The sequence below is a fragment of the Acinetobacter sp. YH01024 genome, assembly GCF_013420195.1.
Taxonomy (GTDB): domain Bacteria; phylum Pseudomonadota; class Gammaproteobacteria; order Pseudomonadales; family Moraxellaceae; genus Acinetobacter; species Acinetobacter amyesii.
Map to the genome: position 1 here is coordinate 57,672 of NZ_VOYQ01000007.1, position 49,409 is coordinate 107,080.

Annotated in this window: 51 protein-coding genes and 4 tRNA genes (1 of these 55 only partly in view); 31 read left to right on the plus strand and 24 right to left on the minus strand. The window is 41.8% G+C overall.

The window, feature by feature from the left end:
• Window positions 1-1,433, plus strand: the 3' portion of a protein-coding gene (locus FTT88_RS05290; RefSeq protein WP_180173731.1) for a diguanylate cyclase. 274 nt of this gene lie to the left of the window's left edge; the window shows 1,433 of its 1,707 coding nt (coding positions 275-1,707); its start codon lies beyond the left edge, outside the window; the stop codon is at window positions 1,431-1,433.
• Between the two features lie 59 nt (window positions 1,434-1,492).
• On the opposite strand, the gene FTT88_RS05295 is transcribed toward FTT88_RS05290, so the two are convergent.
• Entirely contained in the window at window positions 1,493-2,302 is an 810-nt protein-coding gene (locus FTT88_RS05295) for a toxin-antitoxin system YwqK family antitoxin (protein WP_180173732.1), read from the minus strand.
• Window positions 2,303-2,504: 202 nt separating this feature from the next.
• On the opposite strand from FTT88_RS05295, the gene blaOXA reads away from it, so the two are divergent.
• Complete coding sequence (blaOXA, locus tag FTT88_RS05300) at window positions 2,505-3,356, plus strand: class D beta-lactamase (RefSeq protein ID WP_373686913.1); 852 nt, start codon at window positions 2,505-2,507, stop codon at window positions 3,354-3,356.
• Between the two features lie 639 nt (window positions 3,357-3,995).
• Here blaOXA and FTT88_RS05305 read toward each other — a convergent pair.
• Both FTT88_RS05305 and uvrA read right to left on the minus strand, forming a co-directional pair.
• On the minus strand, window positions 3,996-4,286 hold the full coding sequence (locus tag FTT88_RS05305; protein ID WP_180105510.1) for a hypothetical protein: 291 nt from the start codon (window positions 4,284-4,286) through the stop codon (window positions 3,996-3,998).
• 32 nt (window positions 4,287-4,318) lie between these two features.
• On the minus strand, window positions 4,319-7,150 hold the full coding sequence (gene uvrA, locus FTT88_RS05310) for an excinuclease ABC subunit UvrA (RefSeq protein WP_180173733.1): 2,832 nt from the start codon (window positions 7,148-7,150) through the stop codon (window positions 4,319-4,321).
• A gap of 179 nt (window positions 7,151-7,329) precedes the next feature.
• Here uvrA and FTT88_RS05315 point away from each other — a divergent pair, with 179 nt between their 5' ends.
• The 3 genes from FTT88_RS05315 (at window position 7,330) to FTT88_RS05325 (ending at window position 9,098) form a co-directional block, all read left to right on the plus strand.
• Window positions 7,330-7,713 carry a hypothetical protein gene (locus FTT88_RS05315; RefSeq protein ID WP_180108840.1) on the plus strand — a complete coding sequence of 128 codons (384 nt, stop codon included), beginning with the start codon at window positions 7,330-7,332 and terminating at the stop codon, window positions 7,711-7,713.
• A gap of 134 nt (window positions 7,714-7,847) precedes the next feature.
• Window positions 7,848-8,186 (plus strand): GlpM family protein, encoded by a 339-nt coding sequence (locus FTT88_RS05320; RefSeq protein ID WP_078190528.1) that lies wholly within the window; start codon window positions 7,848-7,850, stop codon window positions 8,184-8,186.
• Between the two features lie 189 nt (window positions 8,187-8,375).
• Window positions 8,376-9,098: a hypothetical protein gene (locus FTT88_RS05325; protein WP_180173734.1), complete on the plus strand. Its 723-nt coding sequence runs from the start codon at window positions 8,376-8,378 to the stop codon at window positions 9,096-9,098.
• A gap of 423 nt (window positions 9,099-9,521) precedes the next feature.
• Here the strand turns inward: FTT88_RS05325 and tenA are convergent, their stop codons facing one another.
• On the minus strand, window positions 9,522-10,187 hold the full coding sequence (tenA, locus tag FTT88_RS05330) for a thiaminase II (protein WP_078193179.1): 666 nt from the start codon (window positions 10,185-10,187) through the stop codon (window positions 9,522-9,524).
• Between the two features lie 207 nt (window positions 10,188-10,394).
• Here tenA and FTT88_RS05335 point away from each other — a divergent pair, with 207 nt between their 5' ends.
• The 3 genes from FTT88_RS05335 to ssb all read left to right on the plus strand — a co-directional run bounded on the left by FTT88_RS05335 (window position 10,395) and on the right by ssb (window position 13,639).
• A complete protein-coding gene (locus FTT88_RS05335; RefSeq protein ID WP_078190525.1) occupies window positions 10,395-11,480 on the plus strand; it encodes a DUF475 domain-containing protein in 1,086 nt (361 codons plus the stop codon).
• 155 nt (window positions 11,481-11,635) lie between these two features.
• Window positions 11,636-13,000, plus strand: coding sequence for an MFS transporter (locus FTT88_RS05340; RefSeq protein WP_111884498.1), 1,365 nt, complete (start codon window positions 11,636-11,638; stop codon window positions 12,998-13,000).
• A gap of 51 nt (window positions 13,001-13,051) precedes the next feature.
• Window positions 13,052-13,639 carry a single-stranded DNA-binding protein gene (ssb, locus tag FTT88_RS05345; RefSeq protein WP_078190523.1) on the plus strand — a complete coding sequence of 196 codons (588 nt, stop codon included), beginning with the start codon at window positions 13,052-13,054 and terminating at the stop codon, window positions 13,637-13,639.
• A gap of 122 nt (window positions 13,640-13,761) precedes the next feature.
• Here ssb and FTT88_RS05350 read toward each other — a convergent pair whose 3' ends face one another.
• Window positions 13,762-14,226, minus strand: a complete 465-nt coding sequence (locus FTT88_RS05350; protein WP_180050626.1) for a hotdog fold domain-containing protein — start codon at window positions 14,224-14,226, stop codon at window positions 13,762-13,764.
• A 132-nt stretch (window positions 14,227-14,358) separates the two neighbouring features.
• On the opposite strand from FTT88_RS05350, the gene FTT88_RS05355 reads away from it, so the two are divergent.
• The gene (locus FTT88_RS05355) at window positions 14,359-14,997 is read left to right on the plus strand and encodes a TetR/AcrR family transcriptional regulator (RefSeq protein ID WP_180173735.1); all 639 of its coding nucleotides are present in this window, start codon (window positions 14,359-14,361) and stop codon (window positions 14,995-14,997) included.
• 162 nt (window positions 14,998-15,159) lie between these two features.
• A complete protein-coding gene (gene ahpC, locus FTT88_RS05360) occupies window positions 15,160-15,723 on the plus strand; it encodes an alkyl hydroperoxide reductase subunit C (RefSeq protein ID WP_078190520.1) in 564 nt (187 codons plus the stop codon).
• Between the two features lie 64 nt (window positions 15,724-15,787).
• Here ahpC and FTT88_RS05365 read toward each other — a convergent pair whose 3' ends face one another.
• Both FTT88_RS05365 and ycaC read right to left on the minus strand, forming a co-directional pair.
• Window positions 15,788-16,714: a LysR substrate-binding domain-containing protein gene (locus tag FTT88_RS05365; protein WP_180173736.1), complete on the minus strand. Its 927-nt coding sequence runs from the start codon at window positions 16,712-16,714 to the stop codon at window positions 15,788-15,790.
• 107 nt (window positions 16,715-16,821) lie between these two features.
• Window positions 16,822-17,454, minus strand: coding sequence for an isochorismate family cysteine hydrolase YcaC (ycaC, locus tag FTT88_RS05370; protein WP_180025950.1), 633 nt, complete (start codon window positions 17,452-17,454; stop codon window positions 16,822-16,824).
• Window positions 17,455-17,776: 322 nt separating this feature from the next.
• Here ycaC and FTT88_RS05375 point away from each other — a divergent pair, with 322 nt between their 5' ends.
• The 3 genes from FTT88_RS05375 (at window position 17,777) to FTT88_RS05385 (ending at window position 21,213) form a co-directional block, all read left to right on the plus strand.
• Entirely contained in the window at window positions 17,777-18,655 is an 879-nt protein-coding gene (locus FTT88_RS05375; protein WP_180025915.1) for a pirin family protein, read from the plus strand.
• A gap of 430 nt (window positions 18,656-19,085) precedes the next feature.
• On the plus strand, window positions 19,086-20,384 hold the full coding sequence (locus tag FTT88_RS05380; RefSeq protein ID WP_180088783.1) for an FAD-dependent oxidoreductase: 1,299 nt from the start codon (window positions 19,086-19,088) through the stop codon (window positions 20,382-20,384).
• A 1-nt stretch (window position 20,385) separates the two neighbouring features.
• A complete protein-coding gene (locus FTT88_RS05385) occupies window positions 20,386-21,213 on the plus strand; it encodes a cyclopropane-fatty-acyl-phospholipid synthase family protein (protein ID WP_180173737.1) in 828 nt (275 codons plus the stop codon).
• Between the two features lie 51 nt (window positions 21,214-21,264).
• Here FTT88_RS05385 and FTT88_RS05390 read toward each other — a convergent pair.
• The 3 genes from FTT88_RS05390 to FTT88_RS05400 form a co-directional block, all read right to left on the minus strand.
• Window positions 21,265-21,340: transfer RNA gene (locus FTT88_RS05390), tRNA-Thr, on the minus strand.
• Window positions 21,341-21,530: 190 nt separating this feature from the next.
• Window positions 21,531-21,758 carry a hypothetical protein gene (locus FTT88_RS05395; RefSeq protein ID WP_078190515.1) on the minus strand — a complete coding sequence of 76 codons (228 nt, stop codon included), beginning with the start codon at window positions 21,756-21,758 and terminating at the stop codon, window positions 21,531-21,533.
• Between the two features lie 428 nt (window positions 21,759-22,186).
• A tRNA-Ser gene (locus FTT88_RS05400) sits at window positions 22,187-22,277 on the minus strand.
• A gap of 122 nt (window positions 22,278-22,399) precedes the next feature.
• Here FTT88_RS05400 and FTT88_RS05405 point away from each other — a divergent pair.
• Window positions 22,400-24,280 carry a potassium transporter Kup gene (locus tag FTT88_RS05405; RefSeq protein WP_078193161.1) on the plus strand — a complete coding sequence of 627 codons (1,881 nt, stop codon included), beginning with the start codon at window positions 22,400-22,402 and terminating at the stop codon, window positions 24,278-24,280.
• Between the two features lie 201 nt (window positions 24,281-24,481).
• On the opposite strand, the gene FTT88_RS05410 is transcribed toward FTT88_RS05405, so the two are convergent.
• Window positions 24,482-25,198 (minus strand): hypothetical protein, encoded by a 717-nt coding sequence (locus FTT88_RS05410; RefSeq protein WP_180022375.1) that lies wholly within the window; start codon window positions 25,196-25,198, stop codon window positions 24,482-24,484.
• Between the two features lie 263 nt (window positions 25,199-25,461).
• Between FTT88_RS05410 and FTT88_RS05415 the strand changes: the two genes are divergently transcribed.
• Together FTT88_RS05415 and FTT88_RS05420 are read left to right on the plus strand one after the other, a co-directional pair.
• Window positions 25,462-26,550 carry a DNA/RNA non-specific endonuclease gene (locus tag FTT88_RS05415; protein WP_180002778.1) on the plus strand — a complete coding sequence of 363 codons (1,089 nt, stop codon included), beginning with the start codon at window positions 25,462-25,464 and terminating at the stop codon, window positions 26,548-26,550.
• Between the two features lie 117 nt (window positions 26,551-26,667).
• Window positions 26,668-26,916 (plus strand): hypothetical protein, encoded by a 249-nt coding sequence (locus FTT88_RS05420; RefSeq protein WP_180002780.1) that lies wholly within the window; start codon window positions 26,668-26,670, stop codon window positions 26,914-26,916.
• A gap of 97 nt (window positions 26,917-27,013) precedes the next feature.
• On the opposite strand, the gene aqpZ is transcribed toward FTT88_RS05420, so the two are convergent.
• Together aqpZ and FTT88_RS05430 are read right to left on the minus strand one after the other, a co-directional pair.
• Window positions 27,014-27,700 (minus strand): aquaporin Z, encoded by a 687-nt coding sequence (gene aqpZ / locus FTT88_RS05425; protein WP_180173738.1) that lies wholly within the window; start codon window positions 27,698-27,700, stop codon window positions 27,014-27,016.
• Window positions 27,701-27,865: 165 nt separating this feature from the next.
• Window positions 27,866-28,876, minus strand: coding sequence for an AraC family transcriptional regulator (locus FTT88_RS05430; protein WP_180054213.1), 1,011 nt, complete (start codon window positions 28,874-28,876; stop codon window positions 27,866-27,868).
• Window positions 28,877-28,987: 111 nt separating this feature from the next.
• Between FTT88_RS05430 and FTT88_RS05435 the strand changes: the two genes are divergently transcribed.
• Complete coding sequence (locus tag FTT88_RS05435; protein WP_180088790.1) at window positions 28,988-29,608, plus strand: sterol desaturase family protein; 621 nt, start codon at window positions 28,988-28,990, stop codon at window positions 29,606-29,608.
• 374 nt (window positions 29,609-29,982) lie between these two features.
• Here FTT88_RS05435 and hisF read toward each other — a convergent pair whose 3' ends face one another.
• Window positions 29,983-30,744 (minus strand): imidazole glycerol phosphate synthase subunit HisF, encoded by a 762-nt coding sequence (gene hisF, locus FTT88_RS05440; RefSeq protein WP_320109244.1) that lies wholly within the window; start codon window positions 30,742-30,744, stop codon window positions 29,983-29,985.
• A gap of 110 nt (window positions 30,745-30,854) precedes the next feature.
• On the opposite strand from hisF, the gene FTT88_RS05445 reads away from it, so the two are divergent.
• Genes FTT88_RS05445 through FTT88_RS05455 form a run of 3 tightly spaced genes read left to right on the plus strand, consistent with a single transcriptional unit; the run spans window position 30,855 to window position 32,893 of the window.
• Complete coding sequence (locus FTT88_RS05445; protein ID WP_180035461.1) at window positions 30,855-31,805, plus strand: homoserine kinase; 951 nt, start codon at window positions 30,855-30,857, stop codon at window positions 31,803-31,805.
• Window positions 31,806-31,832: 27 nt separating this feature from the next.
• Complete coding sequence (locus FTT88_RS05450) at window positions 31,833-32,459, plus strand: DUF1294 domain-containing protein (RefSeq protein WP_180173739.1); 627 nt, start codon at window positions 31,833-31,835, stop codon at window positions 32,457-32,459.
• Between the two features lie 41 nt (window positions 32,460-32,500).
• Entirely contained in the window at window positions 32,501-32,893 is a 393-nt protein-coding gene (locus tag FTT88_RS05455) for a hypothetical protein (protein WP_168378990.1), read from the plus strand.
• Window positions 32,894-32,983: 90 nt separating this feature from the next.
• Here FTT88_RS05455 and FTT88_RS05460 read toward each other — a convergent pair whose 3' ends face one another.
• The 8 genes from FTT88_RS05460 to hisB all read right to left on the minus strand — a co-directional run bounded on the left by FTT88_RS05460 (window position 32,984) and on the right by hisB (window position 39,456).
• Window positions 32,984-33,871, minus strand: a complete 888-nt coding sequence (locus FTT88_RS05460) for a DMT family transporter (protein WP_180173740.1) — start codon at window positions 33,869-33,871, stop codon at window positions 32,984-32,986.
• A gap of 69 nt (window positions 33,872-33,940) precedes the next feature.
• Window positions 33,941-34,672, minus strand: coding sequence for a 1-(5-phosphoribosyl)-5-[(5-phosphoribosylamino)methylideneamino]imidazole-4-carboxamide isomerase (gene hisA, locus FTT88_RS05465; RefSeq protein ID WP_078190493.1), 732 nt, complete (start codon window positions 34,670-34,672; stop codon window positions 33,941-33,943).
• A gap of 193 nt (window positions 34,673-34,865) precedes the next feature.
• Complete coding sequence (locus FTT88_RS05470; RefSeq protein WP_180173741.1) at window positions 34,866-35,630, minus strand: hypothetical protein; 765 nt, start codon at window positions 35,628-35,630, stop codon at window positions 34,866-34,868.
• Window positions 35,631-36,063: 433 nt separating this feature from the next.
• On the minus strand, window positions 36,064-36,729 hold the full coding sequence (locus FTT88_RS05475) for a 3'-5' exonuclease (protein WP_180173742.1): 666 nt from the start codon (window positions 36,727-36,729) through the stop codon (window positions 36,064-36,066).
• A gap of 174 nt (window positions 36,730-36,903) precedes the next feature.
• Window positions 36,904-37,377, minus strand: coding sequence for a DUF805 domain-containing protein (locus FTT88_RS05480; RefSeq protein WP_180002795.1), 474 nt, complete (start codon window positions 37,375-37,377; stop codon window positions 36,904-36,906).
• Between the two features lie 267 nt (window positions 37,378-37,644).
• Window positions 37,645-38,115: a DUF805 domain-containing protein gene (locus tag FTT88_RS05485; protein WP_168378999.1), complete on the minus strand. Its 471-nt coding sequence runs from the start codon at window positions 38,113-38,115 to the stop codon at window positions 37,645-37,647.
• A gap of 130 nt (window positions 38,116-38,245) precedes the next feature.
• Entirely contained in the window at window positions 38,246-38,863 is a 618-nt protein-coding gene (hisH, locus tag FTT88_RS05490) for an imidazole glycerol phosphate synthase subunit HisH (RefSeq protein WP_078193147.1), read from the minus strand.
• Complete coding sequence (gene hisB / locus FTT88_RS05495) at window positions 38,863-39,456, minus strand: imidazoleglycerol-phosphate dehydratase HisB (protein WP_078190487.1); 594 nt, start codon at window positions 39,454-39,456, stop codon at window positions 38,863-38,865. Before hisB ends, hisH begins: the two co-directional genes overlap by 1 nt.
• A gap of 97 nt (window positions 39,457-39,553) precedes the next feature.
• Between hisB and FTT88_RS05500 the strand changes: the two genes are divergently transcribed.
• From FTT88_RS05500 to FTT88_RS05545, 10 genes are all read left to right on the plus strand, one after another.
• Window positions 39,554-39,943: a GNAT family N-acetyltransferase gene (locus FTT88_RS05500; RefSeq protein WP_078190486.1), complete on the plus strand. Its 390-nt coding sequence runs from the start codon at window positions 39,554-39,556 to the stop codon at window positions 39,941-39,943.
• Window positions 39,944-40,150: 207 nt separating this feature from the next.
• Window positions 40,151-40,226 (plus strand) — tRNA-Phe (locus FTT88_RS05505).
• A 137-nt stretch (window positions 40,227-40,363) separates the two neighbouring features.
• Window positions 40,364-40,439: transfer RNA gene (locus FTT88_RS05510), tRNA-Phe, on the plus strand.
• 152 nt (window positions 40,440-40,591) lie between these two features.
• Window positions 40,592-41,032: a hypothetical protein gene (locus FTT88_RS05515; protein ID WP_257245672.1), complete on the plus strand. Its 441-nt coding sequence runs from the start codon at window positions 40,592-40,594 to the stop codon at window positions 41,030-41,032.
• 30 nt (window positions 41,033-41,062) lie between these two features.
• The gene (locus tag FTT88_RS05520) at window positions 41,063-41,788 is read left to right on the plus strand and encodes a hypothetical protein (protein WP_180010570.1); all 726 of its coding nucleotides are present in this window, start codon (window positions 41,063-41,065) and stop codon (window positions 41,786-41,788) included.
• Between the two features lie 105 nt (window positions 41,789-41,893).
• The gene (locus FTT88_RS05525; RefSeq protein ID WP_180173743.1) at window positions 41,894-42,628 is read left to right on the plus strand and encodes a class I SAM-dependent methyltransferase; all 735 of its coding nucleotides are present in this window, start codon (window positions 41,894-41,896) and stop codon (window positions 42,626-42,628) included.
• Window positions 42,629-42,821: 193 nt separating this feature from the next.
• The gene (locus FTT88_RS05530; protein ID WP_373685802.1) at window positions 42,822-43,349 is read left to right on the plus strand and encodes a hypothetical protein; all 528 of its coding nucleotides are present in this window, start codon (window positions 42,822-42,824) and stop codon (window positions 43,347-43,349) included.
• A gap of 192 nt (window positions 43,350-43,541) precedes the next feature.
• A complete protein-coding gene (locus FTT88_RS05535; protein WP_180101567.1) occupies window positions 43,542-44,291 on the plus strand; it encodes a hypothetical protein in 750 nt (249 codons plus the stop codon).
• A gap of 79 nt (window positions 44,292-44,370) precedes the next feature.
• On the plus strand, window positions 44,371-44,649 hold the full coding sequence (locus FTT88_RS05540; RefSeq protein ID WP_078190480.1) for a hypothetical protein: 279 nt from the start codon (window positions 44,371-44,373) through the stop codon (window positions 44,647-44,649).
• A gap of 375 nt (window positions 44,650-45,024) precedes the next feature.
• Window positions 45,025-46,236: a diguanylate cyclase domain-containing protein gene (locus FTT88_RS05545; RefSeq protein WP_180173744.1), complete on the plus strand. Its 1,212-nt coding sequence runs from the start codon at window positions 45,025-45,027 to the stop codon at window positions 46,234-46,236.
• A 54-nt stretch (window positions 46,237-46,290) separates the two neighbouring features.
• On the opposite strand, the gene FTT88_RS05550 is transcribed toward FTT88_RS05545, so the two are convergent.
• Complete coding sequence (locus FTT88_RS05550; RefSeq protein ID WP_180173745.1) at window positions 46,291-46,911, minus strand: hypothetical protein; 621 nt, start codon at window positions 46,909-46,911, stop codon at window positions 46,291-46,293.
• 296 nt (window positions 46,912-47,207) lie between these two features.
• Between FTT88_RS05550 and tehB the strand changes: the two genes are divergently transcribed.
• Window positions 47,208-48,080, plus strand: coding sequence for an SAM-dependent methyltransferase TehB (tehB, locus tag FTT88_RS05555; RefSeq protein WP_180173746.1), 873 nt, complete (start codon window positions 47,208-47,210; stop codon window positions 48,078-48,080).
• A 145-nt stretch (window positions 48,081-48,225) separates the two neighbouring features.
• Here the strand turns inward: tehB and FTT88_RS05560 are convergent, their stop codons facing one another.
• On the minus strand, window positions 48,226-48,945 hold the full coding sequence (locus tag FTT88_RS05560; RefSeq protein ID WP_180022362.1) for a hypothetical protein: 720 nt from the start codon (window positions 48,943-48,945) through the stop codon (window positions 48,226-48,228).
• Between the last annotated feature and the right edge of the window lie 464 nt (window positions 48,946-49,409).

Sequence of the window (49,409 nt, forward strand, 5' to 3'; positions counted from 1 at the left end):
AAGGCGTTGATCGGCAATATCAAGATACACTGAAAGTTTTAAAAGAAACGGGCTTTGCACCGATCGCCCAGCAGTTAGAGTCCAATTTATATCCATATTTGTTGCAGGGTCGCAAAACGGTCGATCAATATATTGCGCTGCCGACACAACAGCGTGACGCTAAAAAATTGGATCATGCCATTTTGGCGATGTTCCAAGCTTGGGATCAAAGCTATATTGCCATGCAGAAATTGGTCAATCATTCACATGGTAAAGATACCCGTGTATCGAATTATTACACGCTGATTTTATTACTGGCTGAATTACGTGATCAGGCAGGACGAGTCGCGTCCAATATTATGGCTGCAGTATCGTTTCAACAGGAAATTCCTGAACAAAATTTAGCGCGGAGTTTACAAACCCAGCGTCAAACACGCTATTTGTGGGAGTTGATTAATGTCGTGCAGTCCGAACATGACAAAACACCCGAGTTTAAACAGTTACATCATGCGGTACGAACGGAATTTTTAGATAAAGGTTTGCCAATTATTGATGGTTTGGCTCAAAAAAGTCTTCAACATCAGCGTTATCACATGGATGGCACCCAGCTCACTGATGCAATGGTCAATAAATTTGTCACAGTGGTGGAATTGCAAAGTTATATTTTAGATTACAGTCTCAAAGTAGCTGCGGATGAACAACGTGAAGCGCGAAATAAATTGATTTTCACGCTTTTTGTCTCGCTCGTGTCATTACTGACTGCATTATTAACGATGTTCTATGCCAAGAAATGGGTGTTTGAACCTTTAATTCGTGCTCGTAATCAGTTATTTAAACTGGCTCGGCACCGACAAATGGATCAAGGCGTGATTGAACCTGCCAAAGTAGGTTATCTCAGTTTATTTGATGCCATTCAGCATATTGAAAACATGTTGGAACAACGTGATGCCTTTGAATTTCAGCTTAAACATATTGCCAATACTGACTCACTCACCAATGTCGCCAATCGTTTTGCCTTAGATGAATATATTAAATTTCGCGACAGCCAAAATTCAGGCTTTTTACATACAGCACTGATCGTGATTGATATTGATCACTTTAAACAGGTCAATGATCGCTATGGGCATATTGTCGGCGATTTGGTGATTCAACATGTTGCCAATCAATTACGACAACATATTCGTTCATCCGACTTGGTGGTGCGATATGGTGGAGATGAGTTTTTAGTCCTGATCGAGGGGATTGATATGCTCAAAGCCCAGCACATTGCCGAAACCATACGGCATGATATTCAGCATGTGAATTTCAATTTGGCAGAAGACGAAGCAGATCTCATCGTGACGGTGAGTATTGGTGTTGCAGTGGGTGCCAAAAGCTGGATCGATTTATTAGAGCGCGCAGACCAAGCATTATTTAAAGCCAAAGCTGCGGGGCGTGACCGTGTTTCAGCCTAAACGCAGCTTGATATTCATAAATATCTTGGCAGATTCATAAAGTTAGCTAGAAAAATCAATTAATCTTCATCTTTATATAATTTATTGCAGGCTTGTTGGTTCATTTGACTACCATCTTCATTCCAACACTGGGCTTGGGTAATTTTGCCTAAATCGTACTGAAGCACCGCTTCAGGTTGCCCATTGTCATACCAAATTTTATAACTGTTATGACGAACGCCATTACGATAATAACCTTGGCGTTCTAGTTTGCCGTTTTCAAACCACATTTTCAGCTCGCCAATCAATTTATTGTTTTGAAAATTGGCATAGGTCCACGGTTTACCATTACTGTACCAGCGTTGGCGCAGGCCATGCTCGATACCATTTTTATAATTTTGAGAAAAAGCCAGTTGGCCATTCGGATGCCAAATTTTGTAATCCCCCTGAGATTCACCATTGATGATGCTACTTTCTTGCTCTTTTATCCCATTGGCAAACCAAAACTCAAGTTTGCCCTCGTACTCCCCATTTTTATAAGCAATGCGGCTACGGGGTTTGCCGTTGGGGAAGAAACTTTCAAATACGCCTGAGCCTTGAATACCATCTGGAAAGTGAATTAGATGTTCACATTCACCATTTTTAATTTTGCTGTTGCTCAGAAAGATGGTGGTTAGGGCATTGCCATTGGCATAGACATATTGATTTTCATAGATCCCTTTGTGTGAAGTCGGGGTACTGAGGGCTTTACACTGCGGCTTATCTTTCCATGGGCTAAGATCAGGGTCTTCTTGTGAGACAAACAGCACCATGTATTCGTTTAGATAGCCATCGGCAAAGCTATATATTGGACATAATAAGAGACTGAAACTTAAGATAAATTTATTCATTGTTAGTATGCTTTTATATTTTAAAAAGTTAAAAATTATTCGTTGTTGAGTCCACGATAGGCGTCATCATAAGGATGTTTTGTTTAAAAATAAATAGTGGATGCGCTAAGTTTGGAACAGATACAAGACTGTTGAAAAGTACACAATTCAGGTTTGAACTTCATCTTATACTGTGGACTTTAAACGCCATAAAAATAGTGCAATGAAAAAAATATATCTATCGTTGATGACTGTCCTGAGTTTGACAGCATGTACAGCAAATGAAGGCATGTTGGATTCATCTCAACACTTAAAACAAACGGCTCAAGCCAATTTAGCAAATTCACGGGTGAGTGAAATTCCATCTTTATTTAATCAAGCACAGACACAGGCGGTATTTGTCACATTTGATGGTCAGAGCATGAGCCATTATGGCAATGACTTACAGCGCGCCCACACTGAATACATTCCTGCATCTACCTTTAAAATGTTAAATGCTTTAATTGGTTTGCAGCATCAGAAGGCGACAACCACTGAAGTTTTTAAATGGAAAGGTGAAAAACGTGCTTTCCCGTCATGGGAAAAAGACCTGACTTTGGGTGAAGCGATGCAAGCGTCTGCGGTGCCTGTTTATCAGGAACTGGCAAGGCGAATGGGTTTGGCGTTAATGCAACAAGAAGTCAAACGGGTCGGTTTTGGCAATGCCAATATTGGCAAACAGGTGGATAATTTTTGGTTGGTTGGGCCGTTAAAGATTACGCCCGAGCAAGAAGCCAAATTTGCGTATCAGCTTGCGACAGAGAAATTACCGTTTGATGTCGCGGTACAAAAGCAAGTCAAAGACATGCTTTATATTGAAAGTCGTGGCGATGCGAAGTTGTATGCCAAGAGTGGTTGGGGCATGGATGTTGAACCCCAAGTCGGTTGGTATACCGGTTGGGTGGATGATGGTCATGGCAAGATCATGTCGTTTAGTTTGAATATGCAGATGGCAGCAGGGGATGATGTGGCGGAGCGTAAGCAGTTAACTTTGGATGTGTTGGATAAGTTGGGTGTGTTTCATTATTTACGTTAATTTTTTGAGTTTTAAGTTTGCATGTCCTCGCTTTGCATTGGGGTTGAGTTTCCATTGTGTAGGACGTTGCTACTTTTGAAAGCACAAAAGTAGGCAAAATGCTTTTGTTTGGTTGAAGGTAAGTCCGAAAAGTTCCAGTTGAATGTATAAATAATGGTGCGAATTTTGTTGATGGATTTAGTTAAGGTTATTTTCAAAAAAATATGCTTTTCTAAACGTCCTCGCTTAGCATTGGGTTTGAGTTTCCATTGTGTAGGAGATCCCTACTTTTGAACGCACAAAAGTAAGCAAAATGCTTTTGTTTGGCTGAGGGCACATCCGTGCTGCCCCACTCAAACAGGCGACATCCATGTCGCCGTCATGTGATTGAATATTGTGAAGAACAAGAATTTATGTAGAAATGGCTTTGTTTAAGCTCGTATAAAGTAATTTTCTAGCCTCTAAAATTTTAAATCTATATTGAGCAGTTGTTTCAACATTGATAGCTCCATTTTTACAAAGTGTATAAGCGTTAAATTTTCCGAGTAATTCGCCATAAATTCTTAGCTTTTCTTATTGTTCAATATATCCATGTAAAAGAATTAAACCTTCATTTTTGCTAAGCAAATTAAAGTCATTAAAAAGTGCGTGTCTTAGAGGTTAAAGTCTATCTGAAATCTCATTAAGAGCTAGTTGAGATTGTTTTGTTTCAAATTCAAAAAATGCCCAAATTTTTAAAACGAGATGATTTATTTCCTCGAGATCTTTGGAAATATTGGTCAATAAATTACGATTATATAGAAGGTTATCTTTTGCTACTGATGCTGAAATATTTGCCTTTTGATTTAAGTAGGTAATTACGCCAGTTATCAGTGCTCCTAAACCAATTTTTACGGCTGTATCAATTATCTCTAATAAAGTCATATAAATAAAAAACGGTGAATGAATCACCGTTTTATCATGCACTTAAAGGAAAGAGAATCTTATTTCAACATCGGCTTTAAAAATTTCGCTGTATGCGACACTTTATTCTTCGCAACAACTTCAGGTGTACCTTCGGCAATAATCATACCGCCACCCGCACCACCTTCAGGGCCTAAGTCCACAATCCAATCGGCAGTTTTAATCACATCCAAGTTATGCTCAATCACTACAATGGTATTGCCCTTATTACGCAGCTCATGCAGGATGTCGAGCAACTTGGCAATATCATGGAAGTGTAGACCAGTTGTTGGTTCATCAAGTACATACAAGGTTTTGCCTGTATCGCGCTTCGCCAACTCACGAGCCAATTTGACACGCTGCGCTTCACCACCTGAAAGTGTGGTTGCAGACTGACCCAAACGGATATAGCCCAAGCCCACTTGGTTCAAGGTTTCCAAACGACGGTGGATCACAGGAATGGCATCGAAGAAATGCATCGCATCTTCAACCGTCATTTCTAAGACATCAGAAATGTTACGACCTTTATAGCCAACTTCTAACGTTTCGCGGTTATAGCGCTTGCCGTGGCAGGCATCACAAGGCACATACATATCAGGTAAGAAGTGCATTGCAACCTTAATCATACCGTCGCCTTCACAGGCCTCACAGCGACCGCCTTTCACGTTAAACGAGAATCGACCTGCAGCATAGCCACGTGCTTTGGCTTCAGGGGTTTGCGCAAACAGTTCACGAATAGGGGTAAACAAACCGGTATATGTTGCAGGGTTTGAACGTGGTGTACGACCGATTGGGCTTTGGTCAATATCAACGACTTTATCGAGGAACTGTAAGCCATCAATCGAATCAAATTTCTCAGCCGTTAATGTGGTTGCACCATTCAATTGAGTCGCTGCAAGCGGCAATAATGTCCGGTTAATCAGCGTCGATTTACCTGAACCTGATACACCTGTCACACAGGTCATCACACCTAAAGGAATAGTCAAATCGACATTTTTCAGGTTATGACCCGCAGCGCCCATTAACTTAATTTGCTCTTCAGGTTTTGGCGGTTGTGTGCGTGTTTTCGGCACATCAATACTGAGCTTTCCTGATAGATATTGACCAGTTAATGAATCTGGATTTGCCAAAATTTCATCATACGTCCCTTCGGCAATCACATGACCGCCATGCACACCTGCACCGGGGCCAATATCAATAATATGGTCGGCGGCACGGATCGCATCTTCATCATGTTCTACAACTAATACGGTATTACCTAAGTCACGCAAACGTACTAGGGTTTCCAATAGGCGGTCATTATCACGCTGATGCAAACCAATAGAGGGTTCATCCAGCACGTACATTACGCCCATCAGGCCCGCGCCAATTTGCGAAGCCAAACGAATACGCTGAGCTTCACCACCCGACAGTGTTTCTGCCGAACGCGATAAACTTAAATAGTTCAAACCGACAGAGACTAGGAAGTGCAAACGTTCACGAATCTCTTTGAAAATCTTGTCAGCAATTTCGCCTTTGGCACCGCTTAAGTTGAGGTCTTGATAATAGCTTTCAGCATCGCCGATCGACATCTTGGTGATTTGCGCGATGGTTTTATCTTTAACTCGGACATGACGTGAAATTTCATTGAGACGTGAGCCACCGCAAGCATCACATGCGGCATTGGATAAATACTGTGCTAAATCCTCACGCACATAGTTCGACTCCGTTTCACGATAGCGACGCTCTAGGTGAGGTAGAATCCCTTCAAAGGCTTGCACACGTTTGTGCGAACGACCACGTTCATCAATATAGCTGAGGTCAACTTTTTCCTTGCCTGTACCATAAAGGAATTTCTTTTTGGTGTCGGCATCGAGTTCATTCCACGGTGTGTCTAGAGAATAACCAAAATGATCGGCAACTTTTTGGATCATGCTGTAGTAATACGGACGTTGACGGTCCCAACCACGGATTGCCCCTTGGCTAATCGAAACTTCATTATTGGGAATCAATTTGTCAGCACTAAAATGGCTGCGTGTGCCTAAACCATCACAAACAGGGCATGCACCGAATGGATTGTTGAAGGAAAATAGCCGTGGTTCAAGTTCACCAACGGCACGTTCACATTCAGGGCAAGAGTGTTTCGCAGAAAATACGCGGTCTTCTTGTTCGCCTTTCATCCACGACAAAATGGCAATATCGCCGCCCATGCGTAAAGCCGTTTCAAAGCTTTCTGCAATACGGTTACCGAGGTTATCACGAACTTTAAAACGGTCAACAACGACTTCGATGGTGTGCTTTTTCTTTTTGTCTAATTCGGGTGGTGTGTCGATATCAATGACTTCACCATCGACACGGGCACGGACAAAACCCTGACCTTGTAATTGTTCGAACAAGTTGGTGTATTCACCCTTACGGTCACGGACCACAGGGGCAAGCAACATAAGCGCCGTACCTTCTTCTAGACCTTTGACGGTATCAACCATTTCAGACACAGTCTGAGCCACCATCGGGAGGTCATGTTCAGGACAATACGGCGTGCCGACACGGGCATAGAGTAGACGTAAATAGTCGTAAATTTCGGTGATTGTTCCCACTGTTGAGCGTGGGTTGTGGCTCGTTGATTTTTGTTCGATGGCAATCGCAGGACTCAAGCCTTCAATCGAGTCAACTTCGGGCTTTTCCATTTGCGAAAGGAATTGGCGTGCATAGGCAGATAAGGACTCGACATAGCGACGTTGACCTTCAGCATACAAGGTATCAAAAGCCAAAGAGGACTTCCCTGAACCAGAAAGACCCGTAATGACCACAAACTTGTCGCGTGGAATATCGAGTGACACATTTTTTAAGTTATGGGTACGTGCGCCTCGAATACGGATATGGCTTTGGCTCATGCAAGGGGTCCTAAAATATTCATCGAAAAACCTATATATGATAGCGCATGAAAAATGTTCAAGTGTAATTTAAACCTAGATTTATGCGTGACTTTGTGAGAAAAATGGCCAAATCAAAATATAGCTGTCTGTGCCGATGCTCTAAAACATCTGCAAATCAGCAATCTAGGACTTTTAACATGAAATGGCAACTTCATCTCAATCCAATATTAGCTGTGATGGGTTTATTGATGTGTAGTGTGTTTTTGAGTGCATGTACCGAAAATCAGACACCGAAAGTGCAAAAATATGACAGCTTAGAACAAGCAACTTTGGCGCTGAATACCGAAAGTGAAAAAATTGATCTGTATATTGCGAAATTAGGTCAGGCCAAAACAGACGCTGAAAAAAAGCAGCTGGCTTGTGAAAAGATTCCTCAACAGTTTGATTTAGTTTTGGCAATTGTCGAAAACAATCAACATTTGATGAGCGCTGAAGATTTAAAAGTTCAAGCGCAGTTTAAGCACATGGCTGAGCAACAAAAAGCGCGCTTTACATCTAGCCTGTGGTGTAAAGGAGTATAAAGATAAAGGTGTTATGACTGTTTTAAGTTCATCATTTAAATCTCCTGTGTCATGTGCATAAAAATGCATTGGAAAATCTCAGGACTATCGCAGAAAAGGCGTAAAATGCAGTTTTCTCTAAACTATTGAATGCCATGTTGTCCTTATTTCTCAAAAGCTTAATGGGTGCCTTTGTTGTGGTATTAATTGCTTTGCTGTCTAAAAGTAAGGCGTTTTATATTGCAGGACTGGTCCCATTGTTTCCGACTTTTGCACTGATTGCTCATGTGATTGTGGCAAATGATCAGGGTGCAGCCGCATTACAAAAAACAGCGTTGTTTGGACTCTGGTCTCTCATCCCCTATTTCATTTATTTATTAATGGTGTATCTGCTCGCAACACGTATGAGCTTAACGGCATGTTTGAGTGTAGCAACTTTGAGTTGGGTGCTTGCTGCGGCTGTTTTGATTTATGCATGGCAGAGTTTTCAGTAAGCATCAAAAGCCTATATCGTTGCTGATTCAGATCAACTTTTTATGGGTTCTAGATCATTTATAAAACAATAGATATGGCTAAAATTATGATGAATTTCCAATCGTTAAATGTGTGATTTGGAATGTAAGTATTTGAATAGTTAATTATAATTCTGACAGAACAGCAAATAATCATGATAAGAGCAAATAATGTTAAAACAATTTTGGGTGATCATCTGCCTCATGTTTTCAAGCCAAATCCTGTGGGCTGAAGACAGTCAAATCCTCGCGTTTGAACAGTTTATTGACTCTGCAGCAGAGCAGCGCTATAGCGTGAGCGTGCCTGCGGTCGCGCAAAATGAACAGCTATGGTCTGTGGTATATATGGTGCTACAAACCAACCAAGTCCCTGATAACACCGTATTGGACTTTAAAGTCGTTCCCCAAGGCTTATTATTGAAAAATAATCCTGCACAAAAAATACAAGAGTATGCTTTTGACGGCGTGCAGTTGGCACAGACAAAAGACTATGTACTGTCCCAATTTTCCGATTTGAGTGAACAACTGGAAGATCAAACGGGCAAGAAAGTGCAGGATGCATCGCTCTTTGATACTAGTCGTGTCCATGTATATGCCCGCGTCGAAGATTGGGTGCCAGACTATAATGCTCAAGCTACCCAACTGAATATTGAACTGGGCAAACTCAATGAAATGCAGGTGAAAGGGCTGTATTTGATTTTAGGTAAAGGCGAAAAGCCCAAAGATTTATTGGCCATTGCTCAACTTGATCCGATGATCAAATCACAATTTCATTCAGAAGAAATGCAGGAACGTAAAGCAGCGCGCAGTGAATTGCGTGAAGCACGTTTTGCGATTTTTTTGGTGATTATCGCGATGGGGATTTTCCTCGGATGGTATCGTTTTAAACGCTAATACACTGAATGATCGTGTAAGGTCATTTGAACCGAATCCAACCGTATTAAAAAAAGGATCTAAAAGTAATTTTAGATCCTTAAATTTTTATACATTTTAACTGATGTTATGCAGTAAAATCAGAAGCGCAATTTGATTCAAATAAAAGAACGATACGCGGTAAAGTCATCCGCAAGTGTTTGAGACAGGACGACTTCTAATCACAAATGTTTTTGCGATACTTTGAATAATTTGACGCTAGTGAACGAGTTTTGCGGATGACAATGGTTTTGGGTACTTTTGCCGAAACAAAAGTACCTCCAGCCGAAGGCTGATCCCTTTATTCAAACTCTGGATGTAAGATTCCATCGAATAGACTTAAAAAGCATATTAAAAATGCGAAATTACTTTTACGGGCGTAACATCAGAGCTTAAATCAATAGCTTATTCAACAGGCCAAGTCCGCTGTTGATACGCGCTGTCCCAGAACATCCATTCTAATTTTGCGCCGTTCGTGTAGGCGGCATGCATTTTTTCACGTGTATCTGCATCACAGCGGGCGGCCACTCGATCAATGGTTTGAATCACGTTTTGCACAGCAGTATTGAAGTCTTCACCTGAGTAGGTGTCGATCCATGCTTGGTAAGGGTTATTAGGCACAGATTGGCTGACAATGGCTTTGCCGACTTCAGCATAGATCCAAAAGCAAGGCAGGAGTGAGGCAAGGACCACAGGGTAACTTTCTGACCATGCTGTCGCTGTTAGAAACGAAGTGTAATGATGGCAGGCAAGGGTTAATGGGGTATTTTCAAACTGTTCTTTGCTGATGTTGAAACCTTGCATAAAGTCATTGTGCAGACTGCGTTCCACCACGATGGCAATTTTTGCGGCTTCAGAAAACTGAATCACATCGTCGGCATCAAACGCCTTGGCTGCACACACCGCAAGCGCACGACCATAGGCCAATAAATAATGGGCATCCTGAATGACATAGTGGCAAAAGGCGTCGCGGCTTAAACTGCCCTGAGCCAATTCCTGATTAAACGGTAGATGGAGAATCTGCTGATATAACGCGGTATTACGTTGCCAAACTTCTTCAGAAAAACGCATTGAACATTCCTGTCGTTAAAAATGAAAGACGGGTCTACACCATGATGCGATGTAATTGAGAGCCTCCATCTTAGAGTGTTTATTCAAAATGTAACGAATAATTTTTGGTTTCAATTCTGAAAAGCGGCATAATTGCGCCATAAACTTAGCTTCAAACTGGGTATTCCCTCATTTTGAAATCTTATTGAATGAATAGGTCGATCTATCATGATGAAACATTTTGGTTTCTCAATCGTATTTACGATCGTGTGTCTTGCTATTTCTGCATATTGGGGTCTGAATCATGGCCCAAATGCAGGCGTGCAAGCCATGCTGACAGCACTGACCATTACTGCCATTTTAGCGGTGATGGAAGTGTCTTTGTCTTTTGACAATGCCGTTGTCAATGCATCCGTACTCCGTGGTTGGGACCATTTTTGGAAAATGATTTTCTTAACTGTCGGGATCGTGATTGCTGTCTTTGGTATGCGTCTGATTTTCCCAATTGTGATCGTGGCTGTAACTGCAGACATGGGTGCAATGGAAGTGGTTCAAATGGCGTTGAATGATCCAATTCAGTATTCAGCTAAATTGATGGCACATCATGCAGAAATTGCGGCCTTTGGTGGTGCTTTCTTATTATTGGTGTTCCTGAACTTCTTCTTAGATGAAGGGAAAGATACCCATTGGTTCCGTTGGTTAGAGCGTCGTTTGGCCAATCTTGCAAACGTTCCTGCGATGTCCGTGTTTATTGCCCTAATTGCGTTATTGGTGATGGCGGCAAACGTGGCTGAAGCCTCTCGTCTAGCGGTTGTAATGGCGGGTATTTGGGGGATCGTGGTGTATATCGGTGTCCAAGTACTGAGTCATTTATTGGGTGGCGAACCTGAAGTCGATGAAAACGGTAATGCGGTTGGACATGATGCAAATGGCGTACCGACAGGCGTGATCAAAGCAGGTTTTGGTGGTTTCCTTTACCTTGAAGTACTCGATGCCTCATTCAGTTTTGATGGAGTGATTGGTGCATTTGCGATTACCTCTGATGTCGTGATCATTATGCTCGGTCTTGCTATTGGTGCAATGTTCGTGCGTTCGATGACCATTTACTTAGTAGATAAAGGCACCTTAGATGCTTATATCTTCCTTGAACATGGTGCGCATTATGCGATTGGTGCTTTGGCCTTCATTATGTTGGCGAGTGGCACGGGTCTGCATGTCCCTGAAGTGGTAACGGGTCTAATTGGTGTGGCATTTATTGTTTGGGCGGTGATTGCCTCTATTCAATATAAAAAGCGCCAAGAAAGTCTAGGCTAATTTAAATTTGCCTAATATCTCCCAAAAAGCGCAGCATCAGCTGCGCTTTTTATTTGTCCAATCATCAGGATATTTAAAATCAATAAAAATCCTGCTTCGCTTTAAGCTGAATGTCCTATAATCCCATTCCAAGATTAATGAATTTTTAACCAGCTATGATGAATGCTCTTGAACGACGCTCAACTTTTGCTTTGAGTAGTATTTTCGCCTTACGTATGCTGGGGCTGTTCATGATTATTCCTGTTTTCTCTGTGGCAGGTCAGCAATATGCAGGGGCAACACCGGCACTCATTGGTTTGGCGGTGGGTGTTTATGGGTTGACCCAAGCGATTTTACAGATCCCGTTTAGTCTGATTGCAGACCGTTATAGCCGTAAACCGTTGGTGGTGATCGGGCTACTTTTATTCGCTTTAGGCGGTGCAATTGCGGCGATGTCCGATAGTATCTATGGCGTAATTATCGGGCGTGCGATAGCCGGTGGGGGTGCTGTATCTGCGGTGGTGATGGCTTTGTTAGCCGATGTCACTCGTGAAGAACAGCGTACCAAAGCCATGGCCATGATGGGGATGAGTATCGGTTTGTCCTTTGTGGTCGCGTTCAGCCTTGGGCCTTGGCTCACAGGTTTAGTCGGCATCTCGGGTTTATTTTGGGTGACCACCATCATGGGACTTGCCGCGATTGCGATGTTGCTATTGGTACCGAAAGTAACGCGTCATCATAAAAATTTTCAACAAGGTTATCTGACGCAGTTAAAGCAAGTACTGAAAATGCCTGATCTAAATCGTTTACATGTTTCAGTCTTTTCATTGCATTTACTGCTCACCGCGATGTTTATTTATGTACCGTCTCAGTTGATTGACTTTGCCAATATTCCATTACATTCACATGGTTTGGTGTATTTGCCGCTTTTGGTCGTGAGCCTGTTTTTTGCCTTTCCAAGTATTATTTTGGCGGAAAAATATCGCAAAATGCGCGGCATTTTCTTGACCGCCATTGGTGGCATTATTTTAGGATTGGGCATCTTAATTTTTGGTTTCGAATCAAAATATATTCTGCTTACTGGCTTAGGATTATTCTTTATCGCATTTAATGTGATGGAGGCATTATTACCGTCATGGTTATCGAAAGCAGCTCCAATTCAATCCAAAGCGACTGCCATGGGGGTGAACGCCAGCAGTCAGTTTCTGGGGGCATTTTTTGGTGGTATGATTGGCGGGCAACTTCTGTTGCTAAATGATACGGCAATGGGATGGGGCATCCTGACAGGGCTAGCCATTTTATGGTTGATCATTAGTTTTGGGTTGGCTCAGCCGCGTTATTTATCGTCTATGGTTTTCAGTTTGCCTGAAGATAAAGAAACGGATGAATGGACTTCTCAGCTTTTAGCAATTCGTGGTATTGAAGAAGTTGTGGTGATGTCTGACCAGCAAGTGGCTTATGTAAAAGTGGATAAGCAGCAGATGGATGAATCTGCGCGACAACATTTAACGCACTTGTTAGGGAAAGAGGTAGCCATTTAAGCATAACTCTTATAAAGTAAATAATAGAAACAAATAGGAAGAATACGTCTGATGCGTGGTGTAAATAAGGTCATTTTAGTTGGTACTTTGGGTCGTGACCCTGAAACAAAAACTTTCCCAAATGGTGGTTCTCTCACTCAGTTCTCAATTGCAACGAGTGATTCATGGACAGATAAAAATACAGGTGAACGTAAAGAGCAAACAGAATGGCACCGTATTGTGTTACATAACCGCTTAGGTGAAATTGCACAGCAATATTTGCGCAAAGGTTCTAAAGTGTATATTGAAGGTTCATTACGTACTCGTCAGTGGACAGATCAAGGCGGTCAAGAGCGTTACACGACTGAAATTCGTGGTGAACAAATGCAAATGCTTGACAATAATCGCCAACAAGGCGAACAAGGTCAAGGCGGTGATTTTGGTCAGCCTCGTTTTAATAACCAACAAGGTGGTTATAACAATAACCAAAACCAAGGTGGCTACGGTAATAACTCAAACCAAGGCGGTTATGGCAATAACCAACCGGCTCAAGGCAATAGCTATGGCAACAACAACCCAGGTGGTTTTGCGCCAAAACAACAGCCTGCACCGACACCGGCTCCTGCTGCAGCAGATTTAGATGACGACTTACCGTTCTAATAAACCTTAAATACAGCGTTTAAAACGGTAGATCATCATCAAAAAAAGCCCTCAATCTTGAGGGCTTTTTTTCGCATGTCTCATTTGAAAGATCAGTTTCATGCTGCAATTGAGTCGATGACTTATTTTTTTGCAGAAACCCACATGGTAATCACGGCTTTAAAAACTGCTTCATTACGTGTGTTGTTCACCACGACATTCACCAAATAATCACTCCCTGCATTCCACGTAAAATTAACATCGACAGGCGTGGCAATGGCTGTTAAATCTGTATCGGCTTTTTTCAAATATTCCACAGTCATGCCTTTGGGAATCCAACGATGGCTGCTCGGAACGGTTACATCCGTCATGGTACCGCCAGCCAATTCGGCCATATTACACATGGCAATCGCGTGGACAGTGCCAATATGATTCAACACACTGCGCTGTTTTTTAATATGTAGTTCACAGTATTGGGGCTTTAATTCATCAAAAACAGGCGAAATACTGCTGAAATACGGTGCTTTTAAACACAGCAATTTAGAAAAAGTCCATTTCCCTGCGGGTTTGTTTTGGAAGGTCTTCCATAATTTTAATGCTTGGCTCATGCTTAATTATCCTTCATTATTCAGAATATAATTCTAATACGGAATAATATTCTGTTAATGGCGTAAATGACGTCACAGCTATTAAAAAAAGCCAACATTGTTTTAAAATGACCCGAGCAAAGGAAAGTATCAATGTCGTCAAATCAAGCATTATTGCAACGAATTTACAGCGGTCGCAGAGCGGAACTTAAAAGGCAGATCTTAGGAGAAGCCCTTGCATGTTTTTTAGAACAAGGGATTGAAACGACGACGATTGAACTTGTGCGAGACCGCGCAGAGACCAGTGTTGGTGCGATTTACCATCATTTTAAAAATAAAGATGGTTTAGTAGCAGCATTGTATTTTGCGGCATTGCAAGATCAATTTGCGAAAAGGGCAGACGCCTTGACACAGGCCCAATCGCTGCAGGAAGGCATTCAAGCCATTTTGTGCTCGTATATCGATTGGGTGGAAGCCTATCCTGATTTTGCAGAATTCTTATATGCGGCAGGGTTTAGTATGCGTAAGGAAACGCTACAAGCCGAGTTAAAACAACATAATCTACAACGCAATACCGCGCTGCTGGATTGGTTGACCGCACAATCCGATTGGCATTTGATCGAGCATTTACCCAAAGAATTAATGATGTCTTTGGTCTTAGGGGCAACGGAAAATTATTGTCGGGCATGGTTATCGCATAAAGTCAAAACGCCACCATCACACTATAAACAACAGTTTATACAGGCTGCTTGGCAGGCCCTCTGTATGGATATAAAGCCTTGCTCTCATTGAAATTGATTGGTTTTCTCGATGGAAAGGCAAAGATTGATTTAAATAGTAAATCTAAAAATCCGATAGTTTTTATAAAAAAGTTCGGTTTTACCTATGATTTGATAAGTCGTATTCTAGCTTCAACAGATAAGCAATCCCTGAAATGAGTTAGAGGAATATCAAATGAGTTTAATTAATACTGAAGTAAAACCATTTAACGCTACCGCTTACCAAGACGGTCAATTTATTGAAGTTTCAGAAAAAGACTTCTATGGTAAATGGTCTGTGGTGTTTTTCTATCCTGCTGACTTTACTTTTGTATGTCCAACAGAATTAGGCGATCTTGCTGATCACTATGCTGAATTCAAAAAAATGGGCGTAGAAATTTATTCAGTATCTACTGATACACACTTCACGCATAAAGCTTGGCACGATTCTTCTGAAGAAATTAAGAAAATCGAATACCCAATGGTTGGCGATCCAACTTGGACACTTGCGAAAAACTTTGATGTTTTAATTGAAGCGGATGGTCTTGCTGACCGTGGTACTTTCGTAATTGACCCTGAAGGTAAAATCCAAATCGTTGAAATCAATGCAGGTGGTATTGGTCGTGATGCTTCTGAATTGATGCGTAAAGTAAAAGCTGCTCAATATGTACATGCACACCCAGGTGAAGTATGTCCTGCAAAATGGAAAGAAGGTGAAGCGACGCTTGCACCATCGATCGACCTAGTGGGTAAAATCTAATTTGGTAATCCAACCGTAGATTTAAAAAAGCCAGAACTCAGTTCTGGCTTTTTTGTGGTTTAGATCATTGGACTAAATAGCCATCATGTTCTGGAGCATAGCCACGAACTCCATCGACTAAATAGTCAATTAATCTTTCCATGACTAGGCGTTGACCTTTGCGCGAAGCATATACCAATTGCACCGTACCGACATTTGAGCACCATTCGGGGAAGAGGTGAATTAAACGACCTGCCTCAATATCTGCTTGTACCGTTAAATACGGTAAGTCTGCGATGCCTAAACCATCGAGTACCGCATAATAAGCACCGGCTAAGTCATTGCTTTTAATCCGAGGTTGTAAGGCAATTTCAATCTGCTCTTGCTGTCCCGTATGATGCAAATGCCATTGATAGCGGTTTTTCTGTGTACCCAAAACGATACTCGGAAATTCTGTCAATTCGAAAATATGCTTTAACTCGCGTCCTTGTAAAAGTTCAGGACTAATCACTAAGCAATGCACGGTTTTAATCACGTCACGTACAATAATGCTCGAGTCTTCATTCTTACTAAAATTGGTGCGAATCGCCAAATCAATGTCGTCATGTAAGACATCCACACGGCGGCTAGACAGCTCGAGTTCGACCTGAACTTTGGGATGATCTTTTAAAAATTGATTTAACAAGGGGCGAATTTGATGTTCCATCATAACCGGTGGACAGCTAATTTTAACCAAGCCTTCAAGTTCACTTTTTTGCTTCAGGAGCACCTGATGCGCACATTCAACTTGTTCGATCACTTTTATGCATTCTTCATACAATTCTTGGCCTAATGTCGTGACCTTAAAGTGTCGGGTAGAACGCTGAATAAGGGTGACATTATATTTGGCTTCGAGATCTAAAATGCGTCGGCTTAATTTTGATTTTGTTATATTTGATGCTTCACTTGCAGCGCTAAAACCGCCATGTTTCACCACCAAGTAAAAGTAGTAATAGTCATCAAATGAATGCATGGATCACCTTATGCAGTGAAAAATTATTTCAATTCAAATCATCATACGTCAATTTATACATCAGGTATAAAAAAAGCGGCTCGAAGCCGCTTTTTACTACTGAAGGATTATTTCTTTTCAGTATTTTGCGTATAGCTGTTGATGAGGTTGCGGTAGTCCGGTATATGGTTGCCGAAAAGCGCACCTAAACCTTCAATATCATTACGCCAGTCGCGGTGTAATTCACACGCGGTACCAAACCACGTCATAAGCTGCGCACCCGCTTGCGTCATACGTTGCCAAGCTGAGTCACGGGTTAAATGGTTGAATGTACCTGAAGCATCGGTCACCACAAAGACGTCAAAGTCTTCTTCTAAAGCAGACAAGGTTGGAAATGCAACACAAACCTCAGTCACTACACCGGCAATAATCAATTGCTTTTTGCCTGTTGCTTTGACGGCTTTCACAAAGTCTTCATTGTCCCAAGCATTAATTTGACCTGGGCGTGCAATATAAGGTGCGTCAGGGAACATCTCTTTGAGTTCTGGAACCAATGGACCGTTTGGACCTTGTTCAAAACTGGTGGTGAGAATCGTTGGAAGATTAAAATATTTTGCGGCTGCAGCCAGTGCGAGCACATTATTTTTAAATTTATCTGGATCAATGTCGCGAACCAATGAAAGTAGACCTGTTTGATGGTCAACTAAAAGTACCGCGGCATTATCTTTGTCTAAACGAACGTAAGGTTTGCCCCATTTTATTGTCCTCTTTCCTGTTTGCAACTACGCAGGATCAGATGAAATCTGCGTGTTAACTAGATTTAGAATAGTTGTAAAAATGAGACAATGAAATGGGTTTGAATGAGAAGCTCAATCATAAAATTGGGATAATTCATCGTTGTATATGACTTAAAGCTTAGAATTTCGAAATTAATGCTTGGTTTTGAGTGAGGTGCAGATTTTATGTCTGAGTATTGTTCTAATTTTGAGATATAGAATGCTATCTGGAAGATGGTCAGTAAGTATTTCAAAGCTTAAAATAAGCGCTATGTTCATCCTATCGTATGAATATAGGAGCTAAGAAATGAAAAAAGTAATTGGTGTTTATCGTAATCAGCAAATGCACTGGGTGGGCGATGGTTTTCCAGTCAAAAGCTTATTTTCCTATGATCGTCTAGGTCAGGCGATTAGCCCATTTTTGCTTTTGGATTATGCGGCACCTTATCAGTTCGATCCCACCACTGCACGGCATGGTGTAGGTTCACATCCACATCGTGGTTTTGAAACGGTGACTATCGCCTACAGCGGTGAAGTGACTCATAAGGACTCAAGTGGTGGTGGCGGCACAATTCAAACAGGCGATGTGCAATGGATGACCGCAGGGTCGGGTCTGGTGCATGAAGAATTTCATTCGCCTGAATTTGCTCAAGCAGGTGGTCTTTTTGAAATGGTTCAATTGTGGGTGAATTTACCGGCAAAAGACAAAATGACCCAGCCTCGTTATCAAGCGATCACACGCCAAGATATTCCTCGCATAGACATGGATGAAGGTGCAGGGCATATTCGGGTGATTGCTGGTGAAATGGGTGGTCACCTTGGGCCTGCACAAACCTTTAGTCCAGTGAATGTCTGGGATGGTGAATTGAAAGCTCAATATGAAACCACCTTACATGTACCTGAAGGGCATAACACCATTTTGGTGGTCTTGAAGGGTGAGGTTGTGGTGAATGAAAGCCATAAAGTTCAAGACAGTTCGATGGTCATGTTTGCCAAAGACGATATCGCCATTCAGCTACAAGCGTTGCAGGACACACAATTTCTGTTACTTAGCGGTGAGCCACTAAATGAGCCGATTCAAGGTTATGGCCCATTTGTGATGAATAGCAAAGCTGAAATCATTCAAGCCTTTGATGATTTCAATAACGGAAAATTTGGTGAAATTGCGCTAGCGCATGAGGCTTAAGTGAAATTCATGCCGTTGAAATAGCCGAAAAAAAAGCCTCTGAACAGTCAGAGGCTTTTTTATTGAGCGCTGTAGTATTTATAGTTGTCATGATTTAAATATCATTTTACTTTTTATAAATTGTGATGAATTTATCACTTTCTTATGTGGCGCATCTTAGCGAGACTTGGCTTTAAAGTAAACCGAAAGTTATAAAAATGGTTAATTTAATTGTTTGGTTTTATAGGGTAATTAAAATTTTAAAGAAAAATATGTTTAAAAAACAAAGCTTAAATTGTGTGCTTTTTGACTGTAAATATTTGTAAATTTAACTTAAAAACGGCTGTACTGAAATCCATACAAAAAGTGCGAATCTGGTATTTTTTAATAGCTATTTTTAACTTCTGATCAGTCATACTTTTAAACTGTGTTTTATAGATGGAAAAGAAAATTGGAAATTGCAGTCATCGGTAGTGGCATGGCTGGGCTGGCTACCGCAAGAATTCTTAAAGACGCAGGGCATAACATTACAATTTTCGAAGCTCTGCCTGGTCGTGGTATGGATAGCCACAGCACTGAGTTTGAAGGCGGCTTGATCGATGCCCCTTTGCGTGTGATGAATCCACACCTCTGGAAAAATACCTTAAGTTTGGCGACCCATTTAGGGATTAAAACCTTCCCCGTCCGTACCTATATGGCATGCAGTTGGCTATTTGAAGATCGTACAGAAACGTGGTTGACCACCAGTCGTAGCCGTATTGGTAATTTCCCAATTATTAATAACCGTAAAGGCTTACAACAATATGGCTGGCGTTTAGTCAAAGGAATGTTGCAACTCAAAGCCGCGATCACTCGATTTTTTAAATCAAAAAATCAGGACATCACGCTTGCCGAGTTCATTAATAAAAATGAAATTGAAGAAGTATTTTGGCATGGTGCGGTCATGCCAGTGTTGTATACCATTTGCACCTGTAACCCGAAAACGATTGGCGAATGGCCTGCTAAACCGCTGTTGATTTTCTTGCGTCAATTGACCAATGGCGATGCCTTGCTGCGTATCCAAGGTGGTACACCTGCGTTGGTTGATAAACTGATTGAAGGTTTAAATATTCAAAGTGGTACGGCAATTACCAAAGTGCACGAGCAAGACGATAAAGTCTTGGTGGAAACTGAGGCCGGAACACATCATCTATTCGATCGTGTGGTAGTCGCGACACCAACCACCAAAACGGAAGAATTTTTAGATTCAACCCAGTTTGCTGACGATATTGAGCTTTTAAAGAAATTTAAATTTGAGCAAGGTCAGTTGGTGATTCACACTGATCAAACCGTGATGCCACCGAAGCGTAAAGATTGGTCTGTACTAAGTTATATGATGGACCGTAAATTTACCCGTCAGCAATTTACCGTATGGCTCAACTCCATTGAGCCGAGCTTGGTGGGTAAAACCCCTGTGTTCCAAACCTGGCAGCCAGTGACACCGATTGATCCTAAAAAAGTGATCTCTTCGGTCAGTTTGACACGTGCAGTGGTGGATTCACATACCGTGGCGCTGAATAAAGAGTTACAGCAACGACATTTATCCCCTGAACGTAAAGTCTTCTTCTGTGGTTCATGGTCTTGTGACGGTCTGCCGATTTTAGAGTCTGCGGTAACGTCTGCTATGCATATTGCAGAAATTTTTGGTGCACCATTGCCGTTTGTGGGTTTAAAACCTAAAGTGGAGGTTGCCCCTCAACTCGGTTACTAACATGAAATGGCTTCAAGCAATTCGTCAGCACATCCCTAGCCATAAATATGCGATTAACAGTCGACTACTCGGAGATGATGCGGAACTTGCTTGGAGCAATTTGGGCTATTGGGATGATGCAAAATCATCCTATCCTGCGGCCTGTCAAAAACTCGCTTTCCATCTTGCCGAATCCATTCAATTAAAATCTACAGATCGTGTTTTAGACCTCGGTTGTGGGCAGGGTGCGAGCTTGGTTTTTTGGATGGAACATTTTCAAATTCAAAACTTATCCGCAGTCGAATTGCAAACCGAATGTGTGGAAAAAATCCAAAAAAATTTAAATTCAAAAATCAAAATACAACAAGATTCATTTTTGAATTTAAAAAATATTTATCCACAAAACTGTATGGATGCCGTACTGTGTATTGATGCTGCGTATCATAGTGATTTGAATTTATTGCTTTTATCAGTTGTTAATGTTTTGAATTCAAAGGGACGCTTTGCTTTTCACTATTTGATGTTGTCCGATGCGTTTTTGAATTTAAATTCAGTGCAACGATTGAAATATCAAAGTCTGTTGAAAGCAGCAGATGTGAATTTGAAAAATTTAAATTCAAAGCAAAATTTACAACACCAAGTGCAACAGGCAGGTTTCGAAAATATCCAGATTGAAGATATCAGCGAATTCGTATTTCAGGGTTTTGCCGATTATATTCAAGAACAACAACGTCAGACGAGCCTGAGTCATGTGGATCAATTCAAAATCAAGATGACGGCAAAATTGTGTGAGAAGTTGTATCGAGACGGGCTGATTCGTTATGTGCAGATTAGCGCGAGGAAGCCATAAAAAAGAGGCTTTAAAAACATCAAAGCCTCACTAAAAAGTGAGGCTAAGAAATGGTGCCGGCACACGGATTCGAACTGTGGACCTACTGATTACAAGTCAGTTGCTCTACCAACTGAGCTATGCCGGCGTTGTGGAATGCATTCTACAGATTTTTTGAAGTGGTGCAAGTTAAAAAAACAGCAAATCGAATGTAATTTATACGTTTGATTTATTCAGCATTCAACCGATGTTTCGCTCTAAAAACCAGAGAAATAAAAATAGGTAATGTTTCGCCCACAAGATGTGGGCGAAAAAATAGGATGGGTGAGCGTTGAGTGCTATTTCATTCTTAAAATTTGGTCTAGATCCTGTGCGCATTCTTCAAGTGTATATGCCATCTCCAGTTGCATTTGGGGGCGGAGTTCATTGGCGAGCTTTCGCCATTCGTCAATCAGACGCTGTGCTTTTTGAATTTTATGTTTATTGATGTCTTTGGCAAGGGTTGGGGTATAGCCACCACGTTTGGCGTTCTTGATCTGCTTAACATAATTCTGGCTGTTATTCATGTTCTCTCCCGAATAGCAGTGATATATGAAATGTGTTTTTTAAGTTTTTCGTTGATCAAGTTAAAAGTACCGCAATCGCGTTTCAGTTCTATGATGTTTAAATTAATGAATAATTTTTTGAATAGTACCTATATTGAGAGGATGATTTATTTTTAGCATAGGCTTAAGTAATTGTCTTTAGAATATAAAATTTGTATTTGTAAATAAACGTGTCTTTCTTGCTGCCAATAAAAAATCCATAAGTCGTGCATTAGGAAAAAAACGTGTGATTGAAATCCGTCAATCAGGACTTAAATACTGTGAAGTTATTGAGCTAAACAAATAGAAGATCAATTAGGGGGATATTTAATATTGAGAACAATAAAATTAAAAAAGGCCTAAATTTTATCAATTTAGACCTTCATTCTGCTTGGCATTGCAGTTTATTCTGGCGGTGAAAGAGGGATTCGAACCCTCGAAACGCTATAAACGTTTACACACTTTCCAGGCGTGCTCCTTCAGCCACTCGGACACTTCACCTTTTGCGCGGTGGATAATAGCGAAAAAAATATATTCTGCCAAGAGAAACAATTGAATTAGACAAAAACATCTTGAGCGGTGCTATGATTCGCAAAAATCCTGTCTAAATTGAAGACAATTATATGCAAAGTACTGCACAAAAAGCCGCATTGCCTGCCATCACCTTGGCAGCTTTGGGCGTAGTATTCGGAGACATTGGGACGAGCCCGTTATATGCGCTGCGCCAATGTTTCCTCACAGCACACTTGGCGATTAGCGAAGCGTCTGTGCTGGGTATTCTGTCCCTGATTTTCTGGTGCATCATGCTGACGATTAGTTTTAAATACGTCAGCATCATCATGCGTGCAGATAACAATGGCGAGGGCGGTATTATGTCGCTGTTGGCCTTGAATCTACGAACCACACGAATTGCCGAAAACAAAAAAATCTACCTGATCGCCCTTGGCTTTATTGGTGCATCTTTGTTCTTTGGTGATGGGATCATTACCCCCGCAATCTCCGTGCTATCAGCGATTGAAGGTTTAAGTATTGCGACGCCGATGTTTAACCAATGGCTGCAACCCTTATCGATTGGTATTTTGGCGGGGCTATTTTTAGTGCAACGCCATGGCACAGGCACGATGGGTAAATTCTTTGGTCCCTTGACGCTCATGTGGTTTTTATCCATTGGCGGATTTGGGTTATGGAGTATTTCGCAAACGCCATTTGTGTTGACCATGATCAGTCCGCATTGGGCTTTCAATTTTGTGGTACAGCAGCCCTATGTTGCGTTTTTGACCATGGGTGCGGTCATCTTGACGATGACAGGTGGTGAGGCAATCTATGCCGATATGGGGCATTTTGGCCGACTCCCAATCCGCTTGGCATGGTTTATTGTGGTCATGCCGTGCTTGCTGTTGAACTATGCAGGCCAAGGTGCCTTGCTACTGCGTAATCCTGAAGCTTTAGCCAATCCATTTTATATGCTGATCCCAGAATGGGCACTGTATCCAATGATTGCTTTGGCGACAGCGGCCGCGGTGATTGCCTCTCAAGCGGTGATCACAGGGGTGTTTTCTATGGTCAATCAGGCGATTCAATTGCGTTATTTGCCGCGTTTGACAGTGAAACATACCTCTGAAGTTGAACGTGGTCAGATTTATTTACCATTTATTAACTGGGCATTGTTTATCTCGGTGCTGATCTTGATCTTGCTGTTTGAAAACAGTGCGAACTTGGCCAGTGCGTACGGCGTAGCTGTGACCATGACCATGCTCTGCGGTACGATTTTGATCTCAGTTTTGGCTTATGGTTTATGGCGTTGGCCGGTTTGGAAAGTGGCAATATTTGCAGTGCCATTTTTATTGATTGATTTGATCTTTGTTGCATCGACATCATTAAAAATTGCAGCGGGCGGTTGGGTTCCAATCCTGATTGGTGCGGTATTGTTTACGATTTTAATGACGTGGAAAGATGGACGGGCATTGGTGCTCAATCGGCTCGGTAAAGATGCTTTGCCTATTGACCTGTTTATTCGCAGTGTCAGCATGGGTAGTGAAACCAAGTTTGTTCCAGGTGATGCCGTATTCTTGACAGGAACGCCTGAGATCGTGCCTCATGCCATGTTGCATAATATTAAGCACAACAAAGTTCTGCATGAACGCAATATTATGGTTACGGTCAACACCCGAGATGTGCCATTTGTACCCGAAAATGAGCGGGTGATCACGGAAAAACTAGATGATCGATTCTATCGAATCACGATGTTTTATGGGTTTAAAGATCAGCCGAATATTCCTGCCGCTTTGGAGCATGCGTATCGTGAATTGGGCTTTGAATTTGATCTAATGCAAATCAGTTTCTTTATTTCCAGAGACCGTATTATTCATACATTGGGTGAAGGAATGGCACCTTGGCGAGAAAAGCTGTTTATCTCTATGCAGCGAAATACCAGTCCAGTCAGCGACTTTTATCAAATTCCAACCAACCGTGTGGTTGAGTTGGGCAGCCAGATTGAAATTTAAGACGTAGATTGAACTTTTAGGCATAGATTTAAAAGTTAAACACGAAAAAGCCAGATCAATTCTGGCTTTTTTATTTGGGATAATTGAACTTATTTAGTCCAAAGACATAGAGATCATTCTGTTGCTTTTTCCTGGGAGGAGTATGCGAGCAAAACAACAGAATGAACATGTTGCGCTATTTGATCCTTGAAAATACGCTGATTAGTTGATTGTCGCGTCTACATCTGCAGAGGCTTCAGGCGCAGCTTGGATGGCTTCGTCAGCAACAGGTGCTTCTGGGTTGGCTTGAATTGATGCATCTGCAGGATTTACACTTTGAGTCTCAGGTGCTGCCATAAAAGCATCTTGTTGTGCTTGAGGAGCTTCAGGCAATGCAGCCGATGCGCTATCGGCATTCACTGGCGCTTCTGCAGAAGAGGCAATGACGGGTGCAGCGTTGTTATCCGCTGATACGGCTTCAGGTGCTTGCTGTGCTGTTTCCACAGGTGCTTCAGTTACCGCGGCTTCAGGTGTATTGGCCACTGCTGTTTGTTCAGTTGGAACGGACTGCTCTGTAGGTGCAGCAGCTACACTTTGTTGTTCATTTGCGAGTGCATTTTCCGCTTCAGTCACGGCTTGTTCAGCATTTGCAGGGACTGCAGGGGCATTCGGATCGATTTGGTTTGCCTGAGCCTGTTCAGGGTTTAAGGGCTGTTCTGTTGCAGCGGCATTGACTTGTCCGGCAGGAGCTTCAACCAATTGAACTTGGCCACTTGAAACTAAGTCCTGAATGGAACCAGGTTGACCATTCACGGTGGTCACAATTTTGACTTTAGATAAGCTTTCTAATGTATCACCGGGTTGAATCGGGGGCTCTGCAAATGCTGCTGCGCTCATTAAACCTGAAATTAAACCTAAACCTAAAATTTTAGAATGCATAATCACTCCGTATATTTTTATCGCAATTTTTCGTATTTTTACCTTGTCATAATTCTTGAGGCGAATTCAATGAAACATACGCAACTGCTTCATGACCTCCTATAAAGAACTGCACAACTGCGACATAAAGTTACATCAACTGCTGCTTTGTTAAACAATATTTGTGTGATTGTTAAGCAAATTAAAAAAGAAAAGTGTACTAAAATTTGCACCCTTGCTAAGCTGCGGAAAAATAGTCCTTTTAGAAGTCATTGTTGTAAGTCATGGTCAAAAAGAAACGCAATTCAGCAAATCCGCTTTCACAGTTATTTGGGCAAAATGGCATAAAAGTGCTGTTGGGTCTGGTGGCAACAGGAAGCTTTGCTATTGCTTTCGGGCAAGAAAAAATTCAACAACTTGTTTCTATGAGCAGCACTTCAAATAGCGCCTGTTTGGACCAATTTTATCGTGAAGTGCCACCTTATTTGGTCCGTGAAAGCCTACATAAAAACAGTTTTCCACTGTGTTTTAATGGCTTTAATGTCATGTATTCAGGGATATCCAAGACACCGCTTTGGGTTGCAGAAGCATTAACCCCCGCACGCCTGAGTCAAAAAATTCCGCGTGAAGATAACTTTCATGAAGAGACTCGCGTGCCGTCTGAATATCGGGCTTTGCTTTCAGACTATAAATCTTCAGGCTATGACCGTGGACACATGGCGCCAAATGCCGATATGCCCAATAAAGCTGCGCAGTTAGACAGTTTTTCTTTGGCCAATATGGTGCCGCAAGCTCCCAAAAATAATCAGCAAGTGTGGCGTGAGTTAGAAGAAGCCACACGGGCGATAGTGACCAAACAAAAGCAAGATGTCTATGTGGTAACGGGGCCGGTATATAGTGCGAAAAAATTAAAAACCATCGGACAAGGGGTCATCGTGCCGACCGCTACTTATAAGGCGATCTATTTGCCGAAAAAAGGTGTTGCAGGCGTGTACTATGCAGACAATACCTTGCGTGATACGGCACCGACAGTCAAAGTCATGAGTATTTGTGCGCTAGAAGAACTGACTGGAATTAATTTCTTTCCAGAATTAACCGAAGACCAAAAGCGTAATACCTACCGTTTGCCACTCAAAGCCACCCAAGTAAAAGCAAATCAAGATATCGCTTATTTGCATTGGGATGCTGAAAGCCAGTGTGCTGCAGATGTCGCAGAAGACAAGATTTTAAGTTTGCAAAAAGAGTTTAAATCGAGTGGTGGTTCTGTGGGAGAGACATCCATGGTAAGCAGTGAAAATGACAACAATCAAGATGCCTTGGTCAAACAATTGATTGAAGAAATTCTGCAATATCTGCTACAGATTTTGAAATAATTGAGTAGATAATAGCGCTGAACTGCGAGCGATGAAGAGGATCATTGCTTGCAGTTGAAATCTTTTTCACGTATTTCTATTGCTGCATCACTACAACAAAAAAGAAGGATATCCATCATGTTCAAAGCATTTGAAAATGACACTGCGTCGCATGCAATTCATGACTTAACGCTAGAAAATGGCCAAGATCGAATTAATATTTATGGCAATTTACAGGTGACGAAAGACCAAGCAGGTTTAGCTGCAGCGAAAGCTTTACAGGCATTTTTCAATGATGTGGTGACCACGCTTGAGGCAGAAACCAACTTAGCTGAAAAAATAGCGCAGGGCGGTGAAGAAAACGAAGTAGAAAATCCATTTCTTTAAAGCTGTGTCATCGGCCGTCGAAGGAAGCAAAGCTCAATTCGGGATGAATGAAAAAAAGCTCACAGATTGTGAGCTTTTTTATGGTGTCTTCTTCTATTTATTCGTCTTTTGCCATCAGTTTATAGATGACCGCACCAATCACCGCACCAATGATTGGGGCTACCCAAAATAGCCAAACTTGTGATAGCGCAGCAGTTTCAGCAAAGAATGCCACACCCATACTACGCGCTGGGTTGACCGAAGTATTAGTGACGGGAATGCTGATCAGATGGATCAATGTAAGCGCAAGACCGATCGCAATTGGGGCAAATCCAGCAGGGGCACGTTTATCCGTTGCTCCCATGATCACAATCAGGAAGCCAGCCGTCAGCACAATTTCAATGACTAACGCTGAGAGCATAGAGTATTTACCTGGAGATAATTCACCATAGCCATTGGTGGCAAAACCGCCGACTCCTGTAAATCCGGCCTGACCTTGTACAATGATGAATAGAATAAATGCGGCGAGGGTTGCACCCAGCAATTGAGAAATAAGATAGGGTGCTAGTTCTTTCGCTTCAAAACGACCACCGGCCCACAAGCCGATACTCACGGCAGGGTTAAAATGTCCCCCTGAGATATGACCCAGCGCATAAGCAGCCGTTAACACCGTTAAACCGAAGGCCAGTGCCACGCCTGCGAAGCCAATGCCAAGTTCAGGAAAGGCCGCAGCCAAGACCGCACTACCACAACCACCAAAGACCAGCCAAAACGTACCGATCAGTTCTGCTAAATATTTATTCATTTAAAATTCCATTTGTTTTTGTCATTTGGAATAGATTTTCAATCTTTCACTCAGCATGAGTGCAATATAGTTGTGAAGTGTTGTTTTATTCATTTATTGAATATGCATAGCTTTAATGGATTTTGCTGAAAATCACAATATATAAAATGATAACTGCGTCACATTTTAACTTGCTGCTTCAATTTGCGATAAGCGCCATTGCTGTGGGGTTAAATTTCGCCATTGTTTAAAAGCACGTTGAAATGCACTCTGTTCTGAATAACCCAGCAGTAGCGCAATTTTTTGCAAACTTAAATGTGGGTCTCTTAAAAATTCTTCAGCCATCATACAGCGGACCTCCTGCATGCGTTGCTGATAGGTGCTGCCTTGTTGTTGTAAATGGCGTTGTAATTGTCGGACGGACAGATTCAGTTGCGTAGCGACATGTTCAATTTGGAACTGATTTTTTTGTAAACCCATTAAGATGGCTTGCTGTAAGCGTTGGTCGATTTGCGTGGTATTCGGCAGCTTTTCCAATAAAGACTGTGCCTGTTGCATTAACAGTTTTTGTAAGGTCTGATCGCCTTGGGAAAAGGGGCGAGACAGTTCTTGAATGGGAATAATAACCTTCGACTTTTCTTGGGAAAATCGAACTTTACAGCGAAAATATTGTTCATACTGAGCGACATTTTTCGGTGCAGGATTATGAAAATGCACTTCGTGTAAATTGATATCTTCAAAACGCATGAATAATTTTAGAAACTGCAGCATTAAGGCAATCGCAATTTCATCGGTCAATTGATTGGCCATATTCATGGGTAAATCATTCCAACCGATCGAGAAAAAATCATTTTGAATATCAATCAGCAATGGACTACCATCGAAGATTAAGCGATGAAAATCATGGTAGCGGAGCAGCGCTTCGCCTAAGTTTTCACAGGACAGGGCAATATACGCAATAATGCCAATATGTTTGGGTTGCACATGTTCTGCAATTTCTAAACCCAGCGCTGGCTTTTGGATCTTTTGATCTAAATCCATCAATAAATCACGCCAAACGGCATAATCAAAACGCTCTAAGTTTTGAACTTTATTCAGTTTTTCAGGAATAGCAATGCCTTGAGCTTGGTGATAAGCATAGAGCAAATGGCCCAGTCCTCCATAGACTGATCCTGTATAGTCCTTGAGTTGTTGCATATTTTTTTAATTCTAAATTTTGTCGTGTTTTGTCAATGATATTAAAAAAAACGGTCAATATCTAGCCCTTTTCATTACCTATAGTGGAGCTAAGAAAAGGAGATATTAGTCATGTTAAAAGGTTTTATTGCAGGGTTGGTCGTTGCCAACGCCTTTGAATGGGTCGCACATAAATATGTTTTGCATGGTACGCATCGGATAGGAAAACCTCGATATAGTCCTGTACCAGATAGCATGAAATCACATTGGGAGCATCATCGTGAAGTTCGTAAAACAGATTTTCATGATCATGGCTATGTTGAAGGCGTACAGAACTGGCGCACGAAAAATGAAATCATATCCTTGGCTGTAGTTGCAGGTGTATTTACGCCGTTATTTTACCCTGTGTCGAAAGGAATGAGCTTGGCAGTGCTGTATAGTGCTTGCAATTATTATTATATCCATCGTCGCGCACATCTTGAGCCAGAGTGGGCGATGAAAAAGATTCCATGGCACTATGACCACCATATGAACTCAAATCAGGATGCCAATTGGTGTGTGACCAAACCGTGGTTTGATTATATTTTAGGGACTCGGGTGATTTCCTCGGCGAAATTACAGGAACAGAACCCATTGGGTGTGCTGCTGCCGACAGCGATTGCGAAACCATTGTCACACTGGGTCAATCGGGTATTTCCTGCAAAGTGGGTCGCTGAGCGTGAAAAGCCAGTTGCACTTCTTGAAACGGTCTAATGTGAAAGCGTTGTACGTTGTGACAACAAGCTTTTCTACCCAATTGAGTTGTCGCAATTTGTCAACAAATTATGAATCTACTGTCAATCAAATGCAGTGCAAATGCCCTATATTTAAATCATCAAAAGGCTTGTACACGACGAGTTGATTGATGAAGTTGCTATGTATATTTTTTCATTTGTTTTAAGTATCAGACCAAGTGCTGTAGTTTTTCTTGGTTTATAGGAGCCGACAAGGCTCCTTTTTTTATGTCTATAGTGGATGAATTAAATCGACGATTCGCTGCTACAACTCCATGGCGTTGCATCAAAAACACCAAAGCAAAAAAAGAGCGAATCATCGCTCTTTTTCAATCCTCATTGAAAACGAATCAATTAAAGACGCATTTCAATGCCTTGTTCTGCAAGATATTTTTTCGCTTCAGGAATGGTGTGTTGACCAAAGTGGAAAATAGAGGCTGCAAGCACCGCATCTGCGCCACCTTTTAAAATGCCATCGGCCAAATGTTGTAGATTACCGACACCACCAGAAGCAATGGTTGGAATGGTCACACGGTCATTAATATTACGCATCAGTTCAATGTCATAACCAGCTTTGGTTCCATCAGCATCCATCGATGTGATGAGTAATTCACCTGCACCGAAGTCCGCCATTTTTACCGCCCATTCGATGGCATCGATACCGGTTTCTTTACGACCACCGTGGGTGAAAATTTCCCATTTATTATCGCCGGTTTTTTTCGCATCAATAGCAACCACAATACACTGTGCGCCAAAACGCTGAGAGGCTTCTTGTACAAATTCAGGGTTATAAATAGCCGCAGAGTTAATCGAAACTTTGTCCGCACCCGCATTTAATAACAGGCGGATATCTTCTACTTTACGCACGCCACCACCGACTGTTAATGGCACAAATACAGACTCAGCCATACGCTCTACCGTACGGTAAGTGGTATCACGACCATTTGAGGTTGCGGTAATGTCTAAGAAGGTAATTTCGTCCGCACCTTGTTCGTTATAACGGCGTGCAACTTCAACTGGATCGCCTGCATCACGAATATCAAGAAATTGAACACCTTTCACTACACGACCGTTGTCCACGTCGAGGCAAGGAATAATACGTTTAGCAAGCATAATTTTTTCCAAAAATAACAGCCGATTATGAAACTTCGCGACTTAGATGCTACACCTTAGTAGTCGGAGCGGTTATTCTATCAAAAATATGTAAGTTTTTTCGCAGGTTTTCTATGTCGGTTTATACCACTTTGACTTTAAAGGAAGTTCAGGATTTTGCAGCACCTTATGGACTGGAGGTGATTGACCTGATTCCGATTCAAGGCGGTATTCAAAATACCAACTATTTTATTGTTTGCGAAAATGGCACGCAGTATGTATTAACCGTTTTTGAAGAGATGGACGAGCAAGGTGCAGGGGAGCTGGTCCCTGTACTTGAACATTTGGGGCAGGCTGGTCTAGCTGTGCCTGTACCGCTGAATCATTCAGGTAAAGCGATTCATAGTTTAAAGGATAAACCTGCACAAATTGCGCCACGCATGCAAGGTCACCATCCCATGCCTGCGAGCTTAGCGCAAGCAGAAGCGATTGCTGTAGCCCAAGCGAAAATGCATGTGGCTTTACAAGATTTCCCTTTGGAACGTGCAGAATATCGTGATCATGCTTATTGGTTACAAGTTTCACGTGATATTCGTCCAACATTAAATGAAGCAGATACCACGTTACTTAACAATCTGTTGGGCTTATATGACATCTTAACGGCGATGTATCCAGACCGTCCTAGCGGTTTTATTCATTCTGATCTGTTCCGTGACAATACTCTATTTGAAGGCGATCAACTTAACGGCATTTTAGACTTTTATGAGTTAAATAAAGACGAACTCTTGTTTGATATTGCTATTACTTTAAATGACTTCTGTACTGAATATCCGGATGTGCATTTGAATGAAGACAAAGCCATTGCCTTTTTAAATGCCTATGAAAGCGTGCGCCCATTAACCGCAGATGAAAAATCATGTCTAGAGTTATATTTGGCAATGGCGGCGGGTCGCTTCTGGATGATGCGTTTACAGGTGGCACAGAAAAATGCGGCAGAAGGTCGTACAGGTGATGATATTTTGCAGAAAAACCCTGCTGAAATGCGTAATATGCTGATTGAACGATTAAAATTCGTCACTGCATAAATTTTAAAAACAACGAGAGGGAAAAGCATGCGTGATCAAGGACGCTTAGTAGAATGGTTTGATGACAAGGGCTACGGCTTCATTCAACCGAACGATAGCACCAAAGATCGCGTATTTTTGCACATCAAAGACTTTTCCCGTCCCGGCCCACGACCAATCGTGGGCTGCGCGTTGGATTATGCTGTGATCTTAGACGAACGCGGACGCTTTCGTGCGCAGCAAGTGCATTATTTAAAAGCCTCACAAACCAAAGCTACACAACGCCCCAATAAAAAAAATGTGGTGCAGATGCCACGTCAGGCAGAGCCGATGCAAATCTTGTGCATTGTGTATATCCTAGCCTTGGCGGGCTTATCTGTGGCGGGTTTACTCAGTGGCATGGTGCTGCTTTTTATAAGTATTATCAATGTCCTGACCTATTGGTTCTATGCTCAAGATAAAGAAGCTGCGCAAATGGGGAACCGACGTGTGCCAGAAAATACACTGCATCTTTTGTCTTTTTTAGGTGGGTGGCCTGCGGCATGGCTGGCTCAGCAACGTTTGCGGCATAAAACACAAAAACAACCGTTTCGGAAAATATATTTCTATACCATAGCCTTTAACATATTACTGATTTTATGGCTAATTTCACCATTTAATATCCTGCATATTTAGTAGGTGGAACGATCCACAAAATCATCATGACGGAGAGCGAAATGAATTATTCCATTGATAAAGATCCAAACCGCCTGCTCACGATTATTTTGTATATTCTTTATATTGTGGCAATTTTTTCTGCCGGCTTGCTTGCGGTCCTCGCGTTAATTATCAATTACGTCAAACGCAGTGATGTGCGCGGCACGATTTTTGAAAGCCATTTCACTTGGCAGATTCGCACGTTTTGGTGGTATCTCATTTGGAACATCATTGCTTTCGTGCCTTTTATTTTTCTGTTCTTTACCGGCAATAATGCCAATGCTTTTGCAGGTGTAGCACTGGGAGCGAGTACCTTCTGCGTCACGGTAATCGGACTGTCTTGGTTATGGATTGTGTACCGCGCGATTAAAGGTTTAATCCGTGTCAATGACAACCGACCTATGTATGAGTAATGCGAGTTCAGAACTTTTTGGAATAAAAATCTTGGCATCAAAAAAGCGACCGTATGAGTCGCTTTTTTGATCTAATAGAGGATGCAGAAATTAGCGTTTCTTTAACCATTTCGGCCGCCATTCACTCACAATCACACCAAGCACTACACACAGTCCGCCAATGAGAGCGAGCGGTGTTAAGCGTTCACCCGCAAGCCGCCCAATGATTGCGGCCCAAACCGGTTCACCTGCATAGATGATTGCCGCCTGTGCAGGATCAACCATACGCTGCGCCCAGTTCATCACCAGTTGAATCACGGCGCTGGCCAGCCCCAATCCGCAGAGTACAGCGATTAATGGCCATTCAAATTTGGGCAATGTGGTTTCACCTACCAGTGGAGCAAAGCAAAAACAGAACAGTGAGGCAAATGCCAGTTGTAGAACCGTCACTCTGCGCAGATTGACGCGGGGCGCAAAATAGCTGATCAAGATAATTTCAAAGGCAATGGCAATCGAACCGAGCAGCGTAATGATTTGTCCAAAATTGAGCTGAATAGCGCCAAAACCATTACCAGTTAAAAAGACCAAACCAACAAAAGCCAAACACACACCCAGCCATGTCATTACATGCGGTTTATGCCGAAAACAGAGCCACATAAAAATCGGCACCAGCAGTACATACAGCGCAGTTAAAAAAGCCGATTCACTGCTGCTGATGCTTTGCAAGCCGACTGTTTGCGTCGCATAGCCGATCGCAATTACCGCGCCAATACTTGCGCCCGCAATGACATCGTATTGAGAAAAATGTCTAAGATATTTGAGCGATAACAGACTCACAGCCAGTGTAGCTGCGGCAAAACGTAGACCGACAAACAGCACTGGACTGCTAAAATTTAAACCGTATTGCACGGTGATAAAACTGGCGCCCCAAATCATGGTAATCAGGATGAGTGCGAGCTGCGGAAACTTGGCTTTCCAAGCAGATTGGACGGTTGACATGTGTATTTGATTGTTTGAAGAGGAGAAATAAAAAAAGAGGCCCGAAGACCTCTTTTCTGCTCGGGCAAATTATAAGCTTTGTTGATCAAGCAGTAATTGAGCTTCACGAAGGTTCAATGTGCCTTCATAAATTGCACGACCGGTAATCGCACCTAAAATACCCGGTTGGCCTTTTAAGTTACGCACGTCGTCAAGGTTGGTCACGCCACCCGATGCAATAACAGGTAAGCCTGAATACGTTGCAAGGTTAACGGTTTGTTCAACGTTCACACCTTGCATCATGCCATCACGTGCGATGTCGGTGTAGACAATGCTTGATACGCCAGCATCTGCAAAGCGTTTTGCCAAATCAGTAGCTTTCACGTCTGTGACATTTGCCCAACCATCTGTTGCCACCATGCCGTTCATGGCATCGATACCAACAATGATATGGCCTGCAAATTTTTTGCACGCTTCTTCAACAAATTCAGGCTCTTTTACCGCTTTTGTACCAATGATGACAAACGAGACGCCTGCATCAAGGTAGTGTTCAATGGTTTCAAGAGAGCGGATACCACCACCAATTTGAATTGGCAATTCAGGCTGTGCTTTAGCAATCGCTTCAACCACAGGCTTATGAATCGGTGTACCAGCGAAAGCACCGTTTAAATCTACCAAATGTAAGCGACGCGCGCCTTCATTTACCCAATGCTGTGCAGTTGCCACTGGATCGTCAGAAAATACGGTATCGTCTTCCATACGACCTTGTTTTAAACGGACACATTTGCCATCTTTCAGGTCAATTGCAGGGATGATCAGCATGCTTTCGCTCCTTGCTCAATCAAATTAAGAATGAATTTGTGCCTAATCTTATCAAATAAACGGCTATTCACTAAATGCTAATATCAGAATTGATGAATTAAAAAAGCCTGACATGTGTCAGGCCAGTGTAAATAGAGGATTGGATTTTATTCTTGGTCTATAAAAATGCGCTGTGTATTAGTGTTTTTAGTCATTAAACATAAGCGGTTGTTTGTAATAAATCGATGTTTACGGATTGAAGTAAGCTACCGACATCGTATAAGCCTTGATTGAGGGCTGTGGTACTTTCACCGACCACTTGAACGAGATCACCGACTACAGGAAGTTCAGTGGCAATCGATGTAATCGGTGCAATGTCATCCAGTAAGGCATCTAAAGTGCCTGAAACATCTTGCACGACACTACCCACACTTGCTAAAGGATCGTTCAGGACGGATGTTAATAATTCGGTAGGATCAATACTGGCTACATAGTCGCCCGTTTCAGCCAACAAGCCTGTTAAATTACCTGTGGTTTCACCCACTGCATCCAATAGACCGCCCAGCAATGGCAGGTCAGAAAGTACATCTGTGATTGGTGCAGCCACACCACTGAGATGATCAACCAAACCTGCAACTTCAGTCACAGTTTGACCGACCACACCAGTTACGCCATTGAGAGCGGTCTGTACACCGCCGAGAAGATCACCTGTCGCTAGTTGATCGGCTACCGCATGTAAGCCATCACCTAAGGTGCCGACTAACTGATTTTCAACTGCGAGTACTTTTTCGATGGTCCCCCCAATGAGTGGAAGCTCAGTCAGTGCATCCGTTAAGGGGGCTGTTAAGCTACTCACGGTCTCTAAAACGCTGTCTACAGTATCCAAAACAGTATTTAAAACCAGTCCAACCGCTTTACTGATCCCTTGTAAAGTCAGGCTGAGTACACCGCTGATTTTTCCTGTAAATAAGTTCAACATGTCAGGTTCTCCAAGTTTTTAAATTATGATGTGTTATGTATTTTGCAGACTTGTTTTAGCAAAAGGAGATTGATGAAAACAAATTATGAAAGTATAGAAAGAATGAGATAAATCATGTAATTCTGCTAGAAAACCAAGAGAGATCAAAACCTTAGTTGAATAAAAATACAAATGTATATTAATGTAATTAAAATGAGTTAAATCAAAGATATAAATGTACTTAAAAGGTGCAATTTTATTGTTTTTAGGCTGTGCTGTGACTATTTTTAAGGCAATAAGGTACTGTTTAAATCTCTAGTGCAAATAAACTGCAAATTCATTGGCACTCTTCAGCCGATCTTTGCACTTGGTCATGCCATAGATTGGGGCAATATCCAGTTACAGAGCGGTTACATCGCTGAATATAAATTAAATCATTAAAATAATTAAGGATTTATAAATTCATGTGCGGACGAATTCTTAGTTTGAGAGAAGTATTGGGAATGGTTTTGGGTAATAAGCCACGTTGTAATAATTCTTCAAAGACCAAAACAGGGGCATAGGCATCGGCAGCGGCATAACGAATTTGCTCCGGACTTAAGCGCTTTTTGGCCCAATTCGAGGTGCTGACCGATTTAGATTTTGGAAAATTCACACGAAAAAGCAGTGCCATGGCATTTTTTAAACCTAAAGGTTGGCTTAAGCCAAAAGAAGCAAAGCACTTGGAGAGTTCCAATACACTATTCAGTTCGATGCCTTTTTTACGAAATAAATGCGCATCATTTTTTAAGCCAAAACCCACTTTAATTTGATCACGATTACTCAAGATCGGCTTTAAAAAATCCCAAGTGCATTCGTTCATTTGAAACAACCACGCCTGTTGCGCCGTAGCGAGTTGGATTAAATGTGGACCGGTAGAGACCTCACCTTTACGAAAAGTCGGCTTAGATTCAGAGTCGAAACCGAATAAGGCAGTCGTCTGCAATTCATCGGCCCAGTGTTGGCATTGTTCTGCATTGTGAATGACATGGATCTGCTCTGGCACTAAATTTTGGAACAATGGAAAATTTTTAATCTGTTCTTTTGTTGGCAAAATAGGTGTCGGTAGAGCATCAGTCATTGTGATTTAATTCAAAGGCTTGTTGTTGCAGCCTAGAGCGTTTAGTAGGGAAATGCAAATACCGAGATGTGGCGTTGAGCATGAGCCATTGACTCACCTGCCTGTCATAGCGCGTTGCTATGACAGTGACGAGGGCACTTAAACACAGTGACCAAGAGATTTAAAGACAGTAACTTAAAACAGAAAACGCGCAGTAAATAATACATTTACCAAGATCAGTAAGAATAAACCGATAAAGAGAAAGGCGAGAACCACCTCCCATGTTTTGGATTCACGTGGCTCACCATATTGATTGGCATTTGCAGACCCCGGGATGAGCATCAGCGCAATGCACATGACGATATTGAGCAACGGAATCAGCTCTAAGAGTGCAAACCAGCCTGAGAGATTAAAGTCATGCAAACGACGCACTGAAAAAATCATCAAAGGGATCAGCATTAAAACATTTAGGATAAATCCAATCACTTGCGTCATTGGATTTTCAGCGTGAGCTATTAGGGCATTGAGGGTATTGGGCATCATGCTGACGATCAGTAGCATCAATATGCTCAGCATGAGGCCATAAAAGACATTCCAACCGATAAAAGACATGCGATTAAAACGACCGTCACGGTTCCAACCAGAGTTTATATTGGGTGAATTATTCATATTAAATGATCTTAAATTATCGTAAAAAGTATTGTTATCATTCATTTTTAACCGCAAAAATTGAGCTAAAAACGACATAAAAATGTGAAAAAGTACAGGATTTGATCCTGAACATAAAAAGCGCGTTGATTATAAAGGTAAAGTACAAAAAAAGCCCACTTGTGTGAGCTTGTTTGAATAGGTGTATTGCTGTTTAGAGCGATCTAGGCGGCATCTAATGATTTATCATTATTGTTGTTGAATCGTGGCTTGTTGAGAGCGGATCACTTAGTTTTGGTAAGACGGAATCATGATCGCAGCAAGTATCCCGACTATAAACACCACGATATACAAAACAGCCAGCACTGTTTCCCAGCCTTTGGTCGGGCGTGGTTGTCCAAAGCTATTACTACCGCTATTACCCGGTGCAAATAACACATAGAGCGCAAACAATATATTCACTACAGGAACTAAGATCAGCAGTGCAAGCCATCCTGAATGGTCTCGGTCATGTAAACGACGGATTAAGAAAATGACGCTGTAATAAATGACGATGGCATACATGATAAAGAAAATAATCATGAGTGGCGTTGACATAGCACCCTCAGTCAGCGCATTTTGCGCACCGGGTATGAGCAGGCCGACCACAACAGCAATTAGCGTAAAAATAATGCCGAGAAGTAGATTCCATGCAAGATATGCGCGACGGCTAAAGCGACCACTGGCTTGGGTCGGTGAGTCAGATGTGAAGGTATTCATTATTATTCCTAGGCGTTGGTATTTTTATAAGTAGGCAAATTCTAAAATGAATATGTAGAAAATAAAAGGATGAAAAATAAACTGTACAAAAAAGCCCACAAGGAGCGGGCTTTTTTGCGGTGAAGGAATTTTAAATATCCCATTCCACAAAGTTTTTCAGCAATTGCAGACCGGCTGTATGACTTTTTTCTGGGTGAAATTGTGTCGCAAACAAGTTTTCCTTGTGAATTGCGGTACAAAATTCCAAACCATAGTCACAGGTAGCAGCGACAATGCTTGAATCTTGCGGCTCTACATAGAAGCTATGTACGAAATAGAAACGTGCATCTTGCTCAATGTTTTTCCACATCGGATGGCTAGGGTCTGCCTGATGCACTTGGTTCCAGCCCATGTGCGGCACTTTTAATCCCTCTACGTCAGGAAAGCGTTTAACCGAACCTTCAAAAATACCCAATGCATCTGCACCGCCATTTTCTTCGGAATGCTGCATTAGGGCTTGCATACCGACACAGATCGCAAGCACAGGTTTATTAAATGCCGCTTTACGGACCACTTCATCAATGCCTGCATCATGCATGCCTTGCATACAGTCACGCATTGCTCCCACACCGGGGAACACAATTTTATCTGCTTGTGCAATCAGCTTAGGATCATTGGTGACATCAACAGTTGCACCCACGTGTTCGAGGGCTTTTGCTGCTGAGTGAAGATTTCCCATGCCATAGTCAAGAAGGGCAATACGGGTCATTACAATGTTCCTTTGGTAGACGCAACAGTATTTTCGGCACGCGGGTCAACTTCACACGCCATACGTAATGCACGGGCAAAGGCTTTAAATACGCTTTCAATTTGGTGGTGGCTGTTTTTGCCTTTTAGGTTGTCGATGTGCAGCGTCATTAACGCATGGTTCACAAAACCTTGGAAAAATTCAGAGAAAAGATCCACATCAAAAGTCCCGATGCGTGCGCGAGTGAATGGAATATCCATCCAAAGACCCGGACGGCCAGATAAATCAACCACAACACGACTCAGTGATTCATCAAGTGGCGCATAGAAGTGACCGTAGCGACGTAAGCCTTTTTTATTGCCCAGTGCTTGAGCAAAGGCTTGGCCCAGTGTAATCCCACAGTCTTCTACGGTATGATGATCGTCAATTTCAAGATCGCCATCACAATGAATATCAATATCAAACAGACCATGTCGCTTGATTTGATCAATCATATGATCTAAAAATGGAACACCAGTGTTTAAAGTGCCTTGACCAGTACCATCAAGATTCACACGAACTCGAATTTTGGTTTCGTTGGTGTTTCTTACCACTTCACTGATACGATCTGTCATAGACACGTTCCTCAAATACGTCAAAATGATTGATGTAAAAATATTTTCGCTGTGACGAAAAGTCACCGCATATTAGATTGCTCAGGAGGGTTTATCAATGCCTATTACCGTACATGCCTATACTTCTTTAGAAAATGATGAAGTGCGCAGCCAGCTTGAGCGACTGTATGACACCAGCCCTGAGTTTAGCGACGGTTCCGATGCGATTGAACAACTTGAGCAGAACTTAGCTCAGTATACCTTAGTTTATACTGCAGAATTTAATACAAAATTGATTGGTGCGATTTGGTGTACAGGCCAAGGTGAAAGCAAAACCCTTGAATATATTGTGGTACACCCTGCAAATCGTGGGCGTGGTGTTGCAGAGCGCTTGGTCAGTGAGGCCACCCGTATGGAAGAAGAAAAAGGGGTGAAAACTTTTGAACCAGGTTGTGGCGCGATCCACCGCTGTTTGGCACACATTGGAAAAATTACTGCGGCTGAATAACCTGCCCTCCAATAATAAAGCAGCCATTGAGCTGCTTTTTTGTTGGATAAATACAGTTTCGTCACTGTAATTTCAGCTGTGGAAATTTGAAATCACTCAAAAAATAAGCAAATAGTGTGAAATATTGATTTAAAAATAAACATTTGCACAAAAAAGCGCAACGGATGCTTGACGCCATGAGACTGAAATTGTTTAATACGCCCCATCGGCGTGATAGCTCAGTAGGTAGAGCAACGGATTGAAAATCCGTGTGTCCCCAGTTCGATCCTGGGTCTCGCCACCATATTCAAAACTGATTTTTCAGTTTATCAATCCCTGATCCCATCAGGGATTTTTTTTGCCTAAAAAATATGCATACGAAAAATATTTTTATAAATATGATTGACTAATTAACTGAGATGCGGCTTAATACACCGCATCGGCGTGATAGCTCAGTAGGTAGAGCAACGGATTGAAAATCCGTGTGTCCCCAGTTCGATCCTGGGTCTCGCCACCATATTCGAAAAAACCTCAAACCATTGTTTGAGGTTTTTTTTCGTCTGCTGTTTTTCAGGTGTTGATATTTCGCACAGTTTAACTGCTACAATCCATGCCAGATGATGAGCCCAATGGCTATAAGAAAATTATTAAAAAATAAGGGTTAAGGTTGTGAAGAAAATATTATTTCCTGTTTTGATCGGTATGAGTGTCTTGCTGAGCGCATGTGGTGGCGGGGGCGGCAGTAATGTCGATTCTTCCTATTCTAAAACCATTATTCAAAATGGTGTGACCTATGAATGTAAAAGTGAAAATGCAGCAGCGCTTTGTGATAATGGCAATTGTTCTTCTTGTGAATCATCGCTCGATAAAATAATCACAGCATCATGCAGCACCAGTATTTCCGCAGGGCAAACAATTTTTGCCGTGACCAAAACGGGCTGTGTATCCAATATGAAATCGGGCAGCAGAATAACTGCAGCATGTGATAATGGTCTGCTTAAATTAAAAGTTGGATCTAACTTTAGCTTAAATCAGGTGATTAACACGGGTACGACGATGAGCTCTGGTGAATATATTGTCGGCACAGAAGTGCTCCGCTGTAGGCTTTAATCAAATGAACATAGATTCGTGGAGTGACAGTTGAAGCGACTTCAATATGCGGCGATTGGACTGCTCTGTTTTGCACTGGGCTATATTGCGGCATCGTGGAATGACCAACCAAGCTTGACGTCGCCGCCACCTGAGCACTCGCTTGTAACTTTGGCGACGAGTAATCCTGTGGCACTCTTGGCTTTAGATCAAGATGCCTCGGATCAACCTCATTCTAAAGATATACAGCAACAACTCAAAAGCCAACATCGTCAGCTAAAGAGCATTATTCAGCAGACTTCAGATCAACAATTGGGGCGATATTTACAGCAGGCATTTCCCAATTACAGTTTTGCAGGGATTCAAAATAAGCAACAGTTTGCGCAGCAGATGTTAGACGAGTTTCTGCAAGCTAAAAATGATCCGCAGCAGCGATTGGCAGGGCAGGCCTATGTGACAGAACAATCACAGTTAGATGTAGATCAGGTTTTACCTCGTGAAATCTATGTCACACAGCCGCTATATGCACATTTTGATACCTTGGGTAAAGTTCCAAACAATACGCAAGTCATGGTGCGTTGGACGCATCGTGATAGCGGTGAAGTGCTGCTCTTTACGCCACGCAAAGTCAGTGAGCAACAGCAACAAAACTGGGTGAGTTTCTATCCTATGACTGGATGGAAAACTGGTCATTATGATGTGAAATATTATCAAATGAATGATCAATTAAGCCCGATTGCGCAGACCAGTTTTTATATACAGCATGTGATTGAGTAAATATTTGAAGCTCAAATTTTATCGCTGAAGCTATGACTTAAGTGCTAGTTTCCGACCCTAAAAATTCGATTAAAGTGATAAAAAAACAACCAATGAATCCCCGCAATGAAAGATCTTTTCTCTACAGGGAGTGCGCTGTATCAACAAGCACGTCCAAGTTACTCTGCTGAAGTCGTTGATAGCATCTTGCAGCATGTTGCCGTGCGTGAACTGGCATGGGACTGCGGTGCAGGTTCAGGTCAATTTACCAAAGGTTTGGCACCCTATTTTCAACAGGTTTTAGCGGCAGATCTGAGTGCTGAGCAATTGGCACAAGCACCCAATTTAGATAATGTGCGTTATGAGCAAGCTAGCGCCGAACATTGTCCGCTTGCCGACCATTCAGCGGATTTAATCACAGTCGCGCAAGCGATTCATTGGTTCGATTTTGCTGCATTTTATGCAGAAGTACGACGCGTATTGAAACCCCAAGGTCATATCGCCATTGTGGGTTATGGTCTGATTCAATTTGAACACGCGGAATTGAACCAGCTTTTACAGGATCTGTATTTTGTCACGTTAAAAGGCTATTGGGATGCTGAACGTTGTTACATCGACGAAGAATATCGCAGTATTCCGTTTCCATTTCAGGAGTTAGCGACACCTCAGCTGTTTTTAAATTACAGGTGGAGTTCACAGCAAATTTTGGACTATTTGCAAACATGGTCTGGGCTTAAACACTATCAACAGCGGCATCCGACACTTCAGCCGTGTGCAGCTTTGCAGGATTTCTTTAGCCGACATCCGCAGCAAGAGTTTGCTTTGTCATTTCCTGTGCTGTTAAGAATTGGAACAGTATAAAAAAGAAAAAGCAGTGGTAATGCAGATAGGTAAAGGATGATATCTCAAGTCCAGAATGAGCAACGTGAGGTTTAAACTAGCTGTGCTATCCTGCCGTTTGTCGGGGTTAAATCTGGTAAATTGATTAATTGTTGTACAATAATAGCAGTGTAAATTTTTTCAATTTTCTATTTTTAAATCTCTTGGAATGAACATGATGAATCTCCCTAAATCTGTTTCCGTTTTGGTTTTTGTTAGTGCAGCAATGACGGCTATGAGTACATTGGCTGCGGAAAAAGCCACTACAAAAGCTGATGAAACCGAACAACAAGCTATTCAGATGCCTGCTTTAACCATTATGGCAGAGCGTGAAATGCGTGCAGAGACGGGCATTGTTGAGTATCAAGAGCAGGTGGATCGCCGTAAAGCCTTACAGCAACGGGTGATGCAACTTGAGCGTGATACTCAAAACAAAGGTGTCGATGCAACAATCGTGTCAAATATTGATATCTTACCCGCCACAGCAGTGCCAGATATGTCGAATTTATCGCCTTTGATGCAACAGCATGTTTTAAATATTGCCGCAGGTTTGCAGTCTTCTGACCCACGCAATGGTTTATATATTATGTTGCAACCCTTTGGGATCGACCGTAATGCGACCAATGTGCAAATCAGTCGTGAGCAAATCAATCTCGGAAACATCGACCATCAGTTAAATACCAATCCGATCAAGACCCCATAATCGAATACATCTCTACAGCAAATTGAAGGCGAAAATTCATGTTTTATCCATGAATTTTCGTTTTGATGACATGCGCAATTTAAGACTTTCTATATTGATGATTTCAAATAGCCTCCTTAAAAAGCATGGCTATTTTATCGTCAATCTTCAAACTTTTGGTTAAACTGAATAAAAGGGCATTCGGAGCTCATTATGCCGCGTATCTTTGTTGTCTTGGCCAGTGCTACGGTATTGGTCTTTGGATGGATGTTTTATCAATATTCAGTACAGCAAAAAGAAGCTGTGCAACTCTCGACCTATGAAACGGTTTTGCGCGAAAAAACCGAGCAAATTTTTCAGCAAGCTCAGCACTGGGAAGAACCGATACAACTTAATGTGACAGATGCACGGCTAACGGGGGATTATAAAATCATGTCGGATTTTATTTTGAGCCAAATGCTGCAGCGTGCAGAAGCGCGAAATCAATATATTCGTGATCTTAAAGCACTGAATTGGGATAAATTTCTCGACATCGATCGCTTGTTGCAAGATAAAAAAAACCAATATCAAGAGACTGAGCAAATGCTGCAACAGGTGCATGCAGTGGTCGATGCTTATGAACAAAAAACCACACAGCAAGAGGAAAATGGTTTAGCGCAGGCCAAACAGTTGGCGGTCAAACAGGTGTTTCGTCAGCAAATTGCGCAGAGTTTAAGAGACAGTCGTGATAGTGATGAGTCGCATGCTTTATTTGAGTTAGAAAAGCAAAGCTTGGCGAAGGCTGATGAGCTCTTTGCTGTGCTGAAAGCCAATAAATGGGAAAAGAAAAATAAATTATTTATGTTCTATGAAGATGCGCCTTTAAAGCAGTTTAATCAGCTTTATACAGAGATGTTAGCGCTCAATGCACAAATGGATGAGATCCGCCAAAAGAACCGTTCAGAGTTGAAACAAAAGCTTTAACTGACTGTCATCTCTCTTTCAAAATTGCGCGATAAAGTGGCTTATAGCAAGGTTTTACATCATATAGAGGTCCATGCTCATGCGAGCTATTCAGATTTTTGATGATATTCAGCAGGTCTATATCGACTTTATCGCGAACCGCCAATATCCACGTTTGGAAAGTTTAAACAATTGGGGCAAGAACCGTTTTTTCTTCAGTCAGTATTTTCGCATGATTGAAGATTGGCATCTGACTGAACAGATTGTGATTGAATTTAATCAACAATTTTATAGTTTGGATACAGGGACGGCGCCTGACTTTATGGATCAAGATAAATACATGGCTTGGTTGATGGAACAATTACAAATATTAAAATAAGTCCTTTTCATTCAAATTATTCAGCACAACTTCGAGACATGTTATGCAAGTGAAAGCCATCCTTTAGCGGATGGCTTTTTTGTTGTTATCGAGCATCATTTTGGGAACTGAGTTCCGAACTAGCACGAATGGCGCAAAAACATTGGCTTTAAAACAGTCTTTGATTGTTTAAATTGCAAATTTAATACAACTATCAACCAATAGTGTGACTTAAATCACTTAAAATACGCCGAAAATTTAAACATAACTTTTTAGCCAGCAGCCCATAACTCATAAGAAGCTGAGCTGTATTGAACTTGCAAAAATTCTAACCTTAGACCGATTGGCTTTGAATGAAAGGTTTATCGCCATTTTTAGAGACGATTTTTTTAGCGTATGAAAAAATTAATACTGCTATGGCTTGCCATATGTGCGGTTTCATTGGTGTCGATAGGCTATACCTATGAATTATTTATTAGCCCTGTTTGGGTGGTAAATGCATTCGCGGCCTATGGCATGATTTTAATGCGGAAGCATTTAAGCCACGACTTACTGATCGTGCTCTATGCTTTTAGTGCGATCTTTGTGGCCTCGCTGATGGTCGATCCCGCCAAAACTTTAGAAGATAAATTTCTCCTGTGTGCGATTTCGGCATTTCAAATTTGGGTATTTATTAAAGTCCATTTGGCACTGAGCCATTTAAAAAAGCGCCGCTTTAAACGAACCCTGATGCTAACTGTTCCGAGTATCGTGAGTGCTTTTGCAGGCAGTCTCTTGTTTGTAGCGTGCTTTCAGATGGACAACCAATACTTTGCCTTTGTTGATTATTTTCTAGAGCAATTTGCAACAAGTTTGGCTGTGGTGTGTTTATTATTTGGTGTTCAGCGTTGGATGAATGTGCCGTGGGTGGATTATGGTTATCTGATCGTGGCACTGGCCGTGCAATATGTGATCTCAAATGATCAGATCTTCTATGCCTGCATGGTCTTGCCTTTATTGATGTGTTATTACGCAATTAAATACGACCTCAAAACCTTTTGCTGGCTGATTGGCTTAATGACGCTGATCTGTGGTTGGTATGGTGCCATGCCATTGGCTGGGGAATATTGGTCGGATGCACAGGTACATATGCTCTCGCGGATCAGTTCTTATCGTTTGGCATTGGGTATTTATCTGATCATTTTTCTGTTTATTTGTGAGTTATATGCACGAAATAAACGCCTGTATTTGGCTTTGCAACGTGTGAGTTTTTGCGATGAGTTGACGGGGCTGAAAAATCGCCATGCCTTTAAAGAACAAATATTTATAGAGGGTGCGGTTGATAAAGGCTGTGTCATTTTGCTCGAAGGTGCCGATTTGGAGCAGGGTAAAATGTTGTGTGAAACAATTTTGGAACGCTGCGAACATGTGCCGTTTCGAAAAGATCAATTAAGGCTAGATGTCAGCTTTAGTATGGGCTTGGCCGAGTTTCAACAGTTGAGTTTGTCCAATTACTCCACGACTTTACAACATGTCGATGCCTGCCTATATCAGGCGAAATCACAAGGGAAAAATCAGTTTGTTTATCAAAAGATTATTCCGTTAGCAGAAAGCAGTATTGCAGTCTAAATGGGCAAAAAAAAGATGCCGTGAAGGCATCTTTTTTTAGCATTTAATCAATGATTAAGCTGCTTTTTTGAACCAAGAAAAGAAACCTTTTTTCTCAGCTTTCGCTGCTTCAGCTTTTTTCTCTGCACATTTTTTAGCGCAGTCTTTTTTCGCTTCAGCTTTTACTTCTTCAGTTTTAGTTTCAACAGCTTCTTTTGCATCAGTTGCTTTTTCTACAGCCGCATCTTTTGCTTCAACAGTTTTTGCAACGACAGAATCTTTAGTGGCTACAGTTTTTGCTACAGTCGCGTCTTTTGCTGCAACAGTGTTCGCAACAACAGCGTCTTTAGCCGCTACAGTTTTTGCTACAGTTGCATCTTTTGCTGCAACTGCAGTTTCTTTAGTTGTTACTGCTTTTTCTATCACTGCTTTTTTCATGTCAGCAGTTTTTGCTTTAGTGGTTTCTTTCACTGTTAAAGTTTTAGTTTGAGTCGCTTTTTCTGCAACAGCCACTTGAGTTTTAGCAGCATCTTTAGTTGCTTGAGCAGCAGCTACAGTTGCAGTTTTCGCTTGTGCAGCTTGAGCTTTTACAGCTTCAACAGCAGTCGCAGGTTTTTGTTCTACAGCAGTAGTCGCCATAGCAGAAGTTGTAGCAGCAACTAAAGCAACAGCTAAAGTAGTTTTGATCGCGTTCATAGTCATCACTCTATAAAACTTAGTTAAAATAAGGCATTGTAAATTTTATGCCTTATCAACAGCGCTTAGGTTACACGGCACAGAGTGAGGGATTTGATTGTGTGAATATTCCACCAATGTTACAAACGGATAACATGGTGTAACGCAGAAAAACAAACAAAAACAGCGAGCATTGCACAGCATTCGAAATTTTCAATTCAAAGCTAATTTAAAATCACTGTTAAAGCCGTTATGGTAAATATACATTTCCGCCATTGGTATGGCATAAAATAACGTCGCATGAGGGATAACATCAGATGCAGCAGCTTATTTGTTATAAACAGCTCCCTGTGTGGACGCAGCAGTCGATTCCACAAGGTTTTAAAAATCAGCACAATACCAAAGCAGGCACTTGGGCAAAACTCACCGTACTGCAAGGTGAAGTGAACTTTGCCATGTTAGATGCGTCTGGAAATATCCTTTCCACGCATGTATTTAGTCCAGACCTACCACCGCAGTTTATTGAGCCGCAGGCGTGGCACAAGATTGTGTCTGCGAGTGACGATGTGCAATGTCAGTTAAGTTTTTATTGCTTAGCACAGGACTATTTTTATAAGAAGTATCAACTCAGCCCAACACATTCAGAAATTTTGGCAGCAACACCATATTTGCAAGGTGGTCGAGCTTTGGATGTCGGCTGTGGGCAGGGGCGTAATTCGCTGTACTTAAGTCAGTTGTCTGAGCAGCGTTTTGAGGTGGATGCTTGGGATGTGAACCCACACAGTTTGCATAAGCTGCAAGAGGTGATCGCTGCGGAAGGCATTGAAAATATTCATGTACAGCAGCGTGATCTAAACGCTGACCCAAGCATTACAGGTACATACGACTTTATTTGCTGTACCGTGGTGATGATGTTTTTAGAAGCCAAGACAGTGAAGCCGCTGATTCAGCAGATGCAACAAGCCACAAATATCAATGGTTATAACCTGATTGTCTGTGCGATGGATACGCCTGATCTGCCTGCGCAGCCTGACTTTCCATTTAGCTTTAAAGCAGGGGAATTAAGTGCCTTGTATGAGGGCTGGAACATTGTGAAATACAATGAAAATGTCGGGGAGCTGCATCGGGTGGATTCAGAAGGGCAGCGGATTAAACAGCATTTTGCGACTTTGTTGGCGCAGAAAATTTAAGCTTAGAATTGTAGGATGTTGAGTTGAAGGGATGGGGATCAACTCAACACTTACTTAATACTGGAAAAATGGGAACCATTTTGAGCTAGTCAGGCTGTATGTGTACTTAGAAAATTCAACCAATTGAATATGATCCTACTCTGATTTAAGGCTGATAAATAAAGCCCAAAGCTTTTAGAGGCAATTGAATGATGTCGATAGTGAGTGTTAAAGGCAATAGTGGTAATTCTGCCAATTTTTCCTGCCCTGACTTTTTGACATAGCCACTTTGGTCTTCGTAATGCTGGATACGGATCTTATAGGGATGGCTTAAGGGCTTTAAATCTGCGGCATTCGCAACTTTTGGGTAAACCGTACCTGCAATTTCTAAGTTAAACAGGTGATCTTGTTGTTCTGCCTTTGAACAATCACATGGTGCTACACCATATTGGTTGAATAATGCCCTTTCCGTAGGACTTAGTGTTCCATTGGGAGGCGCATAATAAAATTTAAAGCTTCCGCTAAATTTAGTGCTGTTCGGGCTCGGAGAATTAAAGTCAAGTTCTCGATGGAGACGAATATATTGTGGATTGAGTTGGCTTATCAGTTGAATAAAATCAGCACCGCCTTTATTGATCAAATAGCTGTATTTATTGCCTGCGACTACGATGCTATCGATTGGTTCATTGGGTATTGCTTTAGCAGGTTTGCCAAATGCGATCACATCATCTTCAAGGATTGTTCTCCATGCATATTTTGTTTCGTATTTTTGAAACAGATCACGGGAGAGTTCACCGATTTGATTATTTGTAACGCAAGCTGTAAGAAAAATAAAAGTGCTTAGGCAGCTCATCTTTATGAGGTAGTGAAGTCGTTTATTTATCATTGTTATGCATATTTAAGTTTTGGTTCAGGCCTTACCATAATTCAAAAATCGCTGAAAATCGAGAATTAACGTTTTAAATTTTAAATATGCTAAGACGTTTTTTTAAGGGTTGTTTAGCACGGTTTATTGCTGAAGATTTTTGAACAAAATTTACTTCACAATGGACATTCCCTCTCCTTTTAAGGAGACTTGCGCAGAATACCGCTCAGGGAGAGGATTTATATGAAAAATTTCCCTCATCCTCTTGTGGCGCATGCTGCTCATCCCAGAGGGAGAAGGGGCTTCCAGTATGTATTCATGAGAGTTTAGTTAACAAATAAAAAACCCCGCACTAAGCGTAATGCCAGTCAGTTAAGAGATTGACTGGCTTTTTCTTGGGTATTTTTGAGGTTTTCCTTTTACAACCCTTGGATAACTCCTCACTCTTCTCTCAGGTATAACATACCGATTAGATTTCTCCATTA

Coding starts and splice junctions, on each gene's coding strand:
- FTT88_RS05295 (WP_180173732.1), bottom strand. CDS start 2,302: ATGAATAAATTTATCTTAAGTTTCAGTCTCTTATTATGTCCAATATAT.
- blaOXA (WP_373686913.1), top strand. CDS start 2,505: ATGAAAAAAATATATCTATCGTTGATGACTGTCCTGAGTTTGACAGCA.
- uvrA (WP_180173733.1), bottom strand. CDS start 7,150: ATGAGCCAAAGCCATATCCGTATTCGAGGCGCACGTACCCATAACTTA.
- FTT88_RS05315 (WP_180108840.1), top strand. CDS start 7,330: ATGAAATGGCAACTTCATCTCAATCCAATATTAGCTGTGATGGGTTTA.
- FTT88_RS05320 (WP_078190528.1), top strand. CDS start 7,848: ATGTTGTCCTTATTTCTCAAAAGCTTAATGGGTGCCTTTGTTGTGGTA.
- FTT88_RS05325 (WP_180173734.1), top strand. CDS start 8,376: ATGTTAAAACAATTTTGGGTGATCATCTGCCTCATGTTTTCAAGCCAA.
- tenA (WP_078193179.1), bottom strand. CDS start 10,187: ATGCGTTTTTCTGAAGAAGTTTGGCAACGTAATACCGCGTTATATCAG.
- FTT88_RS05335 (WP_078190525.1), top strand. CDS start 10,395: ATGATGAAACATTTTGGTTTCTCAATCGTATTTACGATCGTGTGTCTT.
- FTT88_RS05340 (WP_111884498.1), top strand. CDS start 11,636: ATGATGAATGCTCTTGAACGACGCTCAACTTTTGCTTTGAGTAGTATT.
- ssb (WP_078190523.1), top strand. CDS start 13,052: ATGCGTGGTGTAAATAAGGTCATTTTAGTTGGTACTTTGGGTCGTGAC.
- FTT88_RS05350 (WP_180050626.1), bottom strand. CDS start 14,226: ATGAGCCAAGCATTAAAATTATGGAAGACCTTCCAAAACAAACCCGCA.
- FTT88_RS05355 (WP_180173735.1), top strand. CDS start 14,359: ATGTCGTCAAATCAAGCATTATTGCAACGAATTTACAGCGGTCGCAGA.
- ahpC (WP_078190520.1), top strand. CDS start 15,160: ATGAGTTTAATTAATACTGAAGTAAAACCATTTAACGCTACCGCTTAC.
- FTT88_RS05365 (WP_180173736.1), bottom strand. CDS start 16,714: ATGCATTCATTTGATGACTATTACTACTTTTACTTGGTGGTGAAACAT.
- FTT88_RS05375 (WP_180025915.1), top strand. CDS start 17,777: ATGAAAAAAGTAATTGGTGTTTATCGTAATCAGCAAATGCACTGGGTG.
- FTT88_RS05385 (WP_180173737.1), top strand. CDS start 20,386: ATGAAATGGCTTCAAGCAATTCGTCAGCACATCCCTAGCCATAAATAT.
- FTT88_RS05395 (WP_078190515.1), bottom strand. CDS start 21,758: ATGAATAACAGCCAGAATTATGTTAAGCAGATCAAGAACGCCAAACGT.
- FTT88_RS05405 (WP_078193161.1), top strand. CDS start 22,400: ATGCAAAGTACTGCACAAAAAGCCGCATTGCCTGCCATCACCTTGGCA.
- FTT88_RS05410 (WP_180022375.1), bottom strand. CDS start 25,198: ATGCATTCTAAAATTTTAGGTTTAGGTTTAATTTCAGGTTTAATGAGC.
- FTT88_RS05415 (WP_180002778.1), top strand. CDS start 25,462: ATGGTCAAAAAGAAACGCAATTCAGCAAATCCGCTTTCACAGTTATTT.
- FTT88_RS05420 (WP_180002780.1), top strand. CDS start 26,668: ATGTTCAAAGCATTTGAAAATGACACTGCGTCGCATGCAATTCATGAC.
- aqpZ (WP_180173738.1), bottom strand. CDS start 27,700: ATGAATAAATATTTAGCAGAACTGATCGGTACGTTTTGGCTGGTCTTT.
- FTT88_RS05430 (WP_180054213.1), bottom strand. CDS start 28,876: ATGCAACAACTCAAGGACTATACAGGATCAGTCTATGGAGGACTGGGC.
- FTT88_RS05435 (WP_180088790.1), top strand. CDS start 28,988: ATGTTAAAAGGTTTTATTGCAGGGTTGGTCGTTGCCAACGCCTTTGAA.
- FTT88_RS05445 (WP_180035461.1), top strand. CDS start 30,855: ATGTCGGTTTATACCACTTTGACTTTAAAGGAAGTTCAGGATTTTGCA.
- FTT88_RS05450 (WP_180173739.1), top strand. CDS start 31,833: ATGCGTGATCAAGGACGCTTAGTAGAATGGTTTGATGACAAGGGCTAC.
- FTT88_RS05455 (WP_168378990.1), top strand. CDS start 32,501: ATGAATTATTCCATTGATAAAGATCCAAACCGCCTGCTCACGATTATT.
- FTT88_RS05460 (WP_180173740.1), bottom strand. CDS start 33,871: ATGTCAACCGTCCAATCTGCTTGGAAAGCCAAGTTTCCGCAGCTCGCA.
- hisA (WP_078190493.1), bottom strand. CDS start 34,672: ATGCTGATCATCCCTGCAATTGACCTGAAAGATGGCAAATGTGTCCGT.
- FTT88_RS05470 (WP_180173741.1), bottom strand. CDS start 35,630: ATGTTGAACTTATTTACAGGAAAAATCAGCGGTGTACTCAGCCTGACT.
- FTT88_RS05475 (WP_180173742.1), bottom strand. CDS start 36,729: ATGACTGATGCTCTACCGACACCTATTTTGCCAACAAAAGAACAGATT.
- FTT88_RS05480 (WP_180002795.1), bottom strand. CDS start 37,377: ATGAATAATTCACCCAATATAAACTCTGGTTGGAACCGTGACGGTCGT.
- FTT88_RS05485 (WP_168378999.1), bottom strand. CDS start 38,115: ATGAATACCTTCACATCTGACTCACCGACCCAAGCCAGTGGTCGCTTT.
- hisH (WP_078193147.1), bottom strand. CDS start 38,863: ATGACCCGTATTGCCCTTCTTGACTATGGCATGGGAAATCTTCACTCA.
- hisB (WP_078190487.1), bottom strand. CDS start 39,456: ATGACAGATCGTATCAGTGAAGTGGTAAGAAACACCAACGAAACCAAA.
- FTT88_RS05500 (WP_078190486.1), top strand. CDS start 39,554: ATGCCTATTACCGTACATGCCTATACTTCTTTAGAAAATGATGAAGTG.
- FTT88_RS05525 (WP_180173743.1), top strand. CDS start 41,894: ATGAAAGATCTTTTCTCTACAGGGAGTGCGCTGTATCAACAAGCACGT.
- FTT88_RS05530 (WP_373685802.1), top strand. CDS start 42,822: ATGATGAATCTCCCTAAATCTGTTTCCGTTTTGGTTTTTGTTAGTGCA.
- FTT88_RS05535 (WP_180101567.1), top strand. CDS start 43,542: ATGCCGCGTATCTTTGTTGTCTTGGCCAGTGCTACGGTATTGGTCTTT.
- FTT88_RS05540 (WP_078190480.1), top strand. CDS start 44,371: ATGCGAGCTATTCAGATTTTTGATGATATTCAGCAGGTCTATATCGAC.
- FTT88_RS05545 (WP_180173744.1), top strand. CDS start 45,025: ATGAAAAAATTAATACTGCTATGGCTTGCCATATGTGCGGTTTCATTG.
- FTT88_RS05550 (WP_180173745.1), bottom strand. CDS start 46,911: ATGAACGCGATCAAAACTACTTTAGCTGTTGCTTTAGTTGCTGCTACA.
- tehB (WP_180173746.1), top strand. CDS start 47,208: ATGCAGCAGCTTATTTGTTATAAACAGCTCCCTGTGTGGACGCAGCAG.
- FTT88_RS05560 (WP_180022362.1), bottom strand. CDS start 48,945: ATGATAAATAAACGACTTCACTACCTCATAAAGATGAGCTGCCTAAGC.